56 protein-coding genes and 3 pseudogenes (1 of these 59 only partly in view) are annotated in these 55,401 nt (G+C 63.1%); 26 read left to right on the plus strand and 33 right to left on the minus strand.

Annotated features, from left to right (window positions below; all coding sequences use genetic code 11):
- Positions 1-68 precede the first annotated feature (68 nt).
- From ABIC76_RS20575 to ABIC76_RS20625, 11 genes and pseudogenes are all read right to left on the minus strand, one after another.
- On the minus strand, positions 69-755 hold the full coding sequence (locus ABIC76_RS20575; RefSeq protein ID WP_354535073.1) for an FkbM family methyltransferase: 687 nt from the start codon (positions 753-755) through the stop codon (positions 69-71).
- A 133-nt stretch (positions 756-888) separates the two neighbouring features.
- Positions 889-1,101: a gamma-glutamylcyclotransferase family protein gene (locus tag ABIC76_RS20580; protein WP_354535074.1), complete on the minus strand. Its 213-nt coding sequence runs from the start codon at positions 1,099-1,101 to the stop codon at positions 889-891.
- Between the two features lie 223 nt (positions 1,102-1,324).
- On the minus strand, positions 1,325-3,133 hold the full coding sequence (gene tnpC / locus ABIC76_RS20585) for an IS66 family transposase (protein WP_354535075.1): 1,809 nt from the start codon (positions 3,131-3,133) through the stop codon (positions 1,325-1,327).
- Between the two features lie 307 nt (positions 3,134-3,440).
- A pseudogene (locus tag ABIC76_RS20590) lies at positions 3,441-4,110 on the minus strand (MFS transporter); the annotation flags it as partial.
- Between the two features lie 207 nt (positions 4,111-4,317).
- The gene (gene lgt, locus ABIC76_RS20595; protein WP_354535076.1) at positions 4,318-5,127 is read right to left on the minus strand and encodes a prolipoprotein diacylglyceryl transferase; all 810 of its coding nucleotides are present in this window, start codon (positions 5,125-5,127) and stop codon (positions 4,318-4,320) included.
- Between the two features lie 44 nt (positions 5,128-5,171).
- Positions 5,172-6,101, minus strand: coding sequence for a hypothetical protein (locus ABIC76_RS20600; protein WP_354535077.1), 930 nt, complete (start codon positions 6,099-6,101; stop codon positions 5,172-5,174).
- A 338-nt stretch (positions 6,102-6,439) separates the two neighbouring features.
- Positions 6,440-7,213 (minus strand): outer membrane lipoprotein-sorting protein, encoded by a 774-nt coding sequence (locus ABIC76_RS20605; RefSeq protein ID WP_502947887.1) that lies wholly within the window; start codon positions 7,211-7,213, stop codon positions 6,440-6,442.
- Between the two features lie 16 nt (positions 7,214-7,229).
- Complete coding sequence (locus ABIC76_RS20610) at positions 7,230-8,696, minus strand: ABC transporter permease (protein WP_354535078.1); 1,467 nt, start codon at positions 8,694-8,696, stop codon at positions 7,230-7,232.
- Positions 8,693-9,388 (minus strand): ABC transporter ATP-binding protein, encoded by a 696-nt coding sequence (locus tag ABIC76_RS20615; RefSeq protein WP_354535079.1) that lies wholly within the window; start codon positions 9,386-9,388, stop codon positions 8,693-8,695. Before ABIC76_RS20615 ends, ABIC76_RS20610 begins: the two co-directional genes overlap by 4 nt.
- Positions 9,385-11,016 (minus strand): GH3 family acyl-acid amido synthetase, encoded by a 1,632-nt coding sequence (locus ABIC76_RS20620; RefSeq protein ID WP_354535080.1) that lies wholly within the window; start codon positions 11,014-11,016, stop codon positions 9,385-9,387. The genes ABIC76_RS20615 and ABIC76_RS20620 overlap by 4 nt, the downstream gene beginning before the upstream one ends.
- On the minus strand, positions 11,013-11,849 hold the full coding sequence (locus ABIC76_RS20625; RefSeq protein ID WP_354535279.1) for a ferritin: 837 nt from the start codon (positions 11,847-11,849) through the stop codon (positions 11,013-11,015). Before ABIC76_RS20625 ends, ABIC76_RS20620 begins: the two co-directional genes overlap by 4 nt.
- Positions 11,850-12,111: 262 nt before the next feature.
- Here ABIC76_RS20625 and ABIC76_RS20630 point away from each other — a divergent pair, with 262 nt between their 5' ends.
- Positions 12,112-12,894 carry a phosphatidate cytidylyltransferase gene (locus ABIC76_RS20630; protein ID WP_354535081.1) on the plus strand — a complete coding sequence of 261 codons (783 nt, stop codon included), beginning with the start codon at positions 12,112-12,114 and terminating at the stop codon, positions 12,892-12,894.
- Between the two features lie 19 nt (positions 12,895-12,913).
- Here the strand turns inward: ABIC76_RS20630 and ABIC76_RS20635 are convergent, their stop codons facing one another.
- From ABIC76_RS20635 to ABIC76_RS20670, 8 genes are all read right to left on the minus strand, one after another.
- Entirely contained in the window at positions 12,914-14,497 is a 1,584-nt protein-coding gene (locus tag ABIC76_RS20635; protein WP_354535083.1) for a B12-binding domain-containing radical SAM protein, read from the minus strand.
- Positions 14,494-15,069 (minus strand): CDP-alcohol phosphatidyltransferase family protein, encoded by a 576-nt coding sequence (locus ABIC76_RS20640; protein ID WP_354535084.1) that lies wholly within the window; start codon positions 15,067-15,069, stop codon positions 14,494-14,496. Before ABIC76_RS20640 ends, ABIC76_RS20635 begins: the two co-directional genes overlap by 4 nt.
- Positions 15,047-15,898: an alpha/beta hydrolase gene (locus tag ABIC76_RS20645; protein ID WP_354535085.1), complete on the minus strand. Its 852-nt coding sequence runs from the start codon at positions 15,896-15,898 to the stop codon at positions 15,047-15,049. Before ABIC76_RS20645 ends, ABIC76_RS20640 begins: the two co-directional genes overlap by 23 nt.
- 348 nt (positions 15,899-16,246) lie before the next feature.
- Entirely contained in the window at positions 16,247-16,378 is a 132-nt protein-coding gene (locus ABIC76_RS20650) for a hypothetical protein (protein ID WP_354535086.1), read from the minus strand.
- Between the two features lie 109 nt (positions 16,379-16,487).
- On the minus strand, positions 16,488-16,874 hold the full coding sequence (locus ABIC76_RS20655; RefSeq protein ID WP_354535087.1) for a hypothetical protein: 387 nt from the start codon (positions 16,872-16,874) through the stop codon (positions 16,488-16,490).
- Positions 16,875-16,903: 29 nt separating this feature from the next.
- Positions 16,904-17,971 carry a hypothetical protein gene (locus ABIC76_RS20660; protein WP_354535089.1) on the minus strand — a complete coding sequence of 356 codons (1,068 nt, stop codon included), beginning with the start codon at positions 17,969-17,971 and terminating at the stop codon, positions 16,904-16,906.
- The gene (locus ABIC76_RS20665) at positions 17,968-18,543 is read right to left on the minus strand and encodes a cobalamin biosynthesis protein CobQ (RefSeq protein ID WP_354535091.1); all 576 of its coding nucleotides are present in this window, start codon (positions 18,541-18,543) and stop codon (positions 17,968-17,970) included. Before ABIC76_RS20665 ends, ABIC76_RS20660 begins: the two co-directional genes overlap by 4 nt.
- 199 nt (positions 18,544-18,742) lie before the next feature.
- Complete coding sequence (locus ABIC76_RS20670) at positions 18,743-19,234, minus strand: hypothetical protein (RefSeq protein ID WP_354535093.1); 492 nt, start codon at positions 19,232-19,234, stop codon at positions 18,743-18,745.
- Between the two features lie 551 nt (positions 19,235-19,785).
- Between ABIC76_RS20670 and ABIC76_RS20675 the strand changes: the two genes are divergently transcribed.
- Both ABIC76_RS20675 and ABIC76_RS20680 read left to right on the plus strand, forming a co-directional pair.
- A complete protein-coding gene (locus ABIC76_RS20675) occupies positions 19,786-20,082 on the plus strand; it encodes a plasmid mobilization protein (RefSeq protein WP_354535094.1) in 297 nt (98 codons plus the stop codon).
- A 30-nt stretch (positions 20,083-20,112) separates the two neighbouring features.
- Positions 20,113-20,339 (plus strand): annotated as a pseudogene (locus tag ABIC76_RS20680) (hypothetical protein); the annotation flags it as partial.
- Between the two features lie 880 nt (positions 20,340-21,219).
- Here the strand turns inward: ABIC76_RS20680 and ABIC76_RS20685 are convergent.
- On the minus strand, positions 21,220-21,621 hold the full coding sequence (locus ABIC76_RS20685; RefSeq protein ID WP_354535095.1) for a helix-turn-helix domain-containing protein: 402 nt from the start codon (positions 21,619-21,621) through the stop codon (positions 21,220-21,222).
- Between the two features lie 299 nt (positions 21,622-21,920).
- On the opposite strand from ABIC76_RS20685, the gene ABIC76_RS20690 reads away from it, so the two are divergent.
- Entirely contained in the window at positions 21,921-22,274 is a 354-nt protein-coding gene (locus tag ABIC76_RS20690) for a hypothetical protein (RefSeq protein ID WP_354535096.1), read from the plus strand.
- Positions 22,275-22,893: 619 nt separating this feature from the next.
- On the plus strand, positions 22,894-23,097 hold the full coding sequence (locus ABIC76_RS20695; protein ID WP_027677448.1) for a cold-shock protein: 204 nt from the start codon (positions 22,894-22,896) through the stop codon (positions 23,095-23,097).
- A gap of 76 nt (positions 23,098-23,173) precedes the next feature.
- Here the strand turns inward: ABIC76_RS20695 and ABIC76_RS20700 are convergent, their stop codons facing one another.
- Together ABIC76_RS20700 and ABIC76_RS20705 are read right to left on the minus strand one after the other, a co-directional pair.
- Positions 23,174-23,818, minus strand: coding sequence for a Vgb family protein (locus ABIC76_RS20700; protein ID WP_102067140.1), 645 nt, complete (start codon positions 23,816-23,818; stop codon positions 23,174-23,176).
- A gap of 36 nt (positions 23,819-23,854) precedes the next feature.
- Positions 23,855-25,075 carry a winged helix-turn-helix domain-containing protein gene (locus ABIC76_RS20705; RefSeq protein ID WP_354535097.1) on the minus strand — a complete coding sequence of 407 codons (1,221 nt, stop codon included), beginning with the start codon at positions 25,073-25,075 and terminating at the stop codon, positions 23,855-23,857.
- An 87-nt stretch (positions 25,076-25,162) separates the two neighbouring features.
- On the opposite strand from ABIC76_RS20705, the gene ABIC76_RS20710 reads away from it, so the two are divergent.
- The gene (locus tag ABIC76_RS20710) at positions 25,163-25,933 is read left to right on the plus strand and encodes a DUF899 domain-containing protein (protein WP_354535098.1); all 771 of its coding nucleotides are present in this window, start codon (positions 25,163-25,165) and stop codon (positions 25,931-25,933) included.
- Positions 25,908-26,681, plus strand: a complete 774-nt coding sequence (locus tag ABIC76_RS20715; protein ID WP_354535099.1) for a DUF2182 domain-containing protein — start codon at positions 25,908-25,910, stop codon at positions 26,679-26,681. The genes ABIC76_RS20710 and ABIC76_RS20715 overlap by 26 nt, the downstream gene beginning before the upstream one ends.
- A gap of 19 nt (positions 26,682-26,700) precedes the next feature.
- Here the strand turns inward: ABIC76_RS20715 and ABIC76_RS20720 are convergent, their stop codons facing one another.
- From ABIC76_RS20720 to ABIC76_RS20735, 4 genes are all read right to left on the minus strand, one after another.
- Positions 26,701-28,212 carry a UxaA family hydrolase gene (locus tag ABIC76_RS20720; protein WP_354535100.1) on the minus strand — a complete coding sequence of 504 codons (1,512 nt, stop codon included), beginning with the start codon at positions 28,210-28,212 and terminating at the stop codon, positions 26,701-26,703.
- 14 nt (positions 28,213-28,226) lie between these two features.
- A complete protein-coding gene (locus ABIC76_RS20725) occupies positions 28,227-29,354 on the minus strand; it encodes a mannitol dehydrogenase family protein (protein WP_354535101.1) in 1,128 nt (375 codons plus the stop codon).
- Positions 29,355-29,358: 4 nt separating this feature from the next.
- Positions 29,359-30,366 carry a zinc-binding alcohol dehydrogenase family protein gene (locus ABIC76_RS20730; RefSeq protein WP_354535102.1) on the minus strand — a complete coding sequence of 336 codons (1,008 nt, stop codon included), beginning with the start codon at positions 30,364-30,366 and terminating at the stop codon, positions 29,359-29,361.
- Positions 30,367-30,778: 412 nt separating this feature from the next.
- On the minus strand, positions 30,779-31,486 hold the full coding sequence (locus ABIC76_RS20735) for a FadR/GntR family transcriptional regulator (protein ID WP_027677440.1): 708 nt from the start codon (positions 31,484-31,486) through the stop codon (positions 30,779-30,781).
- Positions 31,487-31,783: 297 nt separating this feature from the next.
- Here ABIC76_RS20735 and ABIC76_RS20740 point away from each other — a divergent pair, with 297 nt between their 5' ends.
- From ABIC76_RS20740 to ABIC76_RS20790, 11 genes are all read left to right on the plus strand, one after another.
- On the plus strand, positions 31,784-33,289 hold the full coding sequence (locus ABIC76_RS20740) for a sugar ABC transporter ATP-binding protein (RefSeq protein ID WP_502947888.1): 1,506 nt from the start codon (positions 31,784-31,786) through the stop codon (positions 33,287-33,289).
- Positions 33,282-34,313 (plus strand): ABC transporter permease, encoded by a 1,032-nt coding sequence (locus ABIC76_RS20745; RefSeq protein WP_102067148.1) that lies wholly within the window; start codon positions 33,282-33,284, stop codon positions 34,311-34,313. Before ABIC76_RS20740 ends, ABIC76_RS20745 begins: the two co-directional genes overlap by 8 nt.
- Positions 34,314-34,348: 35 nt before the next feature.
- The gene (locus ABIC76_RS20750; protein ID WP_343550104.1) at positions 34,349-35,296 is read left to right on the plus strand and encodes an ABC transporter substrate-binding protein; all 948 of its coding nucleotides are present in this window, start codon (positions 34,349-34,351) and stop codon (positions 35,294-35,296) included.
- Between the two features lie 141 nt (positions 35,297-35,437).
- A complete protein-coding gene (locus tag ABIC76_RS20755; RefSeq protein ID WP_354535104.1) occupies positions 35,438-36,187 on the plus strand; it encodes an SDR family oxidoreductase in 750 nt (249 codons plus the stop codon).
- Between the two features lie 40 nt (positions 36,188-36,227).
- Positions 36,228-37,088 carry an ureidoglycolate lyase gene (locus ABIC76_RS20760; protein WP_354535105.1) on the plus strand — a complete coding sequence of 287 codons (861 nt, stop codon included), beginning with the start codon at positions 36,228-36,230 and terminating at the stop codon, positions 37,086-37,088.
- Positions 37,089-37,123: 35 nt separating this feature from the next.
- Positions 37,124-38,401: an L-fuconate dehydratase gene (locus ABIC76_RS20765; protein ID WP_102067152.1), complete on the plus strand. Its 1,278-nt coding sequence runs from the start codon at positions 37,124-37,126 to the stop codon at positions 38,399-38,401.
- A 4-nt stretch (positions 38,402-38,405) separates the two neighbouring features.
- Positions 38,406-39,302, plus strand: coding sequence for an L-fucono-1,5-lactonase (locus ABIC76_RS20770; RefSeq protein ID WP_502947880.1), 897 nt, complete (start codon positions 38,406-38,408; stop codon positions 39,300-39,302).
- A gap of 3 nt (positions 39,303-39,305) precedes the next feature.
- Positions 39,306-40,082 carry an SDR family oxidoreductase gene (locus ABIC76_RS20775; RefSeq protein WP_354535106.1) on the plus strand — a complete coding sequence of 259 codons (777 nt, stop codon included), beginning with the start codon at positions 39,306-39,308 and terminating at the stop codon, positions 40,080-40,082.
- 7 nt (positions 40,083-40,089) lie between these two features.
- Positions 40,090-40,434, plus strand: a complete 345-nt coding sequence (locus ABIC76_RS20780; protein WP_354535107.1) for an L-rhamnose mutarotase — start codon at positions 40,090-40,092, stop codon at positions 40,432-40,434.
- Between the two features lie 48 nt (positions 40,435-40,482).
- A complete protein-coding gene (locus ABIC76_RS20785; RefSeq protein WP_316857460.1) occupies positions 40,483-41,538 on the plus strand; it encodes a porin in 1,056 nt (351 codons plus the stop codon).
- A gap of 236 nt (positions 41,539-41,774) precedes the next feature.
- A complete protein-coding gene (locus tag ABIC76_RS20790; RefSeq protein ID WP_354535108.1) occupies positions 41,775-43,163 on the plus strand; it encodes an L-cystine transporter in 1,389 nt (462 codons plus the stop codon).
- Positions 43,164-43,226: 63 nt separating this feature from the next.
- Here the strand turns inward: ABIC76_RS20790 and pcaQ are convergent, their stop codons facing one another.
- Positions 43,227-44,171 (minus strand): pca operon transcription factor PcaQ, encoded by a 945-nt coding sequence (pcaQ, locus tag ABIC76_RS20795; RefSeq protein ID WP_354535109.1) that lies wholly within the window; start codon positions 44,169-44,171, stop codon positions 43,227-43,229.
- Between the two features lie 93 nt (positions 44,172-44,264).
- On the opposite strand from pcaQ, the gene pcaH reads away from it, so the two are divergent.
- The 3 genes from pcaH to thpR all read left to right on the plus strand — a co-directional run bounded on the left by pcaH (position 44,265) and on the right by thpR (position 46,439).
- Positions 44,265-45,014, plus strand: coding sequence for a protocatechuate 3,4-dioxygenase subunit beta (pcaH, locus tag ABIC76_RS20800; RefSeq protein WP_004626742.1), 750 nt, complete (start codon positions 44,265-44,267; stop codon positions 45,012-45,014).
- A complete protein-coding gene (pcaG, locus tag ABIC76_RS20805; RefSeq protein WP_004626744.1) occupies positions 45,014-45,709 on the plus strand; it encodes a protocatechuate 3,4-dioxygenase subunit alpha in 696 nt (231 codons plus the stop codon). Before pcaH ends, pcaG begins: the two co-directional genes overlap by 1 nt.
- Positions 45,710-45,770: 61 nt before the next feature.
- Positions 45,771-46,439 (plus strand): RNA 2',3'-cyclic phosphodiesterase, encoded by a 669-nt coding sequence (thpR, locus tag ABIC76_RS20810; RefSeq protein ID WP_354535110.1) that lies wholly within the window; start codon positions 45,771-45,773, stop codon positions 46,437-46,439.
- 11 nt (positions 46,440-46,450) lie between these two features.
- Here thpR and ABIC76_RS20815 read toward each other — a convergent pair whose 3' ends face one another.
- Together ABIC76_RS20815 and ABIC76_RS20820 are read right to left on the minus strand one after the other, a co-directional pair.
- Entirely contained in the window at positions 46,451-47,146 is a 696-nt protein-coding gene (locus ABIC76_RS20815) for a DsbA family protein (RefSeq protein ID WP_354535111.1), read from the minus strand.
- Between the two features lie 25 nt (positions 47,147-47,171).
- Positions 47,172-48,062, minus strand: a complete 891-nt coding sequence (locus ABIC76_RS20820; RefSeq protein WP_354535112.1) for an MBL fold metallo-hydrolase — start codon at positions 48,060-48,062, stop codon at positions 47,172-47,174.
- Positions 48,063-48,171: 109 nt separating this feature from the next.
- On the opposite strand from ABIC76_RS20820, the gene ABIC76_RS20825 reads away from it, so the two are divergent.
- The gene (locus tag ABIC76_RS20825) at positions 48,172-49,074 is read left to right on the plus strand and encodes a LysR family transcriptional regulator (RefSeq protein ID WP_354535113.1); all 903 of its coding nucleotides are present in this window, start codon (positions 48,172-48,174) and stop codon (positions 49,072-49,074) included.
- Here ABIC76_RS20825 and ABIC76_RS20830 read toward each other — a convergent pair.
- From ABIC76_RS20830 to ABIC76_RS20845, 4 genes and pseudogenes are all read right to left on the minus strand, one after another.
- A complete protein-coding gene (locus ABIC76_RS20830) occupies positions 49,067-50,233 on the minus strand; it encodes an MFS transporter (RefSeq protein WP_354535281.1) in 1,167 nt (388 codons plus the stop codon). The genes ABIC76_RS20825 and ABIC76_RS20830 overlap by 8 nt on opposite strands.
- 77 nt (positions 50,234-50,310) lie before the next feature.
- Positions 50,311-51,138 (minus strand): isocitrate lyase/PEP mutase family protein, encoded by an 828-nt coding sequence (locus ABIC76_RS20835; RefSeq protein ID WP_354535114.1) that lies wholly within the window; start codon positions 51,136-51,138, stop codon positions 50,311-50,313.
- Positions 51,139-51,141: 3 nt separating this feature from the next.
- Positions 51,142-51,330: pseudogene (locus ABIC76_RS20840) on the minus strand (DsbA family protein); the annotation flags it as partial.
- Between the two features lie 12 nt (positions 51,331-51,342).
- Positions 51,343-52,260 carry a LysR substrate-binding domain-containing protein gene (locus tag ABIC76_RS20845; protein ID WP_354535115.1) on the minus strand — a complete coding sequence of 306 codons (918 nt, stop codon included), beginning with the start codon at positions 52,258-52,260 and terminating at the stop codon, positions 51,343-51,345.
- A 148-nt stretch (positions 52,261-52,408) separates the two neighbouring features.
- Here ABIC76_RS20845 and ABIC76_RS20850 point away from each other — a divergent pair, with 148 nt between their 5' ends.
- The 4 genes from ABIC76_RS20850 to tadA all read left to right on the plus strand — a co-directional run.
- Positions 52,409-53,626, plus strand: coding sequence for an MFS transporter (locus tag ABIC76_RS20850; protein ID WP_102067163.1), 1,218 nt, complete (start codon positions 52,409-52,411; stop codon positions 53,624-53,626).
- A 246-nt stretch (positions 53,627-53,872) separates the two neighbouring features.
- A complete protein-coding gene (gene queE, locus ABIC76_RS20855; protein ID WP_102067164.1) occupies positions 53,873-54,511 on the plus strand; it encodes a 7-carboxy-7-deazaguanine synthase in 639 nt (212 codons plus the stop codon).
- Between the two features lie 78 nt (positions 54,512-54,589).
- Positions 54,590-55,066, plus strand: a complete 477-nt coding sequence (gene queD / locus ABIC76_RS20860) for a 6-carboxytetrahydropterin synthase QueD (RefSeq protein WP_009238193.1) — start codon at positions 54,590-54,592, stop codon at positions 55,064-55,066.
- Between the two features lie 19 nt (positions 55,067-55,085).
- On the plus strand, positions 55,086-55,401 hold the 5' portion of the coding sequence (tadA, locus tag ABIC76_RS20865) for a tRNA adenosine(34) deaminase TadA (protein ID WP_102067165.1). 233 nt of this gene lie beyond the right edge of the window; only the first 316 of its 549 coding nucleotides appear in the window; the start codon lies at positions 55,086-55,088; its stop codon lies beyond the right edge, outside the window.

Raw genomic sequence — 55,401 nt, forward strand, 5'->3', positions numbered from 1 at the left:
TCGACGAGCTCATGCCGTGGGTCGTGGCTGATCTGGTTCGCGCTCGCGCCTGAGATCCATCGCTTACGTCAAGACGGCGCTGGCGACTCGCTTACATTAACTCGGAACCAGTTCCTGTTGAAGTTGCTAGTGCGAAATCGGTTGCTGATAAACCAGTAAGCGGTGTAACCCGCCGCGCTTAACATTTGCAGCACATCTCGAACAACTGGCTCGGAGTTCGCTTCAATGAAGAGTCGAGGCTTGTGCAGCATGATGAGATCCCAAGCCCCCTTCAGGATTTCGGGCTCGAATCCTTCAGCGTCAATCTTGATTAGATCAACGCCAGAAAGTGCTCGTAACTGCTGATCCTCGTCAATTTTGATGACCTCCACCTGCGTTACTGTTGTCGCCGCTTCATATTCGCCTTCGGTGGTGAATCCTTGCTTGATGGAGAAGGAGCCATAATTCCACGGTTGTTCGTAGGTTGATGTCTGAATGTTCACAATCCCCGCCGTGTCACCAACTGCAATATTTCTAGCAATGATGTTGAGCCGGTTGTTCAGCGCGATGTTTCCGCAGAGGACGTGGAAGATTGGGCGCTGGGGTTCATAAGCAACAACTTTTCCTTCGCTGCAGATCATGGAAAGCGGGATTGTGTGCATCCCAATATTTGCTCCAACTTCAACTACGTTTGAAGCGGGTGAAAGGATGTCTTGAAACAGCTCGACCTCCGCTTCCGACCACTCCCCGTACATGTTGACGTAGTTGGAAATCATGTCTCCATTGATGAGGAGAAATTTTCCGTGCCGACAGTCTTTGATATAGGTTCTCATGATGATTGAATATCCGTAAGCGCTCGACTATCCCCGTTTTCGGGGGATGTGGCATGAACGAGGGTGATAGCCGTTGTTAGCTGCCGGGCGAGACTTGAGCGTCGACGTACACCCACGCTTGTTTTCCTGAGGCAAGTGCTGCCGCCACGCGCGTGTATGCCGCTACTTCATAGTCATCCGCATCCTTCAACTCAGCGTCCGTGATTTCAAACACGGTGCCATCCACACGGTCCGTGCTCACACCTGTGAAACTGACGATTTGATGATGCGTCTTCCTGCTCGTTGCCACGATCCTGGGATCATCGATGGGTACGAGCGCAAGCTGGTAACCAACAAGCTGGTCCCTTCTTCCGTCAAGCAGTCGCCCAAAGGTAGATAGCTAGACATTTTCTTGTTGCAGAGTGCCATAGGAGAAGAGAAAGGGCATGATCGATCATAAGCGCTATGGGAGTTGAATGTAAGGGCCTGATCTGCACCGTAGCAGCAGATGTTGACTGCGGAGGAGACTGCCGTTAACGAATGGGATCGGTCTTGGCAGTCGCGGGCAGGTTCTCAGCGACGTTCCAAGGCAGTAGCTCGTCGACGCGGTTCGCCGGGTAGTCGGCAATGCGTTCGATGACGTAGTGCAAGTAGGCTTCGGGATCGAGTCCGTTCAGACGCGCCGTGCCGATGAGCGTATACATGGCTGCGGCGCGCTCGCCGCCAGCGTCCGAGCCGGCAAACATAAAATTCCGACGACCAAGGGCCACACCGCGCAGCGCACGCTCCGCAATCAGGTTGTCGATCTCGGCCTGTCCATTGTCGCAGTAATAGGTGAGCGCCGGCCAGCGGTTCAGTGCATACCGGATAGCCTTCGTGGTGTCGGATTTCGCGGAGAGCGTGGGCAGGACCGCCTCGAACCACCGCTTCATGCCGTCGAGCAGTGGCACCGCCTTTTCCCGCCGTACACGTAGGCGTTCATCGGGTGGTTTGCCGCGGATCTGTGCCTCGATTCGATAGAGCGCACCGAAGCGCTCCAGGGCTTCCCGAGTGATGGTCGAGGGCCTTACAGCGTGCAGATCGTGGATTTTTCTTCGCGCGTGCGCGACGCATGCTGCCTCGCGGATGCGGCCACCACGATACAGTTCCGCATAGCCCGCGAACGCATCGGCCTGCAGCACGCCAGCGAACTCGGCCAGATGGCGCTGCGGGTGCTCACCGCGTCGATCCGGCGTGTAGGCAAACCAAACGGCCGGCGCATCAGCCGAGCCGCTAGATCTGTCGTCGCGCACGTACACCCAGAGCCGACCGGTTTTGGTGGTGCCACGGCCGGGCTCCAAGACGGGCAGCGGTGTGTCATCGCCGTGCACCTTGGTGCCACCCAACGCATAACGGCGCACCGCGTCGACCAGAGGCGAGAGCAACCACGTCAGGCGGCCCATCCAATGCCCCATCATGCCCGAGTCGAGTTCCACGCTCTCACGTGCAAACATCGCAGCCTGGCGATGCAGCGGCAAGTGATACAGGAACTTGGAGGTGGCGATGTGGGCAAGCAGCCCAGGGCCCGGCAGGCCCCGCTCTATCGGGCGGCTTGGCGCCGCCGCCTGCACGATGACGTCGCAGCACGAGCAGGCCAACTTGGGGCGGCGGTGGCGGATGACGCGGAAGTGCGCCCGCACGTATTCGAGTTGTTCGGACACGTCCTCGCCCAAGAGCTTAAGCGCACTGCCACATTGAGGGCAGTCGTCCTCGCCAGGCTCATGAACACGCTCTTCGCGCTCCAGATGCTCCGGCAACGGCTTGCGTTGTTTGGGCTTGCGTGGCTCTGGCGCAGTCTTGGACTCGGTGGCAGCAGTCGCCACACCTTCATCAGCCTGCAGGTCTTCCAGGCGCAGCTCCAGTTGCTCGATCTGTCGCTGCAGCTTCTCCGACTTGCGCCCGAACTGCATGCGCTGAAGCTTCGCAATCAGCAACTTCAGATGTTCGATCTCTTGTTCGCGCGACGACAGTCGGTCCTGCAGCGCGGCGAGTTTGGTTTCACGCTCGACCACCATCGCTTGGCCGGCAACCGCCTCGCGATCATCACCGACGTCAATTACCTCCACCGGCAGCAACTCCGAGGGCGATGGCTGCACCGCAATCACCACCTCGCTCGCTTTTTGTACTTGTCGTCGCCATTGCGCAACCATGTTAGCGTTCAACCCGTGAGCCTGAGCAACATCTGCTATCGAACGGTCGGGGTCATTCGTCTCGGCGACAACCATCTCCCGGAACCCAGGAGGATAGTTCTTCGATCCAGGACGCCGTCCTCGCTTTCTGGCTTCCACCACTCTAGTACCCATCAGATCTAATGGGCACCAGACTCTCTCATTGCCATTCCGCCAACAAGACGGTGCTCATCGAGCGCTTACCGTGATGGCTAGCTTGCAGCACTTGTGGTGTTTTGCGCGACCACGTTGCCACCGTCGCTGAAAAAGCAAAAAGCCCGCATGCGCGGGCTTTGCTATCTTGGCTCAGGTCTTGGAGCGAGCCTTTCGACTTGGTAGAAGAGTGCGTCTGAATATCTCAATGCGTCGCTCTTCTATTTGTGGTTGCGGGGGCAGGATTTGAACCTATTCCCAGCGAGATCAACCATGCAACAGGTTTGCCTTGGGGCAAGCACTCCCTCAACAGTTGCACGCAGCCCAGGGTCAACGCCAGCAGCACGGCCCCCAGCCTGTCCATCTTTGATGGCGGATGTTCTGAGTGACGAATTTGAGGCAGATAGCGCGACACAAAGCCTAGGCTCAACAGTCCGACTGGAATGTTCACAATGAAGACGGCGCGCCAGCCCCAGTATTCGGTCAGATAACCGCCCATGGTCGGACCGACCGCATTGGCCAAGCCAAAGCTGGTGCTGAACAGTACCTGCCAGCGCAATCGCCGCCTGGGTTCAGGAAACAGATCGGGGACGCAAGCAAACGAAGTGGCCATCAGCATGCCTCCACCAATACCCTGCATACCACGGGCCAGCACCAATTGCGGCATGCTCCGGGCCATGCCGCACAGCATTGAAGCCAGTGTGAACACGACAATGGCCGGCGAGTACGAAAGGCTTGCGGCCATGATCACCGCCCAGTTTACCAAAGATGGGTACCATAATGACCGACATCAACAGGTAGGATGTGCCCACCCATGCGTACAGTTCAAAGCCCTTGAATTCGGCTACAACGGTAGGCAATGCCGTACTGATTACGGTTTGATCCATCGCAACCATGATTAGGACAAAACATAGCCCCAGCATGGCCAGCAAGGTTTCGCGAAAGCTACGTTCTTGCATGGTTTCAAGTGGGCCCCGAAAAATCGATGAACCCACGCTCCACATCTGTATGCATCAATTTGACGTGCAAGGCCTGCCCCACCAGCAAGCCTGAGCACCGCATCAGTAAGCGCATTGGTGATCATTGGTGATGAGCGAGGACACTGCCTCGAACATCTCCGGGTTCGCCCCCCCTTGTTCGTCGGATAACGACACCGATCCTGGATATCAGCTTGCCGTCCGAATGCGGGGGATGAGCCTTGACCGCAAAAGAAGAAATAGGCCGACTAGGACAAAGGGCGCGCTTAGCCATTGACCGACGGACACGATGTCGCCGACCTCGTAGGCCGCCTGGGGCATCTTCCACGACTCGAGGATAGAGCGTACGCCGAAAACGAGCACGAGGTACCAGCCAGTCAACCTGCCGGAGTAGCTGAGCGCGTCCCGGCGACGGTATTGCAAGAAGAGGACGATCCAAATGAGGCAGTAGCCAATCGCCTCGAACAGTTGCACTGGGATGCGAGGAATCTGATCTACGCGGTCGAAGATAACACCCCAACGCCCTGACGTCGGCATGCCGAGAATCTCGGAGTTGAGGAAATTTGCGACTCGCACGATCGCGCCGCCGATGCACGCCGGCAGCGACACCACGTCCAGTAGCGTTAGCAGCGGTAGCCCCTTGGCATAGCGCTGCGCGGCCCAGGCGATCGCGATAACGAACCCGACCGCTCCTCCGTGGCTGGCCATGCCGCCTTCCCATATCGCAAGGATCTTGAGCGGATGCGACAGGTAGAACGCGGGGTCATAAAACAGGCAATGCGCGAGCCGGGCACCCGCGATTGTTCCGATGAGCGTGGCCACCGTCAGCCCCTCGACATCGATGTCGTCTTGGCCAAGGTGGGCCAGAAGGCGGCGCGCGAGATACTTGGCCTGCAGGAAAGCGAGCAGCCAGCACAGCCCGTACCAATGGAGCGCAAAAGGGCCGAGCTGCAAGGCAATCGGATCGAAAGACCAATGAATGATCCAGGGAGAGGTCATGGGCGTCGGGTGCTCGTATTTCTTGGTGCGTTGGTATCTGCCGGCTAGAAATAGTGGTCGACGATGAGGCTGAATGCCTTCGATCTGGCTTGATGCTCCTGGATCGGGGAGGCTGGTTCGACAAGAAATTGGGCCGCAAGTTCCGTCGCGCCAAAACGCTTGCGGAGCTCGAGCCAATATTGCCCGCGTCCCGAGCGAGCGTCGATGCGCGCTAGGGTGCGGAAGTAGGACTCGGGGCCTAGCAGGTCCTTCCACGTCGTGGTGACAAACCATTGCCTCGGATAGGGCAGTACCTGATTGCGTTGCAGTGCTTGCGTGAACAAAGTACGAACCACCGTCGGCGCCGCGGTCAACGCCCTTGTCTGCGAGGTACCAGGCGCCGTCGCGTCGGCGTCGAATTCGAGGTTGATTGAGAGTGCTTCGGTCACGTTCCAAGTTCCCCCGATCGCGACCTGAGGTCGTACGCGAGTATCGTCGGGCCAAGCACCGATCGACGCTAACGTCGTCGGTCGCCGGGCCTCGCTCGCTTCGACATATGCCACGGTATTCGGCAACGGTAGCCAACTGACCGAAAAACCAACTTCAGTGGATTGCGCTGCGCCACCCGCAAGAACTAGCTGCGGCGTGACTTGTTGACCGAGCTTCTGGCTGACGGCGACCAGCCACCTGTTGCGGGGATTCGTGGCGGCCAGATTCGGGGAGAACGTGTCGCTTGACGGCTGGCCCGGCAGTCTGGGCGAGCCGATCACAGTTGCCGCGCCTCCGTCCCACAGCCGCTGGACACGCAGCATAACAGAGCCCTGGCGGTTGTTGCGCAGGTTGGCTGGCAGTACGGAGGTGACGTTGCGCAGCGCGCCCTCGCGGAAGATATCGGTCGGGTTGAACCCGAAGGCTTCGCCGAACTGCGCGTTGATGCGCCCGGCGTCAACGACCCAGTTCGGGCTACCTTGCCATTCGACGAGCAATTCGCGCAAGGTGTGCACGCCGTATTGCCCTGTTGACCCCCGGGCTCTGTCTAGGCGACCTGACACCACTCCGTGCAACCCTGGGTCGAAGCTGACCTGCTGAAAGTAATCGAGTGACGCGCGTGCCGCCTGTGTACTCACGCCGGCTTGCGACCGGGCCGATGCAGCCGCCTCGACGAAGACGCGCCGCTGGCCAGGAACGTCGGATGTCGTGGCAGGTGCAGAGCGACTGAGCGCGTCTGCGATGTCCAGCCCAGGGTCTTCCGCGGCATGGCATGCCACGGCCCAATCCGACAAGGCGAGAGAGGCCAGTAGCATGCACCAACGCCAGCTCGCGCGTCGCTTCATCATTCGGGCTTGAACCGGGACAGGTAGTCGCGCTGCAACCAGGTCTCAGGGATGTCGCGCCACGCATATTGATCGAACCGCATGACGGTAATCCAGTGCGGATCGAGACCGTCGATAAGAACCGTCTCGGTAGGCCGATCCATCCCGAGCGTCGGCTGCATGCGCCGGTAGAACGCTGTCTTGAGCAGCGTTCCGCTCTCGACGAAGAATTGCGCTTTCACGGGCCGGCCGTCATCCTGGGCGATCCATAGAAACGCGTGGTGGTAAGTTGTCTGCGGCGTACGTGCCGCGAGTGCAAGCTTCCAGCAACGCACGTCCTTGCGATCGCCATCGCCTATCGTCTCCTCGCCCTCAAGGTGAGCGTCGTAGTCGAACGCAAAATTGGTCGTGACGACGTCGCCGTTGGCCGCCTGGCCGAGCAGCTTTTGCTGAGGTGAGATCCGGATGGTGGCTTTGCTAGTCGGATCGAACATCCACAGGTTCGTCCCATCCTTCAGCATGAGCTTGCCGCGATCCTGAGTCGGTGCCTGAATCTCGACGAGGCTGCGGAACTGCGCGGCTGGACCCCCGGCGCTGGAAAACGCGCGCAGCGTCATGGATGCCTTCTGCCGACCATCTTTGTATTCGAGCAAGGTCGTTGTCAGGGCGAACGGGTGGGAAGGGTTGCGCACCGCATCTGCCCGTGCGAGCAGTTGCGAAGTGTCGACGGGGCCTGCAGCTAAGGCCCTAGGGATCATCGCTAGCGCGAAGACGAACGCCATCACGCGGCGCAGGAAGGCAAGGACGAGTTCAGACATGGCGGAGTGCTTCTACGATTTCGAGACGGGATGCCCGTCTCGCAGGCCAGTATGCGGACAGCGAGGCGATGGCGACGAGGCCAGCTACCGTGCCGGCCATGAGCCGCCATTCGCCCCACAGATGAATCGACAACGGCATGGGCTGGACATAGCCGGGTGGTAGCCAAGTGAACCCAAGCGTCTCAATGACGCTGGCGACAACCATCGCGACGGCCAAGCCCGACAGCGCCCCCACGAAACCGAGGATCGCCCCTTCGAGCACGAAGATCTTTCGGATGCCCGACCGCCGTACCCCCATCGCACGCAAGGTGCCGATCTCTACCGTCCGCTCGACGACGGCCATGCTCATTGTGTTGCCGACGGTGAACATTACGATGACGGCAATAAGCACGCTGATGAAGCCGAAGATGGCGTCGAACATGCCCACCGTCTGAGCAAAGTTTGGGTTGAGTAGCTTGAAGTCATTGACGGCTAACGGCTGAGCAGGGAACTTCTTCGCGAGCAAGACCTGGACGTGGCTGCGCACGCTTTCCAAATCTGCGCTATGGCGCAGTTGCAACAGGATCGCGGTCGCGTGTGGCGCAGCATTGGCGCCGAACACCAGGCGCTGCGCTTGCTTCAAGTGGATGCCGACGAAGGCATCGTCGACGGTGCGTGTGCCCTGACGCTCGGCCGCGAGGAGGTGCAACTCGGCAACGTTCGGGGCGCCGGCGGCTGTCGCGGCCAAAAGCTCGAGCCTTGTATCCCTGGCGGGCGATGTGCCAAGCTTGGTGGTCGCAGCCAGCGCCTGTAAGTCGTCGGGCGTCTGCGACGTGGCTGCGACCACAGGCTGGCTCGTCGGACGAGGGCAGTCACCCAGTGACAGGATGTCGCACAGCTGGAGGATACGCGCGACGCCTGCACCCACGACCACGGAATCTGCGGACGTTCCCAACAACTTAGTCGGAGGTGGGGCAATGGGCATGGCGTAGTCGTTCCACCGGTGCATCCGCGACTGGTCCTGCGCCACCGTGCCGAGAACGAGCACGGTCTTCGACAGCCCTGCGGCGAAATGCCCGGCGACGCCGTTGAACGCGAGAGACGACGAGATAACGTTGATACGGGATGCAGTGTAAGGGTCAGCCTGCAGCGCCTCGATGATCTTATCGGGCCCGGTCACCGAATAGTTTTGCAGGTCGCCGGCCCCGAACAGCAGATAGTCAGGGTGCTGAATCTGCAGGTGCCCAGCCGTGCGCACGATATTGGTCTCTAGACCAAGGCGTATGCTTTGGGCATAGCCTCCAAAAAGAAGAACTGCGAGGGCCCCGAAGACGAGCGCGAGCAGGGTGCCCATTGAGCGGCGGCGGTTGCGCAGGAGATTGCGCACGGCCTGCGAATAAGAGAGCAGGCTCCGTGCCCCGCCCCCTTCGGCAGTAGCCAGCGAGTCCCGGGGGGTGAGCGAAGTCGTCTGCTGATTCACTTCGAACTCCTGTCGACAATGCGCCCATCGCGGATATGCACAGTATCGTCGGCCTGCGAGATAACATGTGGGTCATGTGAGGAAAAGACGAATGTCGTCTTCTCGCGTCGCTGCATATCCCGCATGAGCGCGACAATCGATGCACCGGTGCGCGAATCGAGATTCGCGGTCGGCTCATCGGCGAGCACCAGTTTTGGCTCATTAGCGAGGGCGCGCGCAATGGCCACTCGCTGGCGTTGCCCTCCGGACAGTTGCGCGGGGTAATGCGCTGCATGCGCGCGCAGGCCCACGGCGTCGAGCAGCTCTTCGACGCGTCGCTGTCGGCGTCCGCGATCCGCATCCACGAGTAACAATGGGTATTCGACGTTTTCTGCGCAGTTGAGCACCGGCAGTAGGTTGAAGTTTTGGAAAACGAAGCCAAGCGAGTGAGCACGGAAGTCGGAAAGCTCGTCGTCGGTAAATCCCTGCGTACGCCGATCGCCAATGCACACGTCGCCGCGCGTGGGGCGGTCGATGCAGCCGACGATGTTCAGAAGGGTGGTCTTGCCGCTGCCGGATGGGCCTGAAATGACGGTGAAGCGGCCGGCGCGGATGGGCAGGTCGATATCGATCAGGGCGTCGATTCGCGTGCCCCCGAGGAAATAGGTCTTGCCCACGCCTTCGAGACAGGCGATCTTTGTCGTGTCTGTCATAAGGCCATCGATGCAAGGAATTCCCGGTTCGCGCCGTCCGACTGCAGATGGCGAACCTTGAACTGCACGTCGCGCGCGCCGCGCGCCAGCATTGCATGTTTGTAGAGTTTCCCCGCACCTTTGGCGAGAAGGATGAAGCGTGGCCGCCGCAAGCGGCCGTCGCCGCGCTTCGAACGATACTCTACGTTAAGTTCACGCAGCGCCGCGTCAAATTGCTCCGGCAAAATGGTATCAAACAGAGGGGAGGTAGCAGGCTCTAGCTCGCAAAAAACGTCGTAGCCACGGGTCTCAAGGTCGGGGATCGCGACGAAGAAGTGGATGGATAGCCCGAGCGCTGCCTCACATGCTGCAAGAGCGGCACAGACTTGGTCCTCGCTCAGTTTTTCCCCAGTGATGTTGCTGAACCCCGCCGTCTTGCGAACGAACTCCAGGCAAGCGCTACCGAAGACCCTCCCGCTCACCCTGACGACGTCGTGCATCGCATACCGATATAGCCCGTAGCGGTTGGTCAGGACGATCTCGTATAACTTCCCCTGTTCCAGTTCGGAGTACCGGCGTGGTCGAGCATCGCCCTCCTCGATAGGCACAAACTCAGCGAAGACGCTGTCCGAGGCCAATACCTGGCGGCTCATGCCCACCGGAACGCAGATCGGAGAGTCCGTCGCCAAGTAGCCCAGCTCCAGTACACGGCAGCGTGGCAGTCGCTCGGACAACCGGCGAGCGAAGAAGCCGCAACTGCCGCCCGTCCACGTCACGATGGTGCGCACATCTTCGAACAAAGCGCGGGGGGAACTCGACCACGCGGCGAGATCGGCCCAGGCTGCGTCGATTTGACGCCAAGTTGCATCAGGAAGGCCGAACCTGTTGTCTAGCCGTTCGAGTCGTAGGTCGATGAGAAAGCTTTCCGCGTGCCGCGAGGCGGCGTCCAGCACTTCCAGTACCGTCGTCGGGTTAGGAGTGACGATACATCGGCACCGGCAAGCCATAAGGAACAAGCTGTAATAGTAGTAGCGCGCACCAGAATCCCTGACCTCGAACAACCCGGGCGGCAAAGCGGCGAACCTGCGAAATGGCGAGGTGCGGTATAGCGTGCTGGCCGCGCTCGAGGACTCCACGGCACCGATGCGCTTGCGTTCACTGGCGGCCGCGATAATGCCGAGGGGGCGCATGAGCGAACGGGGGTCAGCGAGTAGTATCCTGAATAGCACGGCCAGCGTGTATTCTAGGTACTCCCGTCTGTACAGCAAGCGGGATTGGAGGATCACCTTTGGCTGCCCCGTCGTCCCGCTGGTCGTGCTGAGGCGAAACAGGTCGACATCGGCCAACAGGTTGCGGCCGCACTCCACGCTGCGCTCGACCCAGTCGCGCAGGCCCTCGTAGTCAACGATGGGATGCTCTTCCAGGAAGGTGTCGAGGGAACATATCTCGGTGCTAAAGCTGTGTTTGCGGCCATATTCGGACGTCGCGTTATGGCGCAAGATGTTGGCAAGCAATCGTCGCTGGCGCGATTCTGGTCTTGAGGAGAGGATGATGCGACGCAACGCGAACGCTGAGCCGAGCACTCCAACCATAGCTGTAGCTACCGCCGAGACCAGAAACGACACACCCACCTTGAGTCGGCGGCTCATATCAACGTCACCGCTGCCGACAGCCCCTTACGGATCCGGCGCAGCGCTGCGAGATCCCCGATCGGCACCCCGAACAGGTCAGAATAATTGCCGAGAATGCCTTTGATGACCCGGCGCTCCCATTCGTCGTCGAAGCAAATCTCATCGCTGAGCCAACGTTCCAGCCACTCCGGGTCCGGCAGCCGCGAGTTGACGGTGTCGTTTGGGAAAAGGGACTTATTTACGTGCAGGTTCGTGGGGTGCATACCTCGATTCAGCCGCGGGCTACACATGAGCACGCCGATCTTGGAGAATGCAGCCCTCGCTTCGTCGCCTTTTGTCATCAAGGCTTGCCGCATGTACTGCAGATAGGCACGGGCATGACGCGCTTCGTCTGCGGCGAGCAAGCCGTAGATAGTCCGAATGACTGGCTCTCTGTACCGTTGCTGTGCGCAGCGATACCACTGGTTCAGCCTTATTTCGCCGCAGAAATGCATCGCCAACGTCTCGAGCGGAGATGCTGGGTCTGTGTCGAAATTGACTTGCCGCAGGGTCTCGCGTGACGGAACCAGAGACTCGTCGATGCGCCGCAGGTATTCCATCAGCACGAGGCAGTGCTTCATCTCCTCGTAGTACCAGATAGATCCGAATGCACAGAAATCGGTGTCCTCGACCGAATCCCGAAGGAAGACGCTGATGGTCTGCATCGCGGACCATTCCAAGATCGCGTTCATCCGGATCGCGTGGATGTCGCGATCGTCGAGAAGGGATCGGTCTATCTTGTTCCATGGGATGCTGTCCAAGAGCGACCAGCGCGCCTTCTCAAAGGAGGCGAAAAGCGAAGGATAGAGCATGGTCTGTTCTTCAATCATGGCTCGGCGGTGCCTTTCCATCAGTTGCTGACGCTTCGCAAGGTGGCACCATCACGCAAGCCAAGCGGAACGACTCTGCGATCAATGGGATGCAACTGCCGCAGCCTTGGCTGCAGCCAGTGTGGAAATCTATTGCGTCATCGAAATGCAGAGGTTCGAGCCTTTGCCTCTCTACAATTTCCTCGAGGCTGCAATCTGAGCAAATACAATATGGCATTGTGTGTTCATCTAAATAATTACTACTATGCCAACGCCGAGGATCGGAAAATATTCCTATCGTGTATTGACGATACTTGCTACGGCGTTGGCGCTCGCCGGTTCGCCCGTGATCGTTGCGGGAATGTTCATCGCCGCGACATTGGCCAGCGCGGCCGAATTGCTCGCGCGACTGCAAGTCAGCCAGGCGACGCGCATTGCGCTACTGACGGCCAATGCCGTGCTGGTCGCCGCGGCCGGTCGTGGCTTGATGGCGACCGAACCGGCGACGTTGCTTCTGCTTGCTGTTAATGCGATCCTGCTCTCGGGTGGTCTCGCATCCGACGATAATGACAAGTTCAACACAGCCCTGTTGATTGGAGCCTCTTCGCTGGCGATCCTCGGTAGGGCCGCTATCGAAGCCACGCGCCTGCTCACAAACTCGTCGGCGCACATGCCAGTCCTACAAGAGTGCATCGTGCTAATGGCGGCGCAGGATTTCTGCGCGTCGGCGGGCGGCAAGTTGTGGCCGCGCGGTCGTCTAGCGCCGCGGATCTCGCCGCACAAGACCTTGTCCGGGGCAGCCTTCGGGCTCGCTGGCGGGATAAGCTCTTGGTTTCTATTGCAGGTCGAAGTGGGATCCAACTTCTCCGCTATGGGCGCCCTTGCGGTGCTAATCGCCGGCATCCTTGGCGACCTGCTATTCTCGAGCGTCAAGCGCGCGCTGATGGTCAAGGACTTCAGCGACACACTTGGCGTCAAAGGCGGCATCCTGGATCGCATTGACAGCACGGTCGTCGCCGTGCTTGCCGCGCATGCGCTCGCTTTGTGAATATGCATGACGTGCCATTTCAGTTCCCTGGCGTTGCAGCATTCGGCAAGAAGCGCAAGGGTTGCGCCTCAGGAGCCGAAGAAGCCCTTTGCCCAAATAATGGTGCCCGACCGCCGCGCGGCAGAAGCTGGGCATACTTACCAAGCGCTTGCTCGTATTTGTCTTCGTAGTAATCGGGCAGCACAGCGCTACGCCCAGCGTGGAAGTCAGAAAGTTGCTTGTCGGTTCGGATCGCGTTCAGGTGCCGACTGACCTCGCGATATCCGGCCTGCATCCGCAGCGTACGCAGCACGTTCATACCTTTGACCCGCAAGCTAGTGCTGCTGGCTATCCGTCGCGCGAGCAGGGTCGGCGACATCAGTTCCTTGCGCAAGCGCAGCCAGTTCTCGTAGTACGACTGGGCGTCGTAGTGGGCGGGTTGGAACGTGAGGTAGGGGTTGCGGTAGAACAGCAACGGCATCGCTGAGAGCACACGGCCGTTGGCCCGCCAGTCGTCCGCGAGCGGCGTCCCGCCGTAGGGAATCGGCACATTGATCGCGGGCCAGACCTCAGGCATAGAGCGCATGAACTCGAGCGTCAAGTCTATGGGGGGCGACCCCGCATCACTGTCGGTGCCGAAAATAAGGTTGGCCTGGATGCCCTCGACGTAGCGAGACAGCTCTCGTAGGTGAAGTACCACTTCCTCCAGTTTCTTTGCGCCAGTCTGGCGTCCGACACCAGCCTTATTGGAATAGTCTCCCCAGGACTCGATGCCCGGTAGCACAAAAACGCAATTCGTCTCTGACAACGCCGGCAAGCGTCCGGGCTTGAGGATAGACAGTGAGCTTTCCATCACGTACGGATTGCGTCTGCTCGGAGAGACGCTGCGCATGACATCCATCGTCGCGTCGAAGTTGACGCCAAAGTTAGGATCGTGAAAACCTAGCAGCACGCCAGGCAGATTGCGCGAGACGTAATGAAGATCTGCCTTGAGGCGGTCGGTGGAAAGCAGATGGTAGTCGTTCGACCAGTCGATGCAAAAATTGCATGTGTACGGGCAGCCAACGCTCGAAAGCAGGGGGATGACAGTGAAGCGTCCCGGCCGCCCGTCGTCAAAGGACGCGATCCGAATCTCGGGCATGCGCTCCTCAACTGTAGGGATATCCTGGAGGGCCCTTCCGCTGGAGACGATGGCCGCCCCCTCGCGGCCTGCGGCGAGGATCTCTTGCAGCAACTGCTTGTCGCACTCGCGTACCGTGACGTCAAAATGACGGCTGCAATCTTCGGGAAACGCCTTGGCATGCGGGCCGCCGATCACCGTCACCGCGCCGGCAGAGCGATACAGATGCGAGAGCGAATAAGCCAGCGCACTGTTTTTGGTGTAGGTCGAGATCAGTAGGTAGTCGAGGTCGCGCGGCATCATTGCTTCGACGTCTGTCTGACCGTGGTAGGTCTGGTAGAACACCTCGTGCCCAAGCTGCCGACACCACACCGAGATGATCTGCGGCATGATGCTCACGTATTGCTTGGTGAACATTCGATTGTAGAGTTGCGCGGCGAGGCCGGACGCGGGGCCTTCGACGAGCAGCTCGAGAACGCCGATACGAAGCTTGCGTGCGGTCATTGATGGTCTCCCACGGCATTCAAGCGCTGCACTTGCATAGAATAGAGCCTTGTGTAATGCAGCAAGGACGCCATCGTGAAATAAAGAGCCGGTGCGAGTGCGCACGAGGCAAGCCAGTGCGCCGAGGGCTCCACAGCCGGAAGAGTGACGGCGATACAGAGCGCCGCATAGACGGTCTGGCTGCGCATTTTCATCTTCCCGAGCCAATGGGCCGCGCGCGAGGTTCCATCGCGCCGTGCCGCGCCACGCAATTCAGCCACGACGAAATCGCGGGCGAGGAACGTGGCGACTACCCACAGCGGCATCGCCCCGATCGATAACAACGCGGCATTCACCGTATGTAGCCAAACTTTGTCCACGATCGGGTCGGCGATCGCGCCAAACTCTGTCACCTGATTCCAGCGCCGCGCGACTACGCCGTCAAGCTTGTCCAATGCACCCGCGACGACGAATAGCCAAAGCGCCGCGAGCGACCCATGCCGTAGCGATGAGCCGACGACAAGAGCCGCGATCGCCGGAGCCGTACACAAGCGCAGCAAGGTCAGTGCGTTAGGCGTGTTCAGGAGCGACATCAGCACCTTCCAGAAGGTAGTCGAGCAACAGATCGCGCATGTGGCGCCAGGGAGCCTTGCCTTCCATATCAAGGAAGTGGCCGGCTCCGGGAACCACTTCCCGCCGAATCAGTGCGCGCGGCAACTGCAATCGCGCAACCGATTCCCACGAGGTGTATTCGTCCAGCTCGCCGTTGACGAACATCAAGGGCAGATTGATCTTGGCCAACGCGCCCTCATATCGCGAGATGTCCATAGACAACACGTGCCGGATGTGAAACTGAATCTGGTTCGATGCTTGCCCAGCAAAATCGGCAAGGTAGCGCTCGTTGAAGCGCTGAAACAGACGCGGCAGGCTGCGCCCCAGCGTCCGATTGAACAGCGCGGCAGCACCGCGTAGATCGTCAGCCGAGAGCAGTGCTAGTGACTGTTCAAGATAGGCGCGCATCGGCCCCGACACATCGGGTGCGAACGACCCGAGGATCGCTCGCTTTATGCCCGCTGGCTTCTGGGCGAGGGACAGTAGCAGCGCGACGCCGCCCCACGACATCGACACCGCAAAGTCTGGCTCGTAGACGCGCATCAGGTCGAGCAAAATCGCGACTTCCCGCTCTTTGTCCAGCGGCGTTATGTTGGGATTCAATGTTCGCGACTCGCCCGCGAAAGGCAAATCGAACGCGACGACGTTGAATTGCTCGACGAGGTACTTGATCGTGTGGCGGAGCGAGTTGATTGTCGCGAATGCGCCGTTAATCATTAGTACCGTGCCCCGTGGCTGCGGGCAGGCAAAGAACTCGCAATGCACGCGGGCACCGCCCGACACCTGGATAACTTGTTCTTCGCTTTGCATGGATTCCGGTTTTCAGGAAAGAGCTATGCGGCTCGTGTTTCATTTGTTAGGTGAGCCGCGCGGCTCGTATCCAGGCAAAACCCCCGGGCCGCAGTCGCCTCGTCCATTGCAAGGCAATCCGCATTTTGACTGTCGAGGCAATGCTATTGCGCGGCTAAGCGCGCGATGTTTAACAATTGTGATGATGGAGATGATTTTTCGGAAATCCTGATATAAGCAGCGTTGAATTCAGCCGTATCCAGGCTCCGCGATGGAGGGATGCGCGGGCGACCGGCGCGACGCCGTCCCAAGCAGTGTCCGATCGTGAACCCCGCGCACCGCGTAGGCCACCAGATCGGGCGCACCGTTTCAGTCCGCGAACTTCGCGTCCGTCGCTTCGCGGCCCATGAAGCCGGCATACAGCGCGTTGGCCGGCATCAACTTCATCCAGAAGGGCCCGAACTGCGCGCGGCCACCCAGGACCTTCACGCCGTCGGCCAACTGGTCGATCGTCGGCCCGACAGGGCGCCGAGGCCCGAGCCGCCACGGCGGAGATCCTCCAGGACGTCCAGCCGAACTGGCCAACACCGAAGAGCCCCGCGCGCTGGCTCTAGTTCCACAGCCAGTCCTGCGCGTCCCAGTTCTGCTTCTGCGTCGGCAGCGCGCCACCGCTCTGGATGAGCCCCTTCGCAAAATCCGCCGCCATCATGATCGGCACGTAGGACGCGAGCGCCATAGCCGGGCCGTAGTTGGCGTACTGGGCCTCATGCACGACCCGCGACAGGATCGTCTTCTGGAACGCGTACGTGAAGCGCTTCAGGTGCGCCAGCAGCATGAAGTGCGGGTCATTCATCCGCACCGGCACTTCGACCGCATCCGGGCGCAGCACGGCGCCATCCCCCCACTTGTTGACCGCTGCGCGCATCTTGACGGCGCGGGCCTCGGCCTCCGGCTCGCCATAGCCGGCATCGAGGAAGTCCTGCCGGGTGAGCAGCATGCTCTTGTCTGAGCCCTTGCCCTGTATGCTCACGTCGTCCGGCCGTGCAAAAAAATCTGAACTCGTCGATGTTCGGATAAGAGTCCTGGCCGAGCTCTGCAACGCCGAGCTCGGCAGCGTGCCAGATCGCGCCTCGCTTGGCTGAGGTTTCTAGAAGTGCCCGTCGGGCTTGCGCCGCCTTCATTGGCCGACACGCACGCACGGGGCGTGCCGCCAGGCATGAGCCAATTGAGCAACCCGCTATTGCCGGAGCGGCCGGGCCCGCTTACACCGCGCGGCGCCAGCAGGTACAAATCGCTTCCGTAGTAGCGCAGCGACAGGTAGCCCGTGCGTTGCGAGGCCAGCAACTGTTTTGCGCCTTCGACCTGCTTGAGCAGATCGTCACGCTGCGCCGCGTACGCACGGATCAGGTCGGCGCTGGCGTCCGCCTCGCGAGTGCTCTCAAACAACATCACGCTGATCGCCACCGTGGCGCTCAACACTGCGGCGACTGCCGCCAGCCACACGGTGCGAAACACCGCTGTCCTGGTCGTGCCGACGGCCAGTTGGCCCGCCGCGTCGACCTTGTCAACCGCCGCATCGATGGACTGGGAGAAGCGCTGCCGCGACTGCTCCAGGGTCTTGGCATGTTCGACGGCGCTCTGTGCAAGCAATCCTTCTTGGCCGATCAAGCGCTGCGACACGTTTTCAGTAATCCCATCCGATGCACGTTCGGTCAGTGTCTGAAGAGGGGCAGCGGCGTGTTCAGCCAATGCAGCTTCAAACCGCGCCAGCGCGTTCTTTTCTGCGGCGCGCAGCGCCTGATGGCTTGTTTGCAGCCATTTCGCCTGTGCGGCAATGACGGCGCGGGCTTGCTCGCTCACCCCCTGTACGTCCGCACCCACCTTGCGCAGCGCGTTGTCGGCCGCTTCCTCGATCGCTTCGGCGCTCAGGTCGATCTGGGCCTTGAGCTCTTCGAGCGTGGCACGCGTCACTGCAAATAGCACCCATGCGGGATCGTCAAAACTCAACCCGTACGCCGCTGCCATCGCATAGATGTTTTCGCGCGCCTGCGGCTCCAATTGCGCGAGTAGTTGGTCAAAGGCTTGCTTGCTCATTGGGCCTCTCCATTTTTCTTCAGGCCTAGCAGCGGCGCGACACCATCAAGCTCAGCGTCGACCGCACGCATCCAGCGGAACAGCCGCGAGCGTTGGGGCGTGGTCAGCCGTTTGTCCTCGCACGCATCGGAAAACGTCAGCATCAGGTCATCGATCGCGACGAGCACGCCCGCTTGCAGTTTGGGCAGCGCAATTTCCACACCACCGTACTGCCGCAGCATGGTGTGCCCTGCGCTCGGCGGGTTGTGCTCGTTGCCGTACCACATGAAGAAATCATCGCGGTCGCCGAACCACTGATTGATCGCCACCACGTAATCGGCTTGCTTGCCGGCGAGTTCAATCATGTCGCGCACGGTGCGGGTGCTGCTCGAATAGGGCGACAAGGTGTTGAGCAACGTTGCGCGATACCCGGCGCGTGCCAGTTTCTGGAAGCATCCCGTGTCGTGATCGAACGATTTCAGTTGCGTGATCGAGGCCGCCGGCAGGTCGGCCTGCACCAGCGGCCGGCCTTCGTCCACCACCGCAAGCAACTGGTCGCGCTCCTTGTCCGAGCCCGTGAAGCGCACCGGCACCACGCCGCCATCGGCCTGATGGTCGCCGGTTCGCCTTGGTCATCCAGCTTGGCGTAATACTGGTACAGGCCGCCGATTTCTCCATCGCCATCGATCAAAAGTGCGTCGAGGTCATCGAGCCGGACGCGATCCGCGATCGCGCGGGTCATCAAACTCTTGCCCGTGCCGCCCTTGTCGCCCAACACCATCACAAACCGTTTCATCGTTGTCCCCGCTTGCGTGCGCCCTGGGTCAGGTTTTCGCCCAGGATGGTGGATTGCTGATCATTGCCGTGCTGTGTTTGTGTTTTTGCGCCTTGCTGCCCGAGCGGGCTCTGCACAACGACTGTTTCAGTGCGTTGCAGACCGTGCTCCGGTTGCGGCGCGCTCGCGTTTTCCGACGTGCGCCGCTTGCGTGGGCGTTTGGCACGCGTTCGGTCCGTCGCGGTTTCGGTTGCAATCGGGGCTTGCCGCAGAGCCGTTTGAATGGTCGTTGCCGATACGTCGATGCCCGCCGCCTGCTTGAAGAACGCCGCCAGGTCGCGCACGCGCCAACCCGATGCGAGCACTGTGCGAATGGCATCGGCACGCTTGGCGATTGCCTGTGCCAGCGGTGGTGCTACGTTCGCTGGCGGCTTGTCGCGCAGGTCGTTCAAGGCCACATCCAGTTGTGCCCACTGTTCGCGGGTCGGCTGTTGCCGTTTCGTTGCCATGTCGATTTCCTGTCGGATCGAACATGGCGTGAAGGTAGACCGTGGGCGCAGGGAGTACCAGTTCGAAAGTGTGACGGGAGCGAGCCGATTTCGTTACGAATGCGCACCGATTTATTCGCGGTTGCTCGTGGTCGAACAAGCCCGAAATGTCTGCTTACCAATTCGTGATTTTCAGGCGACAGGTCTGCGACCACACTGCATTGGTGCGAGCGCGGGTGCGCCGATCGTGGTTATTCTGGTCGGGTAACGCGCGGTCGTCGCGAAGCAGGTGCGGCGAATTCTTTGTGCGACTGCTCGAAGTGCGTTTTGCTGCGTTTGAGGCTTGCGGCAACGAGCACAACGGACGAGGGCAGGGTGAGGGTTGTGCAACCGCGCGACAAGCGCCCGATTGCCCACCGCCCCGCCGTCACTCGCTGATCGCTCGTTATGCGGTCAGGGCTTTCGCCCCGAGACCCCAACCGTGGCGCGCACCGCGCGCCGTTAAACACCCCACACGCACCGTGGTCACGATTTTCAATCGCATCCGGTGCAACACCTGTATGAAGTCGACGATGTCCAGTGGAACCGAGAAGCGACAACGCGCACATGTGGTCGGCGTGCGCATGGATGATGTCGAGCACAACGCCATCGCAGAACGTGCCCGCGACTGCGGACTCACCATGTCGGGCTACCTGCGTGCGTGCGCGCTCGGGCGCAAGACGCGCAACGTCACCACCAGCCGCGTGCTGGACATGCTGGTGACGTTGGGCAATGAGCAGCGCCGCATCGATTCTCGGTCGGACCGCTTCATGGGAAGAATGGTTCGCCTATCGAGTTGGATGTTCAACACGATATGCAATCCGAGTTGATCGCGCTGTAATAACGTCATTGGGGGCCAGATGCAGATGCCGCGCGAAAGCATGCGGGACATGCTGGAACGAAGTCGGCTTGTAATTCGATGGGGAGGCATACTGGGCCTCCTGTGTCACCCCATCTACTACGTGGTCTGACCTATGTCCTGCCGCAGCCGTACGACAATCTGCTTCTCCGACTGAGCGCGGCGCTTGTTTGCATTCCTTTAATTTTTCAAGCGCGCTGGCCAAAGCAGCTCATCGACCCGCTGCTCGAACGGCTCGAACAAGGCTTGATTGCGCGTGACTTGAGACTCGTGGAACCGGCCATGCATTCCTTGTTGGGTATCAGCGGCAACCTTGGCGGGACGGCTTTACACAGTCTGGTTCGGCGCACCTACGAACCGGTAGTCGTCGGACGCTGGCCGGACGATGACAGCTGGCTGTCGCAGATTCGCGCCTTGACCACGCAAACGGTGCTCGCGCTGCGCACCATGTTGAGCGAGCAATAGCCACTTCGCAAGCGCGGGGACGTAGCTGCGGCATTCCAGGATGTGGACGCGACGGATGAGACGGAGTCTGCAGAGCGCGAAGCGGGTTAGGCGAGTAAGTCGCCTTGTGAGGGAGCGTGGCGGGAGAGGCAGGCTGACACGTGGGCCTTGCTAGCCGACGCGCTTGAGGATGCCAGCGACGATATTGAGTTCGTGCCAGTTGGCGCGGGCATCGGTCGCAAATGCTGTTCGGCGGCGGCGTCGATGGCAGCGGTTAGTTCGGCCAAGCAAGGCAATGCTTGGTCCAGCGCTTGGCGATGGTGCAGTTGATGGCGCGCGGTTAGCCAGCGATCGAGTGTGGTGCGTTCATCTGTGGTCAGCGTAGCGAGCAGGGTCTTAGAGGGACCGGCTTCCCAGCGGAGGGTGCCAATCACGCGTTGATTGGTACGCATCGCGCCTGGCGTGCGCTCGACGCCGACAAGCTTGGTGCGACCTTGGTCGCGGATTACATGAGGCGACGTGGAGGATACGGGGCTTCCAGGATAGCGCGGGCAGAAGATTGGGATCGTGACCGTGCAAATTGGCCCTACGGGCCTTTCCTGCATTCGAAAAAAAATTGCGCTGGCGAAAATGGAGGAGCTGGCCTATGTACCTTGGTCAAGTATCACGTGTCGCTCGGATCGCGCAGTGTTTCACTATCACGGTTGCCTTGCTTCAAGCGCAGATACACGGCGAGTACCGCAGACAATGCCGCAATGGCGTCGTGATCGATATCCCCATGTAGATCGGCTCGGGTCAGCGCGCTCACAAGATGTCGAGTTCCGGCTGCAAGTTTCTGTGTCGTATCGGTATGCGAACCAAACATCAGTTCGGCAGGATCCGCTTGAAGCACATCGGCCAAGCGAATCATCGTTGCCGCGTCGGGTTCACGAATACCGTTCTCATAGTTTGATAGGCGAGAGACACCGCTCTTGCTTTCCAGCCCGAGCCTGATCGCGACTTCCCGCAATGTAAGTCGTTGGTTTTCGCGTGCCTCTCGAATGCGTTGCCCGATGATCTCTTTCATGCGGGCGAGCGTACACAAAAAGTGAGGAAGAGACGAAAAAAACACAATACGTTGAGTTAATTAAACAAATTGTGTATTGTAGGGCGTGAATCTTCCCCCTTTTGGGACCGTTTACTCGGCCCTTGGCGGAGAAGTTGTGGCATTAGTGGTGGTGCTGCAGCAACGGCTGACAACATAACAATTCGCATGAGCATCGACGATGGTGTCTGGATCACGTGCGATCGAGCCATCGTGGTAACAGGCGCCTTCGGCGACTGAGGGGGGACTATTGCCATCAATCCTAGTCCTGGGAGCTTGTCATGCAGTACTCCAAGTCTCGGCCACGTCGGCCGTCCGTCTTCTCCCCACTTCACCCCTTGCCGCGATGCGGGTCGGCTACCGTTGATGACAGCGACTACGTTGCCGGCGCTCTTGCCGCACGCGTATTTCTGTATGTCATAGAACGGCAACTGTGTGCATGCGCCGCCAGGGCTGTTACCCCAGCCATTTTGCGCGAGCAGTTGCGCGCGCGTTTGCTCGATCAGTCTGAAAGCTACTGCGCAGGCTTTCTCGATGCGCTGTGGGCTTACATCGCATTGAATCTCGAAGGCTGCGCTACCAATTTGAAGACTTGGGATGTCGTCAGTTACCTGCGGGAGTGTGCGATACATTGAGATCTCGGCGGGTCGGTTCATCACGAGATCATCCTTCTGTTGCGTGTCAAGCTTGATATTAGGTCCCCCGCCAAGGGCGATACCTTGTGCCAGCCGCGTGCTGTCATCGAGCAGATGAAGGCGGCACGGCTGGTGTCGCCAATGGGGGCGTAAGAGTGGACAGCGAGGCGCACAGGCCCTCGATCCAGATGCGTGGCATCAACCATGCACTCGCCCCGAGTTGTTGTAGGTCTCGAGCGGCATGGGATTTTTTTGAACATGGTATTTTTCATGGCATCATGCGTTCGTCTTTGTGTAAACGACTGTATATAAACGGTTTTTCACTCTAAATGACGATTGAGTGGGAGTGAGGTTTTCTCCCAGGTGGAAAGAAGCCCGCATGACGCGGGCTTTTTTCTGTCCAGTGTCTGCGCCAGCGGGGTCGAAAGGGGCGCGTTATGCAATATTTATTGACACATCCACAGAACACCTGTAGAACCAATCCCCGCAGGATCTTCAAGCAGTTACTCCGATGTTCTGGGTCGTCACGCCACGCGGTACTTCCTTTGCTCCATGTTTCTTCCTTGATTGTCGTGCCTGGTGAGCACAGGCTCATACAGAACTTTTTAGGATATCCAACATGGAAACCGGCACAGTAAAGTGGTTCAACGACTCCAAGGGCTTCGGCTTCATCACCCCGGACGCAGGCGGCAACGATCTCTTCGCTCACTTCTCTGAAGTTCAGGGCAGCGGGTTCAAGTCCCTCCAAGAGGGCCAGAAGGTTCGCTACGTTGCAGGTGTTGGCCAGAAGGGCCCGGCTGCCACGAAGATCGAAGCGATCTGATCGGTCGTTCATCTGCCAAGAAAAAACCCCGCATCGCGGGGTTTTTTTTCGGCTAAAGGCACGCGCCACGGCTCGCCTATGCCGCCTGCTTGCGGGGCCGCCGTACCGCGCGAATCTTCCCCGTGGTGCCCCCGCCGCAAAAGAACTGATCGGCACCGTTCGATTCCAGCCCCGACACAGTGATTCCGGCCGGCATATCAAGCTGCTCCAGCACTTCACCGGTTTGCGGATCGATGTGGCGCAGCTCGCTCGTATCGCCTTCCCACGTCGCGTGCCAGAGTTCTCCGTCGACCCAGGTGACGCCGGTCACGAAGCGGTTGGATTCGATGGTGCGCAGCACCTTGCCGGTGTCCGGATCGATCTGGCGGATCTTGCGCTCGCGGTAATGCCCGACCCACAGCGTGCCTTCGGCCCAGGCGAGCCCTGAGTCTCCGCCCGCACCGGGCGCCGGAATCGTGGCGAGCACGGTGCCCGTTTGCGGGTCGATCTTCTGGATGCGGTCTTCGGCGATCTGGAACAGGTGGCGCCCGTCGAACGCGGTACCGGCATGGGCGGGCACATCGATCGAGCGCAGTGCCTTGCCGCTGTCGGGGTCGAGTTCCTTCAACTGGCCGCCGGCAGCAAACCAGACGTGCTGACCGTCGTAGGTCACGCCGCCTACGTTTTCGGCGCCGGGGAAGGGGCCGTATTCGCGCACGACTTCGGCGGTGGATCGTTTCATGTTGGGCTCGCTGGATTCGGTTGTGGAGTCTTCATCCTAGTCACTTGGCAGCGGCGCAGGGAGTAACAAGGTGGTCGCGAATCCGGGTACCGGCGGCGTCACCCAACGGCGCGCGCGCCCGCGTCCGAAGAACTGCACCTTGCCGGCGGCGGCCAATGCGTCGAGCGCGCGCTGTACCGTGCGCTGGCTGGCCCCGAGCGCCAACGCCAACGCGGAGCTGGACCACGATTCCCCATCGGCCAAGCACGCCAGCACGGCGGCGTATTGCTCGTCGACGGGCTGCGCGAGCACGACCACGTCTTGCGCAGCATCGGGTTGCAGTGCGAATCCCTGCTTGGTCGCCTTGACCGTGCCCAACGCACCAAGCGCCGTGCGCAAACGGCCAATCTCCACACGCAGGCGCACGCGGTGCGAGTCGTCGGGATGCCGGGTGCGGAATGCGCGCGCGATGAGGGCGTCTCGGGGCACGTCTTCTGGCCATGCCTCAGCCAATGCCCGCGCCAGCGTGAAGAGCATGGGCCGTGTGGCAAGTGGAACGACCGCATCGGTCTGCCGGATGGCGAGCCGGCATGCGTCCACCACGAGCGCGTTCGACGCAAAGAGGGCTTCGACATCATCAAGACGCAGGACACGCTCTTCGCCGCGCGAGATGAGGCGCGCAGCCGGTGCGCTCAAGGCCTGGGCGGCACGTTCCACTTCGGCCGTGAGCGTCGGGATGCCGGCCTGACGCGCCGCGATATCGGCGTCGTTCAAGGCTGCGCGTGCGGCGGCGGTCTGCAAACGTCGGATGGCAATGCCGGCGACGACGAGCGCATGCGCCGCCCGCAAGACCGGAGGGAGACGTGCCGGGCTTAGCGCGGCGAGCGCGGCCTCGGCGTCATCCAGGCGGCCGATCAGCAGCAGGCGCCGGATGCCGAGATACCGCGCATGTGCGGCGTTGACGTGATCGCCGTGCGCCTCGAGCGTGGCGCATGCGGTGTCGAGGGTTTTGGCGGGCCAGCCCAGGTCGCGCGAGGCGAGGGCGACTTCGGCTTCTGCGACGATGCAGCGTGCGCGTGCCACGGCTTCGCGTGCGCCGAATGCGCGGGCTGCGCGACGCAGCAGGAGCTTGGCGCGTGCCAGGTCACCGAGCTGCGCCATGGCGATGCCGCGCAGTGCGAGTGCGGGCGCGTCGTCACGCAAGGCGACGCGGTTCAGCGCTCCGAATGGGTCACCGGCGGCGAGTGCGCGCGCTGCAGCCGTGATCAATGAATCCATTCGAATCCCGCCACACTTGTCACTCCCGCCGTTTGAGGTCGGCGCCTAATCTAGCACACGACCACTCACCCAAAAACGGAGGCAAGCATGAGTGCAACACACTCGACAGCAACCCGCGCAACCTGGCTGGCAGAGCGCATTGAACTGCTCAAGGCCGAGAAGGAACTCACGCGCCGCAGCGACGAACTCGCGCGCCGCCGGCAGGCACTGCCGTGGGTTCGCGTCGACAAAAGCTATCGCTTTGAAACCGAAAATGGCAACGCCTCGCTGGCCGATCTGTTTGGCGGACGTTCGCAACTGCTGGTCTATCACTTCATGTTCGGGCCTGACTACAAGGCGGGCTGCCCATCGTGCTCGATGATTGCCGACGGCTTCGATGGCTTCGTCACGCATCTGGCAAACCACGACGTCACGTTGATGGCGGTGTCGCGCGGGCCGTTGGCCAAGTTGCTGGAGTACCGGGAGCGGATGGGCTGGAGCTTCCCGTGGGCGTCGTCGGTGGGCAGCGATTTCAACTACGACTTCAACGTCTCGATCACGGAAGACCAGCAGCGCGCCGGCAGCGCCGACTACAACTACGTGCGCGGCAGCCACGTGATGGACGCATCCGACTTGCCCGAACCCGTGCAGCAGTTCGCCAGCATGTGCGGCACCGATGCGTCCACCTACGTGCGCGACCGGCCCGGCATGAGCGCGTTCGTGCTGGAAGACGGCGTCGTGTATCACACGTATTCCACCTACGCGCGCGGGCTCGACGGCTTGTGGGGCGCATACCAGTGGCTGGACCGCGCGCCGCTGGGCCGCAACGAAACCGGTGTCTGGTGGCGTCGCCATGACGAATACGCTCAGCAGCGTTGAGCTGCCGCGCGAGCATGCATTGTCCGAGCGCGGATTTCTGGCCGTCTCGGCATTGCTGTTCATCACCAGCACGGCGGCGACGGTGGCATGGTGCAACGCCATGCCGGCCATGAGCGAGATGCCGATGGCCTGGATGCCGATGTGCGGTCAGACATGGTGGAGCTTTGCCGCCGCGTTTGTTGCCATGTGGACGGTGATGATGGCGGCGATGATGCTGCCGTCATTGCTGCCGATGCTGCGGCAGTATCGCGTGGCGCTTCACCTGGCAGGCGAGCCGAACGTCGATGCGCTGACGGCGTTTGCAGGCGTGGGGTACTTCGCGGTGTGGGCGCTGATCGGCGTCATGGTCCTTGCGCTGGGTGCGGCATTAGCCCAGCTCGAGATGACATGGCCCGTGCTGGCACGCGGGGCGCCGGTTGCGAGCGGTGCAGTCGTTCTTGCGGCGGGCGCTCTGCAGTTCAGCGCATGGAAGGCGCGCCAGCTTGCACGGTGCCGCGCAGTGCCAGCGCCTGGGCGCGCTGCATGGCGATTTGGCTTGCGCCTCGGCCTGCGCTGCGCCGGGTCGTGCGCGGGCCTGACGGCAATCCTGCTGGTGATCGGCGTGATGGATCTGCGCGCAATGGCGGCTGTGTCAGCGGCGATTACGCTGGAGCGCCTGGCACCTGCGGGACAGCATATGGCCCGCTGCGTTGGCGCGGTTGCCATCGGCGCCGGGTTGCTGTTGATGCTGCGCGCCGCGTTGCCCTGAGGCATGCCGCGTACACGCCTTACATCACCGCGCCAAGCTGCCACGGCACGAACTCGTTGTCGCCCAGACCATTGAGTTCGCTCTTGGAGCGGGTGCCGGAGGCAGTGGCCAGCATCAGCTGGAACAGCGCCTCGCCGGCTTGCGTGATGCTGAGGCGGCCATCGACGATGCCGCCGCAGTCGTAGTCCATGTCGAGTTCCATGTGCCGATAGAGCGTGCTGTTGGTCGCAAGCTTCAAGGAGGGCACCGGCTTGCAGCCATAGGTGGACCCGCGGCCAGTTGTGAAGCAGATCAGGTTGGCGCCGCCTGCGACCTGGCCCGTGGCAGACACGGGGTCGTAGCCCGGCGTGTCCATGAAGACGAGGCCGTGCGTCTGCACCGGCTGCGCGTATTCATACACGGCCATCAGCCCGCTGCTGCCGCCCTTGGCGACCGCGCCGAGGGATTTTTCCAGGATGGTCGTGACGCCGCCGGCCTTGTTGCCGGGCGAAGGGTTGTTGTTCATGTCCGCGCCCAGCGTGCGGGTGTACTGCTCCCACCAGGCCAGCCTGTTCATCAGCGCATCGGCCACGGCAGGTGTGGCAGCGCGTGCGGTCAACAGGTGTTCTGCACCATAGATCTCGGGCGTTTCGGACAGCACCGCGGTGCCGCCATGCCGTACAAGCAAATCGACCGCGGCGCCCAGCGCCGGGTTGGCGCTGATGCCGGAGTAGCCGTCCGATCCGCCGCATTGCAGGCCCACCGTGAGATGGCTTGCCGGGACGGTGCTGCGTTGTGCCTCGTTGGCGATCGGCAGCATGTCGCGCAGCATGGACAGGCCGGCCGCAATGGCTTCACGCGTGCCGCCTTCCTCTTGGATCGTCAGCGAGGCAAACAGGCCTGGTGTGCGCGCGCCCAGCATCTGCACGAGTGGCGCGACCTGGTTGACTTCGCAACCGAGACCAACGATCAGCACGCCGGCAAAGTTTGGGTGATCGGCGTAGCCGCGCAGCGTGCGCTGCAGCAGTTCCAGGCCTTCGCCGTTGCCGGCCATGCCGCAGCCGCTACCGTGCGTAATGGCGACCACGCCATCCACGTTGGGAAACGCCGTTGCCTCTGCCTGGGCCGCTTGCACGATATGCCGGCACACGGTGGCCGAGCAGTTCACGCTGGAGATGACGCCAATGAAATTGCGCGTGCCGACGCGGCCATCCGCGCGCACGTAGCCTTCAAATGTGGCGGGCGTGTCGACGGGGACGGTGGCGCGGTACGCGTGGCCAACAGCATGCTGGGCAGCCGCGTGCGCCATGCCGATGTTGTGGACGTGCACGTGCTCACCCGCACGGATGGGTGCCGTCGCCACGCCGATGACCTGCCCATACTTGTGCACCGGCTGGCCCACGGCGATGTCGCGCAATGCGACCTTGTGACCGGCGGGAATGGCATCGCGGGTGGTCAATGCAGCGTTGAGCGCTGCGCCGGGCGCGAGCCCCACACGCGCGACGGCCACGTCGTCGTCAGGGGCAAGCAGGATGAGGGGAGCGTCGGACATGGTGCGTTGCAGGTTCAATTCGGATGGGCCAGCGCGGCGTTCAGGCGCGGCTGGGCGAGGTGCAAGCCCAACTGATGCGCGAGCGCGACGATGGGCGCCAGGCGCCGCTGCTTCTTCTGCGCGTGGTTCTGCGCGATGTCGGCCAGGCGGTGGGCGAGGTAGGGGTTCAACAAGCGCTCGCGCAGCAAGACGAGATAGGCTTCGGCGGCATCGCGCTTGCCCAGGGCAGTGAATACGGGAACGATCTCGTCGTGCCACAGCGTTTCCAGCTCCGGCCGCAGGCGCGCGTCTTCCATGGCCTGCGCGACGGTCATATCGGCGGGGTGCGCATCTTCGCGCCAACGCTCGGCCAGAAACGTGTGGCCCGCGTTGAGCAGAAAGAGCTTGAGGCGCTCGTGATGATCGAGTTCATCCGTCAGGAGGATGGCCGGGTGCGTGCAGGGCAGCACCAGCCCCGGCCGGCGCTCGATGGCCCACAGGGCGTACGGTTCAGCTACGGCCCCCACGGGGTGCAATGCCTCGGAGACGATGCGGTCTACGAGCGAGTTGGCCCACACACAATGCGTGCGCAGCCAATCGACGAACGCGGTGGGCAGTGCCCATTGCCGTGCCAGCGCGCAGACGGTTGCGTAGAGCGTGTCGCCATTGCGCTCGATCAGCTCGCACGGAAACAGCGACAGCGGCGCGTGCGGCTGTCGCAGCCAGCGGCCGAGCAGCAGCGCCACCAGTTTCGCGGGGAAGCTGCGCGGCACGCGCGATGGCTGCTGTATCAAACTGGCATCGTCGCGCGGGTCGAGCTGGTAGCCCTGGTCGGCGGTGTTGGACACGACGACCTGCACATCTGTTGCCATGAGGTCGCGCAGTTGCTCCCAATCGGCGTCGGCTTGCAGGGCGCGCTGCACGGCGTGGCAGGTGACAGTCTGGTCAACGGGGGCGCCGTCTCGCAAGCCGCGAATGCGCACCGGGTAACCCGCGCCGCCGGCAAGCGCCGCCACACGCGCGGCACTGGCCGGGTTGGCGGTCGTCTGTACGACCGTGATGCCGCCCAGCGCTTGTCCCGCATCGAGCGCCTCCGACACGAACAAGTCGACGTGCGCCTGCAGGAAGCGGCTCGTGCCGAACTGGAGGATCGGCGCCGTCATGGGCTCAGCACTCCACGATGGCTTTCACCACGCCGGCGGCGGGATCGAGCAGCGTCTTGAAGTGCTCGGGCACATCCGCCAGCGCCATGCGGTGCGTATTGAGCGCGGCGGGAATCTTGCCCGCGCGCATGGCGTCGAGCACGGTTTCGAAATCTTCCGTGGTGGCGTTGCGACTGGCGAGCAGCGTGGTCTCGCGTTTGTGGAATTCCGGATCGGAGAACGAGAGGTTGGCCGCCACCACCGAGATCAACACATACGTGCCGGCATGCGCCACAAAGCGCAGGCCGCGCTCCATGGCCTTCGGATTGCCGGTGGCATCGAACACGACGTCATAGAACTCGTTGTCCGTAAGCGTGGCGAGTTGCGCTTCGTCGGTATCGCCCAGCGCAACGCAGGCATCCACGCCGAGTTGCTGCGTCGCAAAGGCGAGGCGATCCGCGCGCGAATCCAGCCCCGTGACCGTCGCGCCGCGCAGCTTGGCAAAGATCATGGCGGCCATGCCGATCGGTCCGGCGCCGACCACCAGCACGCGCTGCCCGGCGTGCACGTGCGCCCGACGCACGGCGTGCGCGCCAATGGCCAGAAATTCCACCATCGCGGCCTGGTCGAGGCTGACGCCGTCTGCCTTGTGCACGAAGGCTTGCGGCACGCTCAGATATTCCGTGAAGGCCCCGTCGCGATGCACGCCCAGCACCTGGATATTGACGCAGCAATTTGTCCGGCCCTGGCGGCACGCAACGCAATGGCCGCAGGACAGGTAGGGCATCACGTACACCACGTCGCCCTTGCTCAGCGCGCTGCCGGCGGGCGCCTGTTCGACGATGCCCGACAGCTCATGCCCCATCACGCGCGGATAGTTCAGGTAAGGCTGATTGCCGGTGAAGATGTGCAGGTCGGTACCGCACACGCCCACGCGTTTGACGCGCAGCAGCACTTCGCCTTCGGTGGGGCTCGGGACGGGCCGGTCCAGTGCGCGCAGCGTGCCCGGCGTTTCGCAAACGACGGTCAGCATGATGCGGCTCCCGCCGAGGGCGCGCCGCCAGTGTCCTCCCGGCGGAGGCATCGAATAGGTGGTGTATGGGCGCGTGGCAATGGCAAACGATGGGTCACCTTCCGGTCTCCTTGGGTGGGATGAGGTGAGGGCCGATTGCGTGCGCGTACTGCGCCAAGTTGAGGGAAATGGTGCGCGTCTCCCACAACTGGTCATGCCAAACAGGCCTCACCTATTGGTCAGGCCAATTTAACATCTCGCGTGAAATTCCTGGAAGGGGGGAAACCCTGATGCCGGAAATCCCTTGTTTTCAAGGGGTCAAGGCGCGGCGGCCAGATATTTGGTCAGACCGCTTTGAGAGGCGGCCGAGTGGCGTAGGTGCGCCCAAGCAGGGTGGCGCAGCCACAGGCGGGCTACGCTCGGGGAGAGACGCTTACTGCGGAGCGTCTTGCTGAATGGCGCCCGCGATCCAGCGTTCTTCCGACGCCCGCAAGTGCGCCCGCATGGCGGTTTGCGCCGCGATGGGGTCACCGGCCTGCAGCGCCTTGAGAATCTCTTCGTGCTCATGCACGGCCGCATGCCAGCTGGATTCGCCCTCCGCGTGGTCGCGGATCGCCATGGCGAGCGGGTCATGGCGGCTGTCGAACAGCTCCGCCACGAAGCGGCTCAGGACCGAATTGCCGGCCGTCTCGGCAATCAACATGTGGAACTGCCGGTCGGCATCGGTGGGCGACTTTCCGCTCGATGCGAGTTTCTTCATGCGGTCGATGGTGCGCTGGAGCTTGTCGAGCGTGGCGGCCGTCAGGCGCCCAGTGGCAAGCGTGATGACATCGCCTTCGAGCACGGCACGGGCCTGCATCAGCTCAGAAGGGCTTTCGCCCAGCGACGGAATGGCCGCGCTTTCGCTGACCGCGCTTGCATCCTGCACATACACGCCGGAACCCATGCGGATTTCCACCTGGCCGCCGATCTCCAGCGCGATCAGCGCCTCGCGCAACGACGGTCGCGACACGCCCAAGGTCTGCGCCAGTTCGCGCTCAGGCGGCAGGCGTGTGCCGGGGCCGAGCTTTTCTTGCTGGATCAGCGCGAGGATCTGCGCGGCTACGGATTGGTAAAGCCGCTTTGGCTCTGTCTGCTTCATTGTGGTGTGGTTTTGCGCGCTGACGTGACTGCGTTCGGGTGTGTTTCGAGTCTAGCATGCGCACCGCGAGCCGTTGTCTACACTGGTGTCGGCAGCAGTTCAGGGTTTGCACTAGTGGTCAGGCAGGTACGTTATAAGTGATATTGGCTTGACCAAAAAATGCTTGGCCCGATCGAAACGTTCCAAACTGGACTTACCAGTGCGGCGAGCGGAAGATCAGAGCCGCGCAACACAACGGAGACCACGATGAGCAGTGCTGACGCCGTGCCCGCGCACGTAAGCAGCTCCAGAGCGTCGATGCCGCAAGAGGTTCTGCGTTTGCAGCGCATCGGCAAGCGCTTTCCCGGCGTCGTTGCGCTGGATGGCGTGGATCTGGATCTGCGCGTGGGCGAAGTCCATGCCGTCTGCGGCGAAAACGGCGCCGGCAAATCCACCCTGATGAAGATCATCAGCGGCCAGTACACGGCGGACGATGGTGCCATCACTTACCGGGGCGAGGCAGTGCGCTTCACCTCGACTTCCGAGGCGCAGGCGGCCGGCATTGCGATCATCCATCAGGAACTGAATCTCGTGCCGCATCTTTCGGTGGCGGAGAACATCTTCCTGGCGCGCGAGCCCAAGCGCGGGCCCTTCATCGATTACCGCAAGCTCAACACGAACGCACGCAGCTATCTGCAGCGGATCGGTCTGGCCGTCGAGCCGACCACGCTGGTCGGCGCGTTGTCGATCGCGCAGCAACAGATGGTGGAGATCGCCAAGGCGCTCTCGCTCAACGCGCGCGTGCTCATCATGGATGAGCCGACGTCTTCGCTCACCGAATCCGAAACCGTTCAGCTGTTTCGCATCATCAAGGAGCTGCGCGCCGACGGCGTGGCGATTCTGTACATCTCGCACCGGCTGGATGAGATGGCCGAAATCGTGGATCGCGTGACGGTGCTGCGTGACGGCCGCCACATCGCCACCAGCGATTTTGCTTCCACCAGCGTCAACGAGATCGTTGCGCGGATGGTCGGCCGCTCGCTCGACGATGTGTTTCCCGCGCGCACATCGGTGCCGACCGACGAGGTCTTGCTGCGCGTCAATGCACTGAGCCGCGCAGGCGTCTTCGGCCCGGTGTCGTTCGAGCTGCGCAAGGGCGAGATTCTTGGCTTTGCCGGCCTGATGGGCGCGGGCCGCACGGAGGTGGCGCGTGCCATTTTCGGTGCGGAGCGGCTCGATTCCGGCTCGATCATGCTGGGCCATATGGGCGATCAGCCGGTCACGATCCGTTCGCCGCGCGAGGCGATCCGGCAGGGCATTGCCTACCTGTCGGAAGACAGAAAAAAGGACGGCCTCGCGCTCTCGATGCCGGTGGCCGTCAACATCACCCTGGCCAATGTGCGGGCGATTTCTTCGCACGGCTTCCTGCGTTTTTCCGAAGAGACCGCCGTGGCGCAACGCTACGTGCGTGAACTGAACATCCGCACGCCGTCGGTCGGCCAGACCGTGCGCAATCTCTCGGGCGGCAATCAACAGAAGATCGTGATCGGCAAGTGGCTGTATCGCGGTTCGCGCATCCTGTTTTTCGATGAACCGACGCGGGGCATCGATGTAGGCGCCAAGTACGCGATCTATGGATTGATGGACCAACTAGCCGCGGACGGTGTCGGTGTCGTGCTGATCAGCTCGGAGTTGCCCGAACTGCTGGGCATGACGGATCGAATTGCCGTCTTTCATGAAGGCCGCATCACCGCAGTCCTGGACACACGGAAGACCAACCAGGAAGAAATTCTGCATTACGCATCAGGACGAACCCATGCTTGAAATGACATCAGATCAGCCGCAGCCCGTGAAGACGCAGCGCAAGCAACACCACCGCGACTTGATCCAGAAGTTTGCAGCGCTCGGCAGCCTTGTGGCGCTCGTGATTGCGTTTTCCGCCACCAGCGCGGCCTTCTTTTCGGTCGGCAATTTCATGACCGTCGCACTGCAGGTCACGTCGATTGCCTACCTGGGCGTGGCTGCCACGTGCGTGATCATCACCGGTGGCATCGACCTGTCTGTGGGTTCGGTGCTGGCGCTCTCGGGCGTGGTGGCGGCCTTGCTCGTGAAGATGGGCGTACCGGTGCCGCTGGCCATGCTGGCCGGCGTGGCGGTCGGTGCCGCGTGCGGATGGGTCAACGGTATCTGCATCACGCGGATGGGCCTGCCGCCGTTCATCGCCACGCTGGGCATGATGCTGGTCGCGCGCGGCCTGGCCCTGCAGATCACGGGCGCCCGGCCGGTCTCGGGCCTGGGCGACGCATTTGGCGAACTCGGCAACGGCGCACTGTTCCGCATCTCGCACATCGGCGCAGACGGCTTTCCGGACACGGTCTTCCCCGGCATTCCTTACCCGGTGGTGATCATGCTGGCGCTGTTCGTCGCCGTGTCGGTGCTGCTGTCACGGACTTCGCTCGGTCGCCACATCTACGCAGTCGGCTCGAACGCGGAGGCGGCGCGCCTGTCCGGCGTGAACGTGCAGGGCGTGAAGCTGTTCACGTATGTGCTCTCCGGCTTGCTGGCCGGGATGACGGGCTGCGTGCTGATGTCTCGCCTCGTGACGGCGCAGCCGAACGAAGGCGTGATGTACGAGCTTGATGCGATTGCCAGTGCCGTGATCGGCGGGACGTCGCTGATGGGCGGTGTCGGAACGGTCTCGGGCACGGCCATCGGCGCGTTCGTGATCGGCGTGCTGCGCAACGGGCTCAACATGAACGGCGTATCGAGTTTTATCCAGCAGATCATCATCGGCGTGGTCATCCTCGGCACCGTCTGGATTGATCAGCTCAGAAACCGCAAGTTGTGACTTGAGAAGTTCAAACCAAAACCAAGGAGTGAGACATGAAGAAGTTTTCCGTGCTGGCGGTGGTTGCAGCAACGTGCGCACTGTTCTCTGCTTATGCGCAGGCGGCAGGCGGTGAAATTGCCGTGATCGTGAAATCGGCAAATTCCAACTACTGGCAGAACGTTCAGAAAGGCGCGACGGCCGCCATGGGCAACGCGAAGGGCTACACGATGACCTTCCAGGGGCCGGCGGCGGAATCGGCCATTGCCGACGAAGTGAACATGGTCGAGAACGCCGTGAACCGGCATGTGGCAGGCATCGTGCTGGCGCCCTCAGACCCCGACGCGCTGGTGCCGGCGATGAAGAAAGCGTGGGAAGCGCACATCCCCGTGGTGCTGATCGACTCGATGGTGTCCGATTCCGGCAAGCAGTATTACCAGTCGTTCCTGTCGACGGACAACACGAAGGCCGGTGAGCTGTGTGCGAAGGCCATGATCGAGGCCGTCGGCCAGACCGGCAAGATCGCCATCATGTCGTACGTGCCGGGCGCCGGCTCTGAAATCGGCCGCGTGGGCGGCTTCAGGAAATACATCGAGACGCATTCGAAGCTGCAGATCGTCGGGCCGTTCTATTCGCAATCGCAAATGGCGACGGCACTGAACCAGACGACGGACGTGCTGGCCGCCAATCCTGATTTGAAGGGCATCTTCGGTGCGAACGAGCCGACGGCCGTCGGGATGGGCCGCGCGCTGCAGCAGTCCGGCAAGAGCGGCAAGGTGGCGGCCATCGGCTTTGACGGCAACCAGGATCTGCAGGGCTTCGTGCGCGACGGCACGATCCGCGCCATCGCTGTCCAGAGCTCGTACCAGATGGGCTACAAGGGCATCGAGACGGTCGTCAGCGTGATCGAGAAGAAGCCCGTGCAGAAGCAGGTCGACACCGGCGTGATGATGGTCAACAAGCAGAACCTGGATTCGCCTGAAGCCAAGAACGTCCTGTACTGACGAGGCATCGCAACAAGGGGCGTGGCGGCGTGTCGTTCACCGCCATGCCGGCTGAACCACTTTCCTGAACGGCGCAGCGCTCTTCACTCCATTGCCGGAACTGGCCAACACCAACGTGGCCCGCGCCGGAACGCAAACGCAATGAGACTCCAAGGAAAACGCATCCTCGTGACGGCGGCCGGGCAGGGTATTGGCCGGGCCAGCGCGATGATGTTTGCAAGAGAGGGCGCGCAAGTGCTCGCCACCGATATCAACGCAGAAGCGCTGGCCACGCTGGCAGAGACCGCCGGCGTGCGCACACTGCGCCTGGACGTGACGGACGCCAACGCCATCGCCGTCCTGGCACGCGAAGAAGCCGCCTTCGATGCGCTGTTCAACTGCGCGGGCTTCGTGCACCCGGGCAGCATCCTCGAATGCTCGGAAGACGACTGGGCGTTCTCTTGGCAGCTCAACGTGACGTCGATGTACCGGCTGACACGTGCGCTGCTGCCGAAGATGCTGGACAACGGCGGCGCCTCGATCATCAACATGGCCTCCGCCGCGTCCAGCGTGAAGGGCGTGCCGAACCGCTTCGTGTATGGCACGACCAAGGCCGCTGTCATTGGCATGACCAAGGCGATTGCCGCCGACTTTGTGGCGCGCGGCATCCGTTGCAACGCCATTTGCCCGGGCACGGTGGAGTCTCCGTCGCTTGAGCAGCGGATCGCCGCACAGGCGCAGGAACAGAACGTGTCGATCGACACCGTCCGCGCCGCCTTCGTTGCGCGCCAGCCGATGGGCCGTGTCGGCACGGCAGACGAGATTGCCGCGCTGGCGACCTACCTCGCTTCGGATGAGTCCCGCTTCACGACCGGCACCTGCTGCGTGATCGACGGCGGCTGGTCGAACTGATTTGGCTTGATTGATTGCAGTAGCTGATAACGACAACACGATGAAACTCCTCCGCTACGGCCCCAAGGGCCAGGAAAAGCCCGGCCTGCTCGATGCGCAAGGTCAAGTGCGCGACCTGTCGGGCGTGATTGACGACATTGCCGGCGCGGCGCTGCTGCCCGAGAGCCTGGCTCGCCTGCGCACGCTCGACATCAGCCGCTTGCCCATCGTCGATGGCACGCCGCAAGCGGGCCTGCGCCTGGGTGCCTGCGTGGGCAACGTCGGCAAGTTCATCTGCATCGGCCTGAACTATTCCGACCATGCCGCCGAGACGGGCGCCGAAGTGCCGGCCGAGCCGGTCGTCTTCGGCAAATGGACGAGCGCCATCTGCGGCCCGAACGACGACGTTGAAATCCCGCGCGGCTCGGTCAAGACCGATTGGGAGGTCGAGCTTGGCGTGGTGATCGGCAAGGGCGGCCGGTACATCAGCGAGGCCGATGCGCTGGCGCACGTGGCCGGCTACTGCGTCATCAACGATGTGTCGGAGCGCGAATACCAGCTCGAGCGCGGCGGCACGTGGGACAAGGGCAAGGGCTGCGACACGTTCGGCCCCATCGGCCCGTGGCTTGTCACCGCAGACGAGGTGCCCAACCCGCAGGCGCTGCATCTGTGGCTGGAGGTGGATGGGCATCGCTACCAGAACGGATCGACGTCGACGATGGTGTTTGGCGTGGCGCATCTCGTCAGCTATCTGAGCCGCTTCATGAGCCTGCAGCCGGGCGATGTGATTTCCACCGGCACGCCGCCAGGCGTGGGGTTGGGGCAGAAGCCGCCGGTCTACCTGCGCGCGGGCCAGACCATGCGCCTGGGCATCGAAGGCCTGGGCGAGCAGCACCAGCGCACGGTGGACGCACAAGGCTGAAGGGCAGGCATCCCGCAATCCCGAACACGATACTCATGACCATCATCCGATCCCTGCGCGTGCTGGACGTGCGCTTTCCGACCTCGCAGCATCTCGACGGCTCTGACGCGATGAATCCGGACCCGGATTACTCCGCGGCCTACGTGATCCTGGAGACTGACCAGCCGGGCCTGGAGGGCCATGGCCTGACCTTCACCATCGGGCGCGGCAACGAGGTGTGCTGCGCGGCCATCGCGGCCATGCGTCATCTGGTGGAAGGGCTGGACCTCGACTGGATTCGTGAAGACATGGGCCGCTTCTGGCGCCATGTCACGTCCGACAGCCAGCTGCGCTGGATCGGCCCGGACAAGGGCGCCATTCATCTGGCGACGGGCGCCGTCGTCAATGCGGCATGGGATCTGTGGGCCAAGGCCGAAGGCAAGCCGCTCTGGCGCCTGGTAGCTGACCTCACGCCCGAAGAGTTCGTGCGCTGCATCGACTTCCGCTACATCACCGACGGCATCACGCCCGAAGAAGCGCTGGAGCTGCTGCGCAAACAGGTGCCCGGCAAGGCCGCGCGCATCCGCACGCTGGAGCAGGAAGGCTACCCGTGCTACACCACGTCGGCCGGCTGGCTCGGCTATGACGACGACAAGCTGCGCCGCCTCTGCCGCGAGGCCGTCGACAGCGGCTTCCGCCATATCAAGCTCAAGGTCGGGCGCGATCTGAAGGATGACATTCGCCGCGTCTCTATCGCCCGTGAAGTGCTGGGGCCGGACCGCGAATTGATGATCGACGCCAACCAGGTCTGGGAGGTCAAGGAGGCCATCGACTGGGTGCGCGAACTCGGTTTCGCCAAGCCGTGGTTCATTGAAGAACCGACCAGCCCGGACGACGTGGAAGGCCATCGCAAGATTCGCGAAGCCGTCGCCCCCGTCAAGGTCGCCACCGGCGAGATGTGCCAGAACCGCATCCTCTTCAAGCAGTTCATCATGCGCGGCGCCATTGACGTTGTGCAGATCGATGCGTGCCGGCTAGGCGGCGTGAATGAAATCCTGGCCGTGCTGCTGCTGGCCGCCAAGTACGGCCTGCCGGTGTGCCCGCACGCGGGCGGCGTGGGCCTGTGCGAGTACGTGCAGCATCTGTCGATGATCGACTACCTCTGCGTATCGGGCACGCGCGAAGGCCGCGTGGTCGAATACGTCGACCATCTGCACGAGCACTTTGTCGATCCCTGCGTGGTGCGCAACGCCGCCTATTTGCCGCCGCAGGCGCCCGGTTTCTCCATCACGATGAAACCGGCATCGCTCGAGCAATACCGCTTCCGGGGCTGATGCGATGACAGCACCTGCGCTGCCCGTGCCGCGCATCGACGCGCACCAGCATTTCTGGCGCTATCGCCCCGAAGCGTATTCGTGGATCGGCCCCGGCATGGAAGCCTTGGCCGAAGACCGCCTGCCTGCCGACCTGCTGCCGGAGCTTCGGGCGCAACGCCTGGACGCTGCGATTGCCGTGCAGGCGCGCGGCGTACGCGAAGAGACGGATTTCCTGCTCGACCTTGCTGCTGCGCACGATTGGATTGTGGGCGTGGTGGGCTGGGAAGACCTGCATGCCACCGATCTTGAGGCCCGCCTCGAGGCAAGGAGCGGTGAGCACAAGCTGGTCGGCTTCCGACACACCGTGCAGGATGAACCGGACGTCGCGGCATTTTTGTCGAACGCGGCATTCGAGCATGGCGTCGCACTGCTGCAGCTCTGGGGCTACACGTACGACGTGCTGGTGTTCGGTCATCAACTCGCGCCCGCCGTGGAGTTCTGCGGTCGGCACGATCACCACTGGCTGGTGTTGGACCACCTCGGCAAGCCGCCGTTGGAAGCGTTCGAGCGTGACGCGCAAGCCCTGGCGCGTTGGCGGGCTGCGCTTGCGCCGCTCAAGGACATGCCGCACGTCGCCTGCAAGCTCTCGGGCTTGTTGACCGAAGCCGACTGGCGAACGGGCGTGACGGCGCGCGACGTGCAGCACGCACGCCAGTGCCTGGACGTGGCTCTCGACGTGTTCGGCCCGAGCCGCGTGATGTTCGGATCGGATTGGCCCGTCTGCCAATTGGCGGCGTCGTACGGCACGGTGGTCGACGTGCTGCACTCCTGGGCCGAAGAGCGGCTCGGCGCCACCGAACGCGCCGACCTCTGGGGCGGCAACGCCACCCGCTGCTACAACCTGCAACTCAAGGCCTGAACCATGGATTTGCATCTGCAAGACAACGTCATCATCGTCACAGGCGGCGCAGCGGGCATTGGCGCGGCCATCTCGCTGCAACTGGCGGCCGAGGGCGCCATTCCCGTCGTCTGTGGCAAGAGCCCGATGACGCCGGCGTTCGAGTCCGAATTGATGCGTCGGCAGCCGAAGGCACGCTTCTTCCAGTTCGACCTGGAGGATGAAGTCGATTGCCGCGGCATGGTCGAAGAAACCGTGCGCGCGTTCGGGCACATCGATGGCCTTGTCAACAATGCCGGCATCAATGACAGCGTGGGTCTGGACGCAGGCCGTGACGCCTTCGTGCGATCGCTCGAAAAGAACCTGATCCATTACTACGTCATGGCACATCTGTGTGTGCCGCACCTGAAAGCGAGCCGGGGGGCCATCGTCAATATCTCGTCGAAGACGGCGCTGACGGGGCAGGGCAATACGAGCGGGTACACCGCTGCGAAGGGTGCACAGCTGTCGCTCACGCGGGAATGGGCGGCATCGCTGGCGCCGGATGGCGTGCGCGTCAATGCGGTCATTCCGGCCGAGGTGCTGACGCCGCTGTATGAACGCTGGATCGCCACGTTCGACAACCCCGACGCCAAGCTCGCGGCGATTACTTCGAAGATTCCGCTGGGCCAGCGCATGACCACCGCCGACGAGATCGCCAGCACCACGGTCTTCCTGCTCTCTGCGCAGGCTTCGCACACGACGGGGCAGTGGGTGTTTGTCGACGGTGGCTACACGCACCTCGACCGTGCCCTGACGTGAGGCCGCCATGCGCTACTGCCTTGCCCTGGATCTGAAAGACGACGCGGCGCTCATCGCCACGTACGAAGCCCACCACCGGCGCATCTGGCCCGAAGTCGCGCAGCACCTGCGCAAGCACGGCGTGACTGGCATGGAGATCTATCGCCTGGGCACCCGCATGGTGATGCTCATGGAGACGGACGACGCCATCTACGACGCCGAGCGCATGGCGCTTGCCACCGAAACGGACCCGAAGATCCGCGAATGGGAAGCGCTGATGTGGCAGTTCCAGGCACCCACGCCGTGGACGCCCGCTGGGCAGAAGTGGACACCGATGAACCGGATCTTCGATTTGCAACAGCAACCGCAGTAGAAGCAATTCCGGCCGTGGCCGGCATGACACCAGAGAGGAGAGATGACAATGAAAAAACGAGCAACCTTGCCGCTGTGTGCGGCAATCCTGTGTGCGGCCGCCGGTGCCGCGCATGCACAAACCAACGTCACGCTGTACGGCCGCGTCGCCAGCGGCATCGACTACCAGAACAACGTCGCCCCCACCGCGACGTCGCCCGGCGGCAGCCTCTGGCGCGCCGCCGACAACCAGTGGGGGACCAGCATGTTCGGGTTCATGGGCAAGGAGGATCTCGGCGGTGGCCTGCAGGCCGTGTTCCGGCTCGAATCCGGCTTCGGTGCAGCCCAGGGCAAAACCAACGGCGATGCGCTCTTCAACCGCCGTTCGTACGTCGGCCTGTCGAGCCCCACCTGGGGCACGTTGACGGCCGGCAAGAACCTCTTCATCAGCAACGACGTCTGGTTCCTCGACCCGACCGGCCAGCAGTTCATCGGCTCGGCCACGCTCGTGCGCGGGCGCAACTGGCCGGGCGCCAACAACATCGTCGAATATCAAAGCCCGACCTGGGGCGGCTTCCAGATCGGCTTGCAGACGGGCCTGGGCGAGCAGCCGGGTTCGTTCACGAACAGCCGCCGCGATGGCGTATCCGCCGTCTACACGGCCGGCCCGCTGGAAGTGCGCGCGATCTACGACGTGATCCGCGATGGCAACGGCAAGTTCAGCGACATCTTCAACTTCTCGAAGGAAGCGACGATCGGCGGCACGTACACCATCGGCAAGGCCAAGCTGTTTGCGGCGTATGAAAACCTGTCGGCGCCGGATGCCGCGGCGGGTGCGCCGACCAAGGCGAACCACTACTGGCTGGGCATCAACTATGAAGTCACGCCGGCGCTGACGCTGATCGGCGCGGCCTACCGCGTCAACGTGAACCACGGCGGCGGCAATGCCAACCTGTTCATGGCCGGCGCGAACTACAACCTGTCCAAGCGCACGATGCTGTACGCGAGCGTGGGCACGGTGCAGAACAGCTCCACCGCCAACTTCTCGGTGGAAGCGACCAACAACAACCCGGCGCCGGGCAAGAACCAGCTGGGTGCCTATACGGGTATCGTTCACTCGTTCTGACGTCTGGCTTCCGACTGAGCGTGACCTCCTGATCGCTCGGTTCCTTGTCAGCCCGCACTTGTGCGGGTTTTTTTCTTTTTTGGAGTGCATCTATACGCGGCGGGAATGGCCGTTGCGAGCGGATCTGCAGCAGATCGAGCCGCATTTGCGATGCGCTTCGTGCCTCGGCAACCTTTGTGCAACTGGCGTAAGATGCCCGCTCGATTTTTGATCGCTGCGTGCGACACCAAAGCAACATGAACCTTCCGCTCTTACTCAATATCGCGACGTTCGTCGTCCTCCTGATTGCTCTCGGCCGTGTGAACGCCAACTGGAGTCTGGCCAAGCGTGTGCTGCTGGGCATGGTGCTGGGCATCCTGTTCGGACTGGCGCTGCACCTGATCTATGGCGACGACAGCGCGACGCTCAAGCAGTCGATCTCGTGGTTCGGCATCGTTGGCGGCGGCTATATCCAACTGCTGCAGATGATCGTCATGCCGCTTGTGCTGGTGTCGGTACTGAACTCGGTCGCCAAGCTCAACAGCACGGCGTCGCTCGGCAAGATCAGCGTGCTGACGATCGGCACGCTGCTGCTCACGACGCTGATCTCCGCCCTGGTCGGCGTGTTCGTCACGCACCTGTTTGGCCTGACAGCGCAGGGGCTGGTGCAAGGCGCGCAGGAAACCGCCCGGCTAACTGCCATCCAGGACAACTATGTCGGCAAGGTGGCCGACTTGTCGGTGCCGCAGCTGGTGCAGTCGTTCATTCCGAAGAACCCGTTTGCCGAGCTGACCGGCGCCAAGCCGACGTCCATCATCGGTGTGGTGATCTTTGCGGCGTTCCTCGGCGTGGCTGCCTTGAACCTGCTCAAGGATGATGCGGTGAAGGGCGAGCGCGTGCTGACCGCCATCGACACGGCGCAGGCCTGGGTGATGAAGCTCGTGCGGCTCGTCATTCGCCTGACCCCTTACGGCGTGCTGGCGCTGATGACGAACGTGGTGGCCGTGTCCAACGTGCAGGACATCATCAAGCTCGGCGGTTTCGTGGTGGCGTCTTACCTTGGCTTGGCGATCATGTTCGGCGTGCATGCCGTGCTGCTCACGCTCAACGGCATCAATCCGCTTCGCTTCTTCCGCAAGGTCTGGCCCGCGCTGTCGTTCGCGTTCACGAGCCGGTCGAGTGCGGCCACCATTCCGCTGAGCATCGAGGCGCAGACGCGGCGCATCGGCGTGCCGGAGTCGATCGCCAGCTTCGCCGCATCGTTTGGCACGACCATTGGCCAGAACGGTTGCGCAGGCCTGTATCCCGCCATGCTGGCAGTGATGGTGGCGCCCACCGTGGGCATCAACCCATTCGATCCTGTGTGGATTGCAACGCTCGTGGCGGTGGTCACGCTCAGCTCGGTCGGCGTGGCGGGTGTGGGCGGCGGCGCCACGTTCGCGGCGTTGATCGTGCTGCCGGCGATGGGCTTGCCGGTGACGCTCGTGGCACTGCTGATCTCCATCGAACCGCTGATCGACATGGGCCGTACCGCGCTCAACGTCAACGGCTCGATGACCGCCGGGACGATCACCAGCCAGTTGCTGGGGCAGACCGATCGCAGTGTCTTCGATGCTGCCGATGACGTGGAGATGGCACACCGCTGATCTGCGCGTCGAAATGAAAAATGCCGGCCATGGGGTCGGCATTTTTTTTGAGCGCAGGGCGGCTCAGTTGGGCGTCTGCGCCAGCTCGGTCAACAGTTCCATGAACGCGCTGGCCAGTTCGCTGGGCGTCGCGGCGCTTCTGCGCAGCAGGCCGACGGGCTCCTTGGTGCCCGACGTGACGATGTCCAGACGGGCGAGTTGACCATGCGCCAGGTCGTCGCCCGCCGCGCGCTCAGGGGTGATCCACACCGCATCGGATCGGCACGCCAGCAACCGTGCGACGGACACCGAAAGCGTTTCCGTCACGCCCGCCGGCAAGCGCAGCCCGTGCGTCTGGAACAGCGCTTCGGTGTGATGGCGCGGCACCGTGCCCGGCGTGGCGATCACCAGCGGGTAATCCAGCACCGCCTGCAGCGAGGCCGACGCGCCTGCCTGCGTCAGCAGCGGATGCCCGGGCCGCACGACCAGCGCCAGCGGCTCGGCATACAGCAACTCGAACGACAGCCCCTGCATGCGGTCGGGCTCGGCCATGCGCCCGACGATGAAATCGAGTTCGCCGGCCTTGAGCGCGGTCAGCAGCTCGACATTGGTGCCGGTGCGCAACCGCACGCCGGCATGCGGGCGCTGCGCGTGCAAATGCGCAATCGCCTGGGGCAGCAGGCTGCTGGCCACCGTCGGCAGGGCGCCCACATGTACGACCGGCGCGGAAGCGTCCGTCGATCCCATCAGCGCGGCGGTGGCCGATTCCAGCGCCTGCGTCACGCCCACTGCATGCCGCAGGAATTGCTCGCCGGCCGCGGTGAGCCGGGCGCCTTGCCGGCCGCGCTCCACGAGCTGCACACCCGCCAGCGCCTCCAGCTCGCCCAGCGTTTTCGACACCGCCGGCTGGCTCAGATGCAACCGCTCGGCGGCGCGCCGCAGGTTGCGCTCCTGCGCGATAGCGACAAAGCAGCTCAGATGGCGAAAGCGGATGCGAGACGGCAAGTCCGCTGAGAAGGCATTTTCCATAACCCAGAGTTATCGATTTCACGATAAGAAGTCAATTTACTTCACTTTTTGTGGACGATACAGTCTCTGCACGATTTCATAAGGAGACGCCCCATGACCCTGCCGCTTTCCGGCACCGGCGAATTCGCCCAGCGCGACACCGCGCAGCATCCGCCCGCACTGACCCCCGGCTACAAGACCAGCGTGCTGCGCTCGCCGCGCAATGCGCTCATCTCCACCCTGAATACGCTGTCGGAAACCACCGCACCGGTGTTCCACGCCGACGACCTGGGCGCGCTCGACAACGACCTGATCCTCAACTACGCCAAGGAAGGCCTGCCGATCGGCGAGCGCATCATCGTCCACGGCTACGTGCGCGACGAGTTCGGCCGCCCCGTGCCGAATGCGCTGGTGGAGGTGTGGCAGGCCAACGCCGGCGGCCGCTACCGCCACAAGAAAGACCAGTACATCGCGCCGATCGACCCCAACTTTGGCGGCTGCGGCCGCATGCTGACGGATGCCAACGGCTACTACGTCTATCGCACCATCAAGCCCGGCCCGTATCCGTGGCGCAATCGCATCAACGACTGGCGCCCGTCGCACATCCACTACTCGCTCTCGGGCGATGGCTGGGCCCAGCGCCTCATCACGCAGATGTACTTCGAGGGCGACCCGATGATCGCGCAGTGCCCGATCATCAAGACCATCCCGAGCGAAGAGCAGGTGCGCGGTCTGATCGCGCTGCACGACACGGCGAACCACGTGCCGCTCGACAGCCGCTGCTACCGCTTCGACATCACGCTGCGCGGCCGCCGTGCCACGCATTTCGAAAACGCCGTGCCCGCCCTGCAAGGAGCCAAGTGATGACCACGACCACACTGCGTGAATCGCTCGAACGTGCCCAGGCAACGGCCATGACGACAACGCCGCCGTTCGCGCATTTCAACGAGACTGCTTCGCAGACGGGCGGCCCGTACGTGCACATCGGCCTGGCACCGCGCCAGGCTGGCTTCGACATCTATGACAAGGAATTCGGCAGCGTTCTGACGACGCCCGCCACGCGCGGCGAACGCATCGCGCTGGAAGGCCGCGTCTACGATGGCTCGGGCTCGCTCGTGCGCGACGTGCTGATCGAGATCTGGCAAGCCAACGCCGACGGCAAGTACGCCCATCCGGCCGATCGGCAGGACAAGCCCGTCGACCCGGCATTCCGCGGCTGGGGCCGCGCCGGCGCCGATTTCGATACGGGCGTCTATCGCTTCGACACCATCAAGCCGGGCGCCGTGGCCGGCCGCAGCGGGACCACGCAGGCACCGCACATCTGCATGATCCTGTTTGCGCGCGGCATCAACCTCGGCCTGCACACACGTGTGTACTTCAGCGATGAGGCCGCGGCCAACGGCACGGACCCGGTGCTGAACGGCATCGAGTGGGAAGTGCGCCGCAAGACGCTGATTGCCCAGCGCAGCGAGCGTAACGGCGAGGTGGTCTACACCTTCGACGTGCGCCTGCAGGACACGCCGGATGGCGGCGCGGAGACGGTGTTCTTCGATATCTGATCGCCGCATCACATCCGAGAGACCACGCCCGGCAGGTTCACACCGCCGGGCGTTGTTTTTGATGCGAGCAACGCGACTTTCAGCGGGACGTCATGCGGGCGTCGATAATGGGTGGATCGCCAGCCCGGCGTTTGACGACCCTGCCGTGACCCAGCTCACTCTTCCCGGATTCGAAGCCACTCCGCAATTGCCCGCGCATCGCCTGTTTCTGGCGATCAAGCCTGACGTGGATACCGCCGAGCGCATCGCGCGGCTGATCCAGCAATTGCGGCCCGTCGTGGGCTTCAAGGGCAAGGCGCTGCGTACGGAGCGCCTGCATGTCACGCTGCATCACCTTGGCGATTTCGTTCATCTGCCGCCTGACGACGTCGTGGCGCGCGTGCGTGCAGCAGCGGCCGGCCTCGCGTTGCCGGCATTCGACGCCACGTTCAACCAGGTGGTGAGCTTTCATGGCCGGCGCGATCATCGGCCGTTCGTGTTGCTGGGCGATGAAGGCGTGGGCGGCTTGATGGCGTTTCAGGCGGCGCTGGGCGAGGCGCTCCAACATGCCGCCGTGCCGGTGCCGCGTGCGCATTTCAAGCCGCACATCACGCTGTTGTATGACCGCGGCGGCTTTGCGCCGAAAGCGGTCGAGCCCATCACGTGGACCGTGCGCGAGTTCGTTCTCATCCATAGCTGGCTCGGCAAAACGCGCTACGACGAACTCGGCCGCTGGGCGCTCAAAGGCTGAGCGCCACGTTGTTATGCGCAGCCGTCGGGCCCGCAGACAGGGCCATCGGCTTGGTTCATTGGGGCAGGCGTGCCGATGTGCTGCGTCAGTGCCTGGGCCCAGGGTTCCGGTTTGCCGAGCCACGGACCAACGTCGATGATGCCCAGTTGCCCATCGGCATCTTCCAGCGCAAACGTCGGAAAACCCTGACCGCCCACTCGATCGAGCCACTGCCGGCTTTGCGCGATGTGCTGCTGCGTGAGCGCACCGGCTTGCCGCGCGTATTCCGCATCGAATGCTTCGGGCGATAGGCCGATCTCGGCTGCCAGCGCGCGCAGTACCGGCACATCTGCAATGCGACGGCCTTGTTCGTAATGCGCGCGCTGGATGCGATGGATCATGTCCAGCCCCCGGCCGCCGAGCGCCTGCGCTGCAAGCACGGCGGTAATCGGCGGCTCCGAATCCATCACGGCCGTGGTGTCGCGCAACAGGCTTTCGAAGTAGGGCTCACCGAAGGGCTGGCCCGTCAACTCGGCAATGCGGTGGTCGTGCGGCATCACGTAGTCGCGCCATTGGGGCGTGACCGCACGGCGGTTCGGGCCGGCAAGCATGCCGCCGCCGTGGAAGGCGATCGTCAGGCCCGGCACCGTGCGCGCGGCTTCCACCAGCGGCGCGGCACCGTAGCACCAGCCGCACAGCGGGTCGTAGATGTAATGCAACGTCGTCATGTCGTTTCCTCGGTGGCAGACCAGCTTACTGCGGCCACTTCATTTCGCCCTTGATGACCTTCGCGCTCAGCTCCAGCGATGCATCGCCGGCCAGCGTCGGATAAGCCGCCTTCATCGCCTTGATCAGCTCCGCCGAGTTGTTGGCCTTCGCGGCCTGGATCTCGAAGGTTTTCAGGTAATCCGCGGTAAAGCGTACCGCGTCCAGCCCCTTGGGCATGGCACCCGTGAAGTGGCCGGGCACCACGGTCGTCGGCTCGAGCGCCGTGATGTTGTCCAGCGTCTGCAACCAGCCCAGGCGCGATTCGCGCGTCTGCGTGTCGGCCACCCAAACGTGGTCTCCGCTGTTGACGACCACGCCGCCGGCCACGGTCTTGATCGATGGGATCCACAGATACGTGCGTGCCGCGTCGGGGCCGTTCAGTCCCTTGATCTCGATGGTGCGGCCTTCCAGCGTGAGGTGGTCGGCGTTCAGCACGTCGGGCAGCACGAGCGTCTTGGGCGCGTTGTCCTTGAGGATCGGGCCCCAGTAGGCGAGCTTGCCGTTCATCGATGCCTTGATGGCGGCTACGGTTTGCGGTGTCGCCACGATCTTTGCGTTCGGGAAGGCAGCGCGGATGACGTCGAGGCCAAAGTAGTAATCCGGATCACTCTGGCTGATGTAGACCGTGGTGAGCGTCTTGCCGCTGGCCTTGAGTTTCTGCACGAGCGCCTCTGCATCGCTGCGCTGGAATTGCGCGTCGATCAGGATTGCCTCGTGCGCGCCGCTGATGATTTCCGACGACACCGGGAAGATCCCCTTGGCGCCGGGGTTGTAGATCTCGAGATGCAACCGCGCCGGTGGGGCAGCGTGGGCCGCATGGCCAATAAGGCCGGCGCTGACCAGGCCGGCGGCAAGCAGGGTGCGGAGCAGGGACATCGGGGTTCTCCAGTCGGATGAAATGCGTGCAATGTCGCCACTGTAGGTTGCTTGATCCGATCGAAAAACCACCTAAGATGCGCATATTTGTTTCTCCAATCGATCAAATATGGACCGCATCACGTCGGCCGAAGTGTTTGTGGCGATTGTCGAGCGCGGCAGCCTGAGCGCCGCCGCCGAAGCGCTCGACATGTCGCGTGCAATGGTTTCGCGCTATCTGGGGCAGATGGAGGCGTGGTCCGGCGCGCGGCTGCTGCACCGGACCACGCGCCGCATCGGCCTGACACCCGCCGGCGAGGCCACGCTTGCGCGCTGCCGCCAGATGCTGGAAATCGCTTCGCAGATGGCCGTGGCAGATGGCCCTGAAGCCGATACGCCGCGCGGGCTCCTGCGCATTGCCTGCGCGCAGTCCCTGGCGCAGCAGACGTTGAGCGCGGCGGTGACGGCCTACCTGCGGCGCTATCCGCAAACGGCCGTCGATCTGGTGGTCGACAACCGCACCATCAACCTCGTGGAAGAACGCATCGACCTGGCCGTGCGCATTACCAACGATCTGGATCCGAACCTGATTGCGCGGCCGCTGGGCATGTGCGAATCCGTCGTGGTGGCGGCGCCGTCCTACTTGGCCGCGCACGGTACGCCGCGCCGCGTGCAAGACCTGGCCGTTCACAACTGCCTGACGTATTCGTACTTCGGCAAGAGCCTGTGGAAGTTCACCGAGGCGAAGACGGGCGCCCCATCAGACGTGCCGGTGGGCGGCAATCTGAGTGCGAATGAATCGATGGTCCTGCTGGCAGCGGCGCGGGAGGGCGCAGGCATTGCATTGCAGCCGGTGTTTGCTGCCGCGCCGCTGATCGCCAGCGGGCAACTCGTGCGTTTGTTGCCCGACCACGTGCCGCAGGCGCTGGGCATTCACGGCGTGTACAGCTCGCGCAGGCAGATGCCGGCGGCGCTGCGGGCGATGCTGGATTTTCTGGTGGACTGGTTCAGGGCGCAGCCGAACGTCACGTGATTGGGCCGGCAGACTTCCTTCGCATGGCCAACAGGCCCAACGCCAGCACGCAGAACACCGCCCCCGCGTGGAATGTCGCGGCTGCGCCCAGCCTGTCCCACAACAAGCCCGCCAGAACGCTGGCAGCCAACATGGCCAACCCGCTTACGAGGTTGAACATGCCGTAAGCGGTGCCGCGCAAGTCGGCCGGTGCGGTGTCGGCGACCATGGTTGCCAACAAGCCCTGCGTGATGCCCATGTGCACGCCCCACAGCGCCACGCCTGCGATGACCACGCTCCAGTGGGCGGACAGGCCGAGCACCACATCGGCGGCAACCAGCACCACCAGCCCAAGCGCGAGCAGCTTCGTGTGACTCATGCGGTCAGAGAGCTTGCCGAACGGATACGCCGCCAGCGCATAGACGATGTTCATCGCCACCATGACCAGCGGCACCAGCGCCAGAGGAATGCCGCCTTGCTGTGCCCGCAGCACCAGGAACGCTTCGGAAAACCGCGCGAGCGTGAAGACCGCGCCGATCATCACCACCCACCAGTACGCGCTGTTCAACCGCTGCAGGTTGTCGCGGCGGATCGGGTTGGTGCGGCGGGCGCCGTTGTGGCTTTCGGGCTCCCGCAGGCCGAACATCAGCAGCGCAACAGAGAGCAGTCCCGGCACCACGGCCACCCAGAACACGGCACGAAAATCATCCGCCCACAGCAACATCAGACCCACCGCCAGCAGCGGCCCCAGAAACGCGCCCACGGTATCGAGCGACTGCCGCAGTCCAAAGGCCGCGCCGCGCAGCGCAGGCGGGGCAATGTCCGCGACCAGTGCATCGCGCGGCGCGCCGCGGACGCCCTTGCCGACGCGGTCCAGCAGGCGCGCCGTCAGCACAATGCCGGCGGTGGGCGCAATGGCGAACAACGGTTTGGACAGCGCGCCCAGCGCATAGCCGAAGACCGCCAGGCCCTTGCGCTTGCCGAGGTAGTCGCTCAGCGTGCCGGAGAAGATCTTGACGATGAGCGCAGTCGATTCGCCCAGGCCTTCGATCAGCCCGACCGACAGGGCACTGGCGCCCAGCGCCGACACCATGAACAGCGGCAGCAGGCTGTGAATCATCTCGGAGGCAATGTCCATCAGCAGGCTGACGCAGCCGAGCACCCAGATGCCGGCGGGCATCTGCCGCAGGCCGCCGGGCGGTCTGGTGTCGGTGGGAAGGCGCGCCAAGGTGGGTCGCGTTCGCTGTGGGGCGAGGGTCAGGCGAACGGCGCAAAGAGGCTGTTGAGCCTGGCCCCACTGGCAGCGTCGCGCGCGAAGGCGAATGTGCCGGCGGTGCGCAGTTCTTCCGCTGCCTGCAGGAAGGCACCCATGGCAACGCGTGCGAGTGTCGCGCCCACGCTGATGCGCTTGACGCCCAGTTCCGTCAACTCGGCCACGCTGAGGTTGCCGTCGGCAAAGCCCATCAGCACGTTGAGCGGCCGATCGACCTCGCGCAGCACCGTGGCGATCTCGTCGCGCGTTTTCAGGCCGGGGGCGTAGAGTACGTCGGCGCCGGCGTCCTGGAAGGCCTGCAGGCGGCGGATCGTGTCGGCCAGGTCGTTGCGACCGTGCAGGTGGTTCTCGGCGCGCGCGGTGAGCGTGAACGGAAACGGCAACGCGCGCGCAGCCTCCACCGCAGCACGCACGCGGTCGACCGAAGCCTCCAGCGAGTAGATGGGCGCATCTGCGCGACCCGTCGCGTCTTCAATCGAGCCGCCGACGATGCCGGTGGCGCCCGCCAGGCGGATGGTCTCGGCGACGGCTTCCGGCGCATCGCCAAAGCCGTTTTCCAGGTCGGCCGCCATGGGCACGTCCGTGGCGGCTGCCAGATCGGCCACGTGCGCGAGGATGGTGTCGCGGCCGACGCCATAGTCGGGCAACCCGCGCGAGAACGCGAAGCCGGCGCTGGTGCTGGTCAATGCTTCGAAGCCGAGCGATGCCAGCAGCCGGGCCGAGCCCGGGTCCCACGGGTTGGGAATCACAAACGTGCCGCTGCGTTCGTGCAGCGCGCGGAAGGCGTGGGCTTTTTCGATCTGGGTCGGCATGGGCTATCCGGTGTGAAGTGGATGGGGGTTGGACTGCACTGCTACGGCACAGGCGAGCGCATCGTCCAGGCGGTCATTGCCCCAGAACATCGCGTCGCCGACAAAGAACATGGGAGCGCCAAAGATGCCACGAATCTGCGCGGCGTGCGTTTGCTCGCGCAGGGCGGTAAAACGAGCGTGGTCAGTGCTCGCCTCAAGCGCCTTTCATGCAGCGTGCGTGGCCGCTTCCGAACAGATCCAGGCGGCCACATCGCGCACGTCGCGGCGCGGGTTCGGCTCGGATTGGATCAGCCAGTACGCATGCGTGTTGCGCACACCAGGGGCGATGGTCGGTACGGTCACCAGCCGGCCGTCGGCCAGCAGCGGCGCGATCAACTCCAGACGGCCCAGCGCGATGCCCTGGCCGGCCACTGCTGCATGGATGATCTGGTCGTGCTGGTTGAAGCGCAGCACGGTGCGCGGCTTGGCGTGGCTCCAGCCGGCGGCGGCCAGCCACTCAGTCCATTGGAGCCAGGGGCGGCGCAGGTCGCGGTCGTCAAAGTCGAGCAGCGTCAGGCCGGCAAGCGCCTCGGCGGAATCCAGCGAGCGCAGCCCCAGCGACGGATGCGCGACCGGCGCAACGGTCTCACCAAACAGCCGGATGGCGCCGGGCGGCGCGTCGCTCGGTGTGCAATACCGGATGGCAAGTTCAATGCCTTCGTTCTTCAGGTCGACAAGGCGGTTGTTGGTGGCCACGCGCACGTCGATGTCGGGGTATTGCTGCTGGAAGCGGGCGAGGCGCGGCAACAGCCACAGGCCGGTCACGCCGATGCTGGCGGTGATCGTGACCGGCCGCCGTTCGGCCGCCACGCGAATGGCGCCGATGGCGTCCTGCAACTGCTGCACGGCACTGTCGGCGCTGCGGAACAGGCGTTCGCCCTCAGGCGTGAACGCAATCGAGCGGTGCCCGCGCACCAGCAGCTTCACACCCAACGCCTCTTCCAATGCGGACACCTGCCGGCTCACCGCCGATTGCGTCAGGCACAGATCATCGGCCGCGAGCGTGATGCTCATGCGCCGGCCCACCGCCACGAAGCCGCGCAGCAAGTCCAGGGAGGCCAACCGAACCAGGGGAGTCGACATGCGTTTTCCTCATGCAAGGCGTTCTCAAAGATCAATTGAGAAGCCGGATAGGGCGAAGTTTAATAAGCCATCGGACGACATTCCAGTTTCATGCACGCTCCACACGCTTGCGAAGCCGGAATGTCAGTCACATCGGAGAAAAACGCTCATGACCTCGAGATCTCTCACGCAATCGCCCTGGTTGCCGGTATTGGCCGGCGGCGCGGTGATCGGCGTGGCGCTGGGCATTCGGCACGTGCAAGGGCTCTTCCTCGTGCCCGTCACGATGGGCCATGGCTGGACACGCGAAACCTTCGGCCTGGCGATCGCGTTGCAAAACCTCATCTGGGGCGCGGCACAGCCATTTGCGGGCATGCTGGCCGACCGCTATGGGGCCGCCAAGGTGGTGGTGGCCGGCATCGTCGTCTATGCGCTTGGGTTGCTGCTGATGGCACATGCGGGCACGCCGCTGGGCTTCACGCTGTCTGCCGGCGGGCTGATCGGGCTGGGGCTCTCAGGCACGTCGTTCGGCGTCGTGTATGGCGCGATCAGCCGCTTGACGCCGCCTGAGCGGCGCAGCTGGGCGCTGGGTGTGGCGGGCGCGGTGGGCGGTGTCGGCCAGTTCGTGATGGTGCCGACGGCGCAGGGCTTGCTGAGCACGGTCGGCTGGGTGACGGCGCTGGTCGTCATGGCGGCGGTCATGGCGATATTCCTGCCGATGGCCGCGCCGCTGCGCGAGAAGGCATCGACTGCCGCCGTGCAGGAGGCGCATCAAAGCATGGGCGCGGCCATCCGCGAGGCCTTCGCCCACCGCGGATTCTGGCTGCTGAATCTCGGGTTCCTCACGTGCGGATTCCAGCTTGCCTTTATCGGTGCGCACATGCCGGCGTATCTGCTCGACAAGGGGCTCACCGGCCGCCACGGCATGGTGGCGCTGGCGCTGATTGCCGCCGCCAACATCGTCGGCACGTATTACTGCGGCGCGCTGGGCGGGCTGTTCCGGCGCAAATATCTGCTGTCGTTGCTGTACCTGATTCGCACGGCAGCGATTGCGTTGTTTATCCTGCTGCCGCTGTCGCCGGCAACGCTATATGCGTTTGCCATCGTGATGGGCCTGCTGTGGCTCGGCACGGTGCCGCTGACGAACGGGCTGCTGTCGCAGGTGTTTGGCGTGCGCTACATCGGCACGCTGTTCGGCTTCGTGTTCCTCGGTCACCAGATCGGCGCCTTCCTGGGCGTGTGGCTGGGCGGCGTGGTGTACGACCACCTGCATTCCTACGATGCAATCTGGTTTGGCGCGATGGTGCTCGGCGTGGTGGCCGCGCTGCTGCACTGGCCGATCGACGATCGCCAACTCGCGCGCACGCCGATGGCGCTACCGGCATGAAGGATCGGCTCAATCGATGGGCGGCGTGGGCGCTGGCAGCGGCCGGCGCTGCCCTGGTCTTTGCGGCGTGGCTGACGCCGGAAGGTGCATTTTCTTTTGTGACGTTGGCGTCCTTCTGCGGGTAGGGCGACGCACGAGCCCAATTTGTGAAACAATATCGGGTTAATCACTAGTGGGCACTGGTACGGTTTGCGCGGGAATTACGTCGCTTTTGCCTCGTTCTCCTGTGAATGCCACCGTTCAGACATGACTTACGCCGTCAAGGAAATCTTCTATACGCTGCAAGGCGAGGGTGCCAACACCGGCCGCGCAGCTGTCTTCTGCCGCTTTGCCGGCTGCAATCTCTGGAGTGGGCGCGAAGCCGATCGCGCCACCGCCGTCTGCCAGTTCTGTGACACCGACTTCGTCGGCACGGACGGCACGCAAGGCGGCAAATACGCCACCGCCGATGCACTCGCCGATACCGTTGCCGCCGAATGGCCGGCCAGCGCGACGGGCGGCAAGCCACTCGTCATCTGCACGGGCGGCGAGCCGCTGCTGCAACTCGACACGCCGCTGATCGACGCGCTGCACGCACGCGGCTTCGAAATCGCCATCGAAACCAACGGCACCATCGCCGTGCCGGACGGCGTCGACTGGGTGTGCGTGAGCCCCAAGATGGGCTCCGAACTCGTCGTCACGCGCGGCGACGAGCTGAAGGTGGTGATCCCGCAAGACGGGCAGGACCTGGACGCATACGAACGGCTGGATTTCCAGCATTTCTTCCTGCAGGCCATGGACGGCCCGCTCGCCCGGCAAAATACGGCGACTGCCGTTGAGCTGTGCCAGCGCCGGCCGCGCTGGCGCCTGTCGCTGCAAACCCATAAGATGCTGGGCATCCGCTAAGGCGGGCCGCAGCACTTTGTCCCCGGTTTCCTGCCGGTTCCAGCCGTTTCGCGGCGTCCGCTGCCGCCACCTTGCTCCATGACCAAGACCGTTTCCATTACGCGCCGGCTCGAATTCGACGCCGGCCACCGCATCCCGGGCCATGCCGGCCAGTGCCGCAACCTGCACGGCCATCGCTATCAGCTCGAACTCACGCTTACCGGCGAAGTCCTGCACAACGACAAAGCCGCCGACGACGGCATGATCCTCGACTTCGGCGACGTCAAGCAGCTCGCCAACAAGCATCTCGTCGACCTGTGGGATCACGCCTTCCTCGTCTATCGCGGCGACACGAAGCTTGTTGAATTCCTGAACGACATGGAAGGCGGTCACAAGACCGTCGTGCTGAATGACGTGCCCACCGTCGAAAACCTCGCGCAGGTGGCCTTCGACATCCTCGAGCCGGTGTTCCGCAACACGTTTGGGCACCATCTGCGTCTGTCCAAGCTCGTGCTGTACGAAACCCCGAATTGCTGGGCCGACGTGAAGCTCGCGCGCCCGCACGAGCAGGATTGATTCGATAACACCGGATCGCATGACCACACCGCACGTCCTCACCCCGCCCGCCGACATGTCCGCCCACGAGCGCGATGGCTACTGGATGCAGCAGGCGCTCGTGCAGGCCAAGTTCGCGTGGGGGCAGGGCGAGGTGCCGGTGGGCGCGGTGGTCGTGCGCGGCAACGAGATCGTCGGCGTGGGCTACAACGCGCCGATCGGCACGCACGACCCATCGGCGCATGCCGAGATGCGCGCCCTGCGCCAGGCCGCCGAGAAGCTCGGCAACTACCGCCTGCCCGACTGCGAAGTCTTCGTGACGCTGGAGCCGTGCGTGATGTGCGCCGGCGCCATGC

The sequence above is a fragment of the Ralstonia sp. 1138 genome (assembly GCF_040544795.1).
In the GTDB taxonomy this organism is placed as follows: domain Bacteria; phylum Pseudomonadota; class Gammaproteobacteria; order Burkholderiales; family Burkholderiaceae; genus Ralstonia; species Ralstonia flatus.

Excerpts from the sequence above, each read along its gene's own strand:
- ABIC76_RS20820 (WP_354535112.1), bottom strand. The coding sequence starts at position 48,062 with ATGTCCCTGCTCCGCACCCTGCTTGCCGCCGGCCTGGTCAGCGCCGGC.
- ABIC76_RS20630 (WP_354535081.1), top strand. The coding sequence starts at position 12,112 with ATGCCAACGCCGAGGATCGGAAAATATTCCTATCGTGTATTGACGATA.
- pcaH (WP_004626742.1), top strand. The coding sequence starts at position 44,265 with ATGACCCTGCCGCTTTCCGGCACCGGCGAATTCGCCCAGCGCGACACC.
- ABIC76_RS20575 (WP_354535073.1), bottom strand. The coding sequence starts at position 755 with ATGATTTCCAACTACGTCAACATGTACGGGGAGTGGTCGGAAGCGGAG.
- pcaG (WP_004626744.1), top strand. The coding sequence starts at position 45,014 with ATGACCACGACCACACTGCGTGAATCGCTCGAACGTGCCCAGGCAACG.
- ABIC76_RS20695 (WP_027677448.1), top strand. The coding sequence starts at position 22,894 with ATGGAAACCGGCACAGTAAAGTGGTTCAACGACTCCAAGGGCTTCGGC.
- ABIC76_RS20705 (WP_354535097.1), bottom strand. The coding sequence starts at position 25,075 with ATGGATTCATTGATCACGGCTGCAGCGCGCGCACTCGCCGCCGGTGAC.
- ABIC76_RS20760 (WP_354535105.1), top strand. The coding sequence starts at position 36,228 with ATGAAACTCCTCCGCTACGGCCCCAAGGGCCAGGAAAAGCCCGGCCTG.
- thpR (WP_354535110.1), top strand. The coding sequence starts at position 45,771 with ATGCGAGCAACGCGACTTTCAGCGGGACGTCATGCGGGCGTCGATAAT.
- ABIC76_RS20745 (WP_102067148.1), top strand. The coding sequence starts at position 33,282 with ATGCTTGAAATGACATCAGATCAGCCGCAGCCCGTGAAGACGCAGCGC.
- tnpC (WP_354535075.1), bottom strand. The coding sequence starts at position 3,133 with ATGGGTACTAGAGTGGTGGAAGCCAGAAAGCGAGGACGGCGTCCTGGA.
- ABIC76_RS20645 (WP_354535085.1), bottom strand. The coding sequence starts at position 15,898 with ATGCAAAGCGAAGAACAAGTTATCCAGGTGTCGGGCGGTGCCCGCGTG.
- ABIC76_RS20710 (WP_354535098.1), top strand. The coding sequence starts at position 25,163 with ATGAGTGCAACACACTCGACAGCAACCCGCGCAACCTGGCTGGCAGAG.
- ABIC76_RS20730 (WP_354535102.1), bottom strand. The coding sequence starts at position 30,366 with ATGCTGACCGTCGTTTGCGAAACGCCGGGCACGCTGCGCGCACTGGAC.
- pcaQ (WP_354535109.1), bottom strand. The coding sequence starts at position 44,171 with ATGGAAAATGCCTTCTCAGCGGACTTGCCGTCTCGCATCCGCTTTCGC.
- ABIC76_RS20775 (WP_354535106.1), top strand. The coding sequence starts at position 39,306 with ATGGATTTGCATCTGCAAGACAACGTCATCATCGTCACAGGCGGCGCA.
- ABIC76_RS20625 (WP_354535279.1), bottom strand. The coding sequence starts at position 11,849 with ATGCTCTATCCTTCGCTTTTCGCCTCCTTTGAGAAGGCGCGCTGGTCG.
- ABIC76_RS20815 (WP_354535111.1), bottom strand. The coding sequence starts at position 47,146 with ATGACGACGTTGCATTACATCTACGACCCGCTGTGCGGCTGGTGCTAC.
- ABIC76_RS20785 (WP_316857460.1), top strand. The coding sequence starts at position 40,483 with ATGAAAAAACGAGCAACCTTGCCGCTGTGTGCGGCAATCCTGTGTGCG.
- ABIC76_RS20740 (WP_502947888.1), top strand. The coding sequence starts at position 31,784 with ATGCCGCAAGAGGTTCTGCGTTTGCAGCGCATCGGCAAGCGCTTTCCC.
- queE (WP_102067164.1), top strand. The coding sequence starts at position 53,873 with ATGACTTACGCCGTCAAGGAAATCTTCTATACGCTGCAAGGCGAGGGT.
- ABIC76_RS20720 (WP_354535100.1), bottom strand. The coding sequence starts at position 28,212 with ATGTCCGACGCTCCCCTCATCCTGCTTGCCCCTGACGACGACGTGGCC.
- ABIC76_RS20845 (WP_354535115.1), bottom strand. The coding sequence starts at position 52,260 with ATGTCGACTCCCCTGGTTCGGTTGGCCTCCCTGGACTTGCTGCGCGGC.
- ABIC76_RS20675 (WP_354535094.1), top strand. The coding sequence starts at position 19,786 with ATGTCCAGTGGAACCGAGAAGCGACAACGCGCACATGTGGTCGGCGTG.
- ABIC76_RS20770 (WP_502947880.1), top strand. The coding sequence starts at position 38,406 with ATGACAGCACCTGCGCTGCCCGTGCCGCGCATCGACGCGCACCAGCAT.
- ABIC76_RS20780 (WP_354535107.1), top strand. The coding sequence starts at position 40,090 with ATGCGCTACTGCCTTGCCCTGGATCTGAAAGACGACGCGGCGCTCATC.
- ABIC76_RS20635 (WP_354535083.1), bottom strand. The coding sequence starts at position 14,497 with ATGACCGCACGCAAGCTTCGTATCGGCGTTCTCGAGCTGCTCGTCGAA.
- ABIC76_RS20655 (WP_354535087.1), bottom strand. The coding sequence starts at position 16,874 with ATGCTGCTCACCCGGCAGGACTTCCTCGATGCCGGCTATGGCGAGCCG.
- ABIC76_RS20690 (WP_354535096.1), top strand. The coding sequence starts at position 21,921 with ATGCAGTACTCCAAGTCTCGGCCACGTCGGCCGTCCGTCTTCTCCCCA.
- ABIC76_RS20715 (WP_354535099.1), top strand. The coding sequence starts at position 25,908 with ATGACGAATACGCTCAGCAGCGTTGAGCTGCCGCGCGAGCATGCATTG.
- queD (WP_009238193.1), top strand. The coding sequence starts at position 54,590 with ATGACCAAGACCGTTTCCATTACGCGCCGGCTCGAATTCGACGCCGGC.
- ABIC76_RS20620 (WP_354535080.1), bottom strand. The coding sequence starts at position 11,016 with ATGAGCCGCCGACTCAAGGTGGGTGTGTCGTTTCTGGTCTCGGCGGTA.
- lgt (WP_354535076.1), bottom strand. The coding sequence starts at position 5,127 with ATGACCTCTCCCTGGATCATTCATTGGTCTTTCGATCCGATTGCCTTG.
- ABIC76_RS20825 (WP_354535113.1), top strand. The coding sequence starts at position 48,172 with ATGGACCGCATCACGTCGGCCGAAGTGTTTGTGGCGATTGTCGAGCGC.
- ABIC76_RS20670 (WP_354535093.1), bottom strand. The coding sequence starts at position 19,234 with ATGGCAACGAAACGGCAACAGCCGACCCGCGAACAGTGGGCACAACTG.
- ABIC76_RS20640 (WP_354535084.1), bottom strand. The coding sequence starts at position 15,069 with ATGTCGCTCCTGAACACGCCTAACGCACTGACCTTGCTGCGCTTGTGT.
- ABIC76_RS20790 (WP_354535108.1), top strand. The coding sequence starts at position 41,775 with ATGAACCTTCCGCTCTTACTCAATATCGCGACGTTCGTCGTCCTCCTG.
- ABIC76_RS20750 (WP_343550104.1), top strand. The coding sequence starts at position 34,349 with ATGAAGAAGTTTTCCGTGCTGGCGGTGGTTGCAGCAACGTGCGCACTG.
- ABIC76_RS20725 (WP_354535101.1), bottom strand. The coding sequence starts at position 29,354 with ATGACGGCGCCGATCCTCCAGTTCGGCACGAGCCGCTTCCTGCAGGCG.
- ABIC76_RS20660 (WP_354535089.1), bottom strand. The coding sequence starts at position 17,971 with ATGAGCAAGCAAGCCTTTGACCAACTACTCGCGCAATTGGAGCCGCAG.
- ABIC76_RS20735 (WP_027677440.1), bottom strand. The coding sequence starts at position 31,486 with ATGAAGCAGACAGAGCCAAAGCGGCTTTACCAATCCGTAGCCGCGCAG.
- ABIC76_RS20700 (WP_102067140.1), bottom strand. The coding sequence starts at position 23,818 with ATGAAACGATCCACCGCCGAAGTCGTGCGCGAATACGGCCCCTTCCCC.
- ABIC76_RS20685 (WP_354535095.1), bottom strand. The coding sequence starts at position 21,621 with ATGAAAGAGATCATCGGGCAACGCATTCGAGAGGCACGCGAAAACCAA.
- ABIC76_RS20765 (WP_102067152.1), top strand. The coding sequence starts at position 37,124 with ATGACCATCATCCGATCCCTGCGCGTGCTGGACGTGCGCTTTCCGACC.
- ABIC76_RS20830 (WP_354535281.1), bottom strand. The coding sequence starts at position 50,233 with ATGCCCGCCGGCATCTGGGTGCTCGGCTGCGTCAGCCTGCTGATGGAC.
- ABIC76_RS20755 (WP_354535104.1), top strand. The coding sequence starts at position 35,438 with ATGAGACTCCAAGGAAAACGCATCCTCGTGACGGCGGCCGGGCAGGGT.
- ABIC76_RS20850 (WP_102067163.1), top strand. The coding sequence starts at position 52,409 with ATGACCTCGAGATCTCTCACGCAATCGCCCTGGTTGCCGGTATTGGCC.
- ABIC76_RS20615 (WP_354535079.1), bottom strand. The coding sequence starts at position 9,388 with ATGACAGACACGACAAAGATCGCCTGTCTCGAAGGCGTGGGCAAGACC.
- ABIC76_RS20835 (WP_354535114.1), bottom strand. The coding sequence starts at position 51,138 with ATGCCGACCCAGATCGAAAAAGCCCACGCCTTCCGCGCGCTGCACGAA.